A 57,671-nucleotide genomic window follows, 5' to 3' on the forward strand; every position below is an offset into this window, starting at 1 on the left:
ATGAGGTTTGCGAGTCTCTCAAGGTGAGAAAAGAGAATGAGCGCCTCGCAAATGAAGTTTGTGAGTCTCTCAGTAAGAGAAAAGGAACTGAGCGCCTCGTAAATGAGGTTTGCGAGTCTCTCAAGATGAGAAAAGAGAATGAGCGCTTCGCAAATGAGGTTTGTGAGTCTCTCAAGATGAGAAAAGAGAATGAGCGCTTCGCAAATGAGGTTTGCGAGTCTCTCAAGATGAGAAAAGAGAATGAGCGCTTCGCAAATGAGGTTTGTGAGGCGCTCAAGGTGAGAAAAGAGAATGAGCGCTTCGCAAATGAAGTTTGTGAGTCTCTCAGTAAGAGAAAAGGAACTGAGCGCCTCGCAAATGAAGTTTGCGAGTCTCTCAAGGTGAGAAAAGAGAATGAGCGCTTCGCAAATAAGTTTGTGAGGCGCTCAGTAAGAGAAAAGGAACTGAGTGCCTCGCAAATGAAGTTTGTGAGGCACTCAAGATGAGAAAAGAGAATGAGCGCTTCGCAAATGAAGTTTGCGAGTCTCTCAAGATGAGAAAAGAGAATGAACGCTTCGCAAATGAGGTTTGCGAGTCTCTCAGTAGGAGAAAAGAAACTGAGCGCTTCGCAAATGAGGTTTGCGAGTCTCTCAAGGTGAGAAAAGAGAATGAGCGCCTCGCAAATGAAGTTTGTGAGTCTCTCAGTAAGAGAAAAGGAACTGAGCGCCTCGCAAATGAAGTTTGTGAGTCACTTAAGATGAGAAAAGAGAATGAGCGCCTCGCAAATGAAGTTTGCGAGTCTCTCAGTAAGAGAAAAGGAACTGAGCGCTTCACAAATGAGGTTTGCGAGTCTCTCAAGGTGAGAAAAGAGAATGAGCGCCTCGCAAATGAAGTTTGTAAGGCGCTCAAGGTGAGAAAAGAAACTGAGCGCTTCGCAAATGAGGTTTGTGAGTCACTTAAGAACAAAGGAAGCAACAAGAACAAAAACGACAGCTAATAATAAACCGAATTTCACCCAGCCCCTCTTCGTTAATTTCTTTTGCTCGTTTTTATCTTTTCTAATTAAAAATGCGATTGAGAGGAAGGCAATCATAAAGACGAGAAACGGGAAAAAGACATTCATCGTTTCACCACTTTCATTGATTAATAGATTTTTGCAAAAATAACAAAGCTTAGAAAAACGGTGATAATCATTAGGGCACCTAGCAAGTTTAACAATTGTATGGCTGTTATACTGATGACACTGAATTGCAATAATCCGCTAAAAACAAAATAGTATAGCAAAAGAGCGATAAAAGAAGCTGATAACCCCTTTGTCCGGATTAAACGCATTCGTTCATCCTTTTGCTTCCATTCTGGATATAAATAACCTAAACAATAGCACATAATTGCGATCGCAAGGGGCATCAAGAAAGTCATGGTTCGTTCTGTCGCTAAAATCGATACAGTCAGTAAAAATAGCGAAATGATGAGATGAAAAGATCCAATAACAATAAATATTCTTCTTGAACCTTCCATTTTACTCCTCTCCTTTCAATGGCTTTTCATATATAAAAATATCTTCTATCTTTGCTTGAAATAAATGAGCAATTTCAAAGGCGAGTGGTAAGGAGGGGTTATATTTTCCTTTTTCAATTGAAATAATTGTTTGCCTTGAAACGCCTAAAGTGGAAGCTAAACGATCTTGGGAATAACCAAACTCTTTTCTATAGTGCATTAAACGATTCTCCATATGTACCACTCCTAATTATAGCCATTTTATAGTAAAGCTAACTTAACGTCAAGGTAACTTTACATTTTCTTATTTTAAAAAAACGACTTTCCTTGAGAAAAGTCGCTTGTGATAGTTGAGTTATGTAGCAGAATCGGTCTGTTTATCTTCTTGATATTCAAGTATATCACCAGGCTGGCAATCTAATGCTTTACAAATTGCTTCTAACGTGGAGAACCTGACTGCTTTTGCTTTACTATTTTTTAGAATGGACAAATTCGCCATCGTGATGCCTACTCGTTCTGATAATTCTGTTACACTCATTTTTCTTTTTGCTAACATTACATCGATATTGACGATAATGGCCACATTCTCACCTCAGATGGTCAAATCATTTTCTGACTTTATTTTTAATACATTATATAAAAGTTCTTGAAGGACTGCGGAAAAAATCGAAAGGATCGTTGTTACAAATATAATAGCAAATCCCATCAAAGCCACTCCTGGATGAAGGGCATCTTGCGTAAATAAAAATATCATACCAATTAGATAGATTACACTAATACTAGCACAGGAATATTTAATAGCTCTTAGCGCAGCTACGGAATGCTCAGAAAAACTTTCATTAACACTAATATATCTTAACAGCTTAGATCCTTGATACAAAGTAAAATAGAACGGGATTGCAGTTAGGTACATTCCAAATAATACGGGATATTTTAAATAAGCATATGCTGGATTCAGCTCTGCTGTTTCTTTTGCTAAAAAAGGCAAGCCGATGCAGATCCCTAACACAATCAAGCCAAGAATCACAATCACCACTTTTAAAAAGAGCACTTTCCCTTGTCTCATAAACACACCTCACTAATTCTAATTATGCCTATCTTACCTCATTATTTATTGAAAAACAATAAATGTTTATTCCTTACCGTCCTATGTTTTTGGAATATGAAATAGCTAAGCATGAATATCCAATAGCCAATAATGCCACCAAAAGTATTTAACAGTAAATCATCTACATCAAAATTCCCCATACTGAAAAAGAGTTGGCATAATTCATAAAAAAGACTAAGAGTAAACGTTGCTGTAGTTACCTTCTTCAAACGGTAAAAGCGTTGGAATAATAATGGCATTAGAAATCCAAAGGGGAGAAAACCAATCAAATTCCCAAATAAATTATCAAATCTAATAGATAAAGAAATTTCATTTGATAATTTAAGATACTCTGTGATGGTTTTAAATGGAATAAAATTATGATTGTACCACGAAAAGTAAGGATTATTCCCTATGAAATTATTTAAAATACTAGAGTAACTATATGGATATTTAAAAAGAATGAATTTCGTTAACAACAGTATATAAATGACAAAAACGACCCACCCTACTAATTTCATCCACCATTTCATTTTTACATACTCCTTCTACAACTATAGATAAACTACTATTGTTATCGTACCTTGTACGCCTATTTTTAATTTTCAAACTCTAACAGACTTTAGTCGCGCCCTATGACTCCAAAATCAATCTCACTGTCTAAAACAACAAAAAAAACATGAACACTCCTTTTTATACAAGAGTTGTTCATGTTTGATTTTATCATTCTATTATACATGTATCCCATTTTTATCCTGAAAGATTACTTTTCTCACAGACATTGGAAGGAATCTCTTTTTATATATGTCGGCTATGAAATTCAAGATGACTGTAGGGATTTTCTTCGGGAACCATTTGTTGGCGTAATATCGGTAGTACGCATTCTGTAAGTCTGTCCATTGTTTATCGATGTTTTTCGAATTAAAACGAGCAATATCAATCAGTTTTATATTACCGTTTCGATCAATCATAATGTTGCGCAAATGGATATCTGACGGCTTCAGGCCTGCTTCTATAGCTGAACGTAAGGCTAATTGGACAGACTCTATATGTTCAGTTTTTATATGAATACCTTTCTCTAAGCATTGGAAGAGCGTAAAGCCTTCTATATAGTCGATGACAATATAAGAATCACCATAATCATAAAGATGTGGATAATAGGGATTACCTTGAATTCGTTGATAATTTGCCGCTTCCACCTTTGCGATATCTTCCATTTGTGGGAAGTATACTTTTATAGCAATCGCTTGCTTCGTAATTTTGAAAACAAAAGCGCTTCTTCCAACACCAATCAGTTCTAGCTGGTCACTATATGATCTTAAAGAGGGGCGTCCCTCTACCATTTCAATTACTACACTGCTCGCTAGCTGATTAAATTCCATTCTAATCACCTCATTTGAAGGAACAACATAACTTTATGATGTTCGCTTTAGAGTAGTTTAGTATAGATTGGGCATCACCTACAAATTTTAAGGTCCCTTCGAGTAAAAATGTATACATATAGAGAAGAAAATTACTTTCCTGTAATAATTGATACAAAAAATTTACAACTTATACTTCTGAATGACCTTTAGGATATGACCTCACAACTCCATAATGAAAGCTACCAAACGAGTGGTAGCTTCCAAAAAAATCATCGGGACAAACGCTCAATTGTCTTTGCAAGAAGAATGGTTCTTTCTGTTAATGTGTCAATTTCAATATACTCCTCTTTACTATGAGCATTCCCACCAACTGGACCTAGACCATCAACTGTAGGCACACCCGTTGCTGAAGTGAAAGAGGCATCGCCACCCCCACCCGTTGCAGTATTATGGACATGAAGACCAATTTCTTCGCCTACTTCTTGAATAATGTGTAATAGCTTTTCTGTTTGCTCGTTGTATTCCATTGGTGGTCTGCTAATTGCCCCTTCTAATTGAATTTCCGTTCCTCTCACTTCTGTATTGGCACATATTCTTTTAATCTTCTTTTCTAATTCTTGTGCTTGTTCTTTCTCAGTGATGCGAATATCAATATGAGCGACGGCATTATCAGAAATGGTATTAACAGAAGAACCACCAGAAATGATGCCTACGTTAACACTAATGCCTTGTTCATGATTTGTTAAATTATGCAGCTGGATGATTTTATAAGCTAGTTCTTCAATCGCACTCCTTCCCTTTTCTGGCTCAATACCTGAATGGGCGGCTTTGCCTTTAATAATGAGCTTATATCTTCCCCCGCCTCTTCTTGCTGTCACAAGTGAACCATCTTTTCTTGCCGGCTCCATAATAAGTGCATATTCTTTTCCCATCGATTGTTCCTCTATTAATTCACGCGATGACGGTGAACCAATTTCCTCATCACCATTTAAGATAATTTGCACGTTCTCACAGGCATTTGACCCACAGTGTACTAATGCTTTGATAGCATATAAAAGTTCAACTAAACTCGACTTCATATCAACGACACCAGGTCCATAAGCTCTGCTTCCTTTCATTTGAAACGGGCGCTTCTTCACCGTACCTTCAGGAAAAACCGTATCCATATGGGCTACCAGTATAATTTTGGGGTGCAGACTATGCTCATGTCGAATAACAAGGTGGTTGCCGTATTTTGCTTCTGTTTTCACCTCTACAACAAATCCAATTTCTTCGTATTTTTTCTGTAGAATTCTCCCGATTTCATCTATCCCTTTCTTTACATATGAACCACTATCAATATTGACAAGTTTTTCAATTAATTGCAGCATTTCTGTTTTTCGCTGTTGTATATATCCCTCCACCTTTTATACATCTCCTTTATCTATTTTTCCAACACACCAACACCCTCTTTTAATGGAAAATGGCAGGCAACATAGTGCTCTTCCTCATGGGCAATAAATGTTGGTTCCTCTTTCTTACATTTTTCTTGTGCATGTGGACATCGTGGATGAAAACGACAGCCAGAAGGAATATTGGTTGGGCTTGGAATATCACCCTCCAAAATAACACCTTCTTTTTTATTCCTTAACATCGGGTCAGGAAGGGGAACTGCTGATAAAAGTCCCTCTGTATACGGATGAAGGGGTTTTGAAAAGAGTTTTTCTTTTGTCGTTAGTTCAACAATTTTCCCAAGATACATGACCGCAATTTTATCACTAATATATTTAACTGCTGGTAGGCCATGTGCAATAAAGATAAAGGTTAATCGTAACTCTTTCTGTAATTTAGACATTAAATTAAGGATTTGTGATTGAATGGAAACGTCTAATGCAGATACAGGCTCATCACAAATAATGAGCTTAGGTTTTAATGCAATGGCCCGAGCAATGCCGATTCTTTGTCTCTGACCACCACTAAATTCATGGGGGTAGCGGTGAATATATGAACGATCAAGACCTACCTGATCCATCAACGACAAAACTTCTTCCTTCAATCTTTCACTACTTAAATTAAGATGGGTCAATAACGGTTCTGCAATAATATCAAATACTTTCATCCGAGGGTTTAACGAGGAAAAAGGGTCCTGGAAAATCATCTGCATTTCCGCCCGTTTCTTTCTTAGCTCTTGTTTGGATAGAGTGGAAAGGTCTACTCCTTGAAATATTATTTCTCCTTCTGTTTTTTCTAACAGCTGCATAATTAAATTACCTGTTGTCGATTTCCCACAACCAGACTCCCCAACAATCCCTAATGTTTCCCCATCGTTCACATCGAAGGATATGTGGTCAACTGCTTTTAAGTATTGTTTTTCCTTCTTCCACCACCCTTCAGTCACATCAAAATATTTCTTTAAACCCCTTACACTTAAAATAACTGTCATGTCTTTGTCACCCCTCCTCTTCATATAACCAGCACTTCACTTGATGACGGTTATGGATGTTGGTAAGTACGGGCTCATTATTCATACATTTTTCCATTACATATGGGCAACGTGTATGAAAGCGACATCCACTTGGCATAGCATTCGGATTGGGTACAGTTCCTTCGATGACTTGCAGTTTTTCTGTTTGTTCGTGGATTTTAGGCGTACTAGCTAATAAACTCTTCGTATAAGGATGAGCAGCTTCTTTAAACAGTGTAAACACATCCGTATATTCAACAACTTGACCAGCATACATGACAATCACCTGATCAGCCATCTCAGCTACCACGCCTAAATCATGTGTAATAAATAGAATAGAAGTTTGCTTGTTTTTTTTCAGCTCTTTCATTAATCGAAGTATTTGCGCTTGGATAGTTACATCGAGTGCGGTTGTCGGTTCATCTGCAATTAATAGTTTCGGGTTACATGATAAGGCAATCGCAATCATTACACGTTGACGCATGCCTCCACTTAATAGATGAGGATAAGAATGATATATCTTCTCCGCACGAGCTATGCCTACTTTTTTTAAAATCTCGATACTTCTCTTTTTCGCCTCTTTTTTATCTACTTTTTGATGGATTTTAATTGCTTCAGAAATTTGATTACCTACTGTAAATAAAGGATTAAGAGAGGTGAGTGGTTCTTGAAATATCATCGCCATCTCATTTCCGCGCAATTTCCTTCGATCTTTTTTTGATAGTTTTGTTACATCATTACCTTCAATTATGATGGTGCCACTTTCAATTTTCCCAGCAGCATCTAGCAACCCCATAATAGATAAAGATGTTACACTTTTACCACTGCCTGACTCTCCTACAACAGCGACAGTCTCGCCTTTCTTTATCGTAAATGACACTCCGTCAACAGAAGGAATCACACCATCTTCCGTATAAAAATAAGTCTTCAAGTCACGCACTTCTAACAAGCTCTCTCGGTCCAACGCAATTCCCTCCTCCTACACTTTCTTTTCTCTCGGGTCTAACACATCTCTTAGCCAATCACCTAAGAAAATCATGCCTAGGACGGTGATTGTTATCGCTAAACCAGGAAATGCCGCCAACCACCAACTGGTTGCTACATAATCTCTACCATCACTTAAAATGCCCCCCCAAGAAATGGTCGGTGGTTGAATTCCTAAACCTAGAAAACTTAAAGAAGCTTCTAATATAATCGTGGTTGCCACGCTTAATGTAGAAATGACAATGAACGGGGATATTACATTTGGCAATAAATGTTTTAGGATAATCTTATGATCCCTCACTCCCATAGACCTTGCAGCCCTGACAAACTCTCTTTCTTTTAAAGACAGTACCTCTCCTCGTATTAAACGAGCGTACTGCACCCAATTCGTTACACCTAATACAACAATCAACGTAAACGCACTTGGGCCAAAAACAGTCAAGATGACAAGCGCAAAGAGGATGGTTGGTATCGCTAAAAAGGAATCAACTATTCTCATTAAAATATTATCTAGGAAACCACCATAAAAACCTGAAACTAGACCGATAAAAATACCAATAATACCTGCCAAGATGACAGAGGCAACCCCAACAACTAAAGAAATTTGTGAGCCATAAATTATTCTGCTTAAAATATCTCTACCAAGATTGTCTGTTCCTAAAATATAGTCAGTAACCCCACCTTCTACCCAAGCCGGGGGTTTCAACATCATTGCCGCATTAATCTGGTTCGGATCGTGGGGTGCTAATAACTTCGCAAATATCGCTATAAAAATAATGAGTAATACGATTAGTAAGCCAATAGTACCCGTCTTACTTTTTAATAATAATCTGAGCCACCGCTTGAGGTGACCCTGCTTACTTTTCACTAAGACATCTAACAATTGGTTTTCCTTTGATTCCAAAACAACCACTCCTCCTTAGCGAAATGTAATGCGGGGATCCAATAATTTATAAAGAATATCTGCTAGTAGGTTCATAGCAATAACAATAAATGCAATAATAAACACACTAGCCTGTACGATTGCCATATCCCTTGTATTCACTGCTTGAATGAGTAGTTGTCCTAACCCTGGCCATGAAAATACGCTCTCGGTTATTAATGTGCCGCCGACAACGGTTGAGGTTTGTAGCGCGGTAATCGTAACAACTGGAATAAGGGCATTACGAAAAGCATGTTTATGGATAACAAAAAACTCTTTTAACCCTTTACTTCTTGCCGTACGAACATAGTCTTGGTTCATAATTTCTAACATACTTGAGCGAATAAACCGGGTCATCTCAGCAGCAATCCCTGTGCCAAGCGTAATTGCCGGTAAGATCAGATGACTCCATGTACCCCGCCCTGAAACCGGGAACCATCCTAACATGACGGAGAAAAACAAAATGAGCATAATCCCTAACCAAAAATTCGGCATCGCCTTCCAGATTACCGCTCCCCCTGTCGCTACGACGTCGATAGCAGAATTCTTCTTCGTCGCCGACCAAATACCAAGAGGGATAGCTATCATTATGGCCACAATCATAGCTGCTACAGCTAATTCAATTGTCGCCGGTAAGCGCTCCAACACAATAGGTAAGGCACTCGTGTTATAACGAAATGATTCACCAAAATCAAGTTGGGCAAGTCCGATCATATAGTTGAAATATTGAATATAAAAAGGCTCATTTAGCCCTAGTGATTCGCGAAGTTGTAATATATCCTCTTGACTCGCATCTTCAGGTAACATTAATGCAACAGGATCGCCTGCCACATAAACAAGGCAAAACACGATAAAAGAAATGATAAACAGCACCGGTATAATTTGAAGTAATCGTCTCATAATATATTTGCCCACTATTGTCCCCCTATAGCGAAAAGTAATAGAGATGGGGAAATGGATGGAACCATCCATTCACCCACGAATATCAGCTTTATTTATTCACTTGCTTTCCTTTTAATAGTTGGTGCATAAATCATTTCATCTGGGGTAGGAACAAAATCAATCGCATCATTTACACCGATATTGATTTTTTCCTCATGAAGCATAATATGTGGCACTTCTTCAGCGGCAATCGCTTCAATTTCTTGTATTTGCTTGGCTCGTTCTTCCTCATTCATATTGACGGCAGAGGTTGCGAGCAATTCTTCTATTCGATCATTCTTATAATCTGTATGCCCTTCAAAACGTTCAGCACGATACCAATCGACCGAGTAAGCACCGTCAAACATGGAATTACCTAGACCGATTAAATAAGCATCCTTATTCTCGTTAGCCGTACGCATTTCTACAAAATTACTCCATTCCATGAACTCGATATTTACTTTCACATTAATTTCCGCAAGCATACCCGCTATCATTTCTGCCACTTCTGCATCTTGTAAATAGCGCCCTTTCGGTGAATGCAAAGTCATCTCAAAGCCATCTGGATAACCTGCCTCAGCTAGTAATGCTTTTGCTTTTTCAATATCATAATTGTAAGTATCATAAAGGTCAGGATGATGCCCAAAATTACCTGGACCTACTCTTGTTCTTGTTGGAATACCTCCACCTTGCAAGACATTATCGGTAATCGCTTTGTTATTAATAGCAAAGTCTAGAGCCTGACGTACACGGACATCAGCAGTTGGAAGCCCTTCTGTCGCCCGCAAAATTAGCATTACGACTCGGTTTGACCTTTCTTGTACAATAGATGTCCCCTCATTACTATTCACTCGTTCCCAATCAGACGGAGGAATATTAACAGCCATATCAACCCCACCTGTTAAAAGCTCTGACACTCTTGTTGAGTTTTCTGGAATAACTCGGAAAACAAGCTCATCCCATTCTTCTACTTTTCCTGCGAAATAATTCTCATATGGTGTGAAAACGATGCGATTATCACGTTTCCATTCTTTGAATTGAAATGGTCCTGTACCAACAGGATTAGATAGAAAATGCTCCCAACCATTCTCTTCAATATAGTTCTTAGGCAAGATACCTGAACCAAGTCTGGATAAACGGTGGAATAAGGAAGGCTCTGGTGATTGTGTCACAATATTGAAAGTGAGCTCATCAATCACTTGAATTTCTTTTATCTGCTTATAATTGGGGTACTCCTGCAAAGTGTCATCTTTTGCTACTCTTTCTAACGTAAATTTCACATCCTCCGCTGTGAGAGGATCACCGTTATGAAAAGTAACACCTTCCTTTAGTTTTACCTGATAGGTCAAGTCATCGATTTTCTCATAGCCGGTGGCAAGCTCTGGATGAATATTGCCATCCTTATCTTTTTTAAATAAATAATTAAACATATTCACATGAATCGCTTCCGTCGACGTATTATTATGGTCATGAATATCAAATGTCACCATATCCGTTCCAACTGCAACGGTTAATACTTGATCATTTCCTTTCTCAATGACTGCTCCACCAGTCTCAGAACCGCCTCCCGAACAACCAGCTAGAGCGATGGCAACAACGACTAACAGGACAATCTTCCTCCAAACACTTCGCTTCAAATTGTTTCCCCCTATACGCTTATTTTTATAGGCAAGCCCTTTTCATCAGTTTATAAACGTGTAAGCAAAACTATGATAAAAATCGTTAAGGTTATGTTCTCAAACAGATTTTAATACGAACAAAAGAAATTCGGCAGAAGGGGAATATTATGAAATGTAAGGGAAACTAAGAGTAAAAAAAGGTTGGTTATTGCAATGTTACAGGAAGAACTTAAAGAGGTGATAATTATCTTTTCTTAGTCATATGGGATGTCCATTCATTGTAGACAATACGGGGATTGCATATATTTTAAATGAAATTAGAAATTTATGTTAAATTAAAAAAATGCATGGCGTGTTCGTAAATCCTAAATTTGAACACTTCTCTTCTGATTTATGGCTTGATATATTCGCAAAGATATATGTAAGCGTGTTAATGATTAGAAAACTAACAAAAAAGCCAGGATCAATAGAATTGATCCTAACTTCATTTTACTTCTAACATCTCACATATTTCCGCTTAAAACCTAAACGACCTTTATCTAAGTCTTTTTGAATATTTTCATACGCATGAAGGACGCCATTCTTCTTTCTCTCTCTTTTGATTTCGATGGCTCCGATTTCCTCTGCCACTTCAGCTGCTTTTTCACTTAGAGGAATATAGGAGATCGCAACGGTATATAAGAAGTTATTCATTGATACCTTTGTTCTTAAAGGTGCGTCATAAATGTTCTCCTTCACCTGATCTAGCCTATCCGATAATTTGCTCTTGTCAAATTCGTCGTCTTTCCGATTACCTAATAACCAACAATAACAACTCCAACCAGCAGACATTCTCAGCTCATCCCCGCTGGCAATCCATTCATCGGCAACTTCCTGGGCAATCGGTGATTCAGCTAAAGTAACCGCTACAACATAGTCTGATAGCATATAAAAATACGCATCGTCTATCCAACGATTAAAATCTTCCTTTGTCATTGCTTTTGGGTCGGCAATAATGCCCGCAAAGTACATCGCATCATAATTTCCTGTTGCATATAACTCCTCAGCTAATGATTGATCAATCTTTATTTTTTTCACAAACGGTTTCATCGCTCCAGTTGCAACACCAAAAAGTGGCTCATGTGCACCGTTTGAGAGATAAATTTTTTTCGTTCGCTCTTTTCCTAATGCTTCTAATTCATTCATTACCTCTTTGAAATCCATCAACTAAAACACTCCTCTTCTAGGATACTGTTAAAACGATTTTCCCAGTATTCTCTCTATTCTCTATCATCTCATGTGCTTTTTTCACTTCATACAAGGAGTATTCTGTCCCTACTTTCACTTGGACATCCCCGTTTACCAATAACTTAAATACTTCATCGGCAACGGGCTTGATTGTATCTGGCCTTTTCTTTCTTGTCGTACCAAAACTAAAGCCAAGGACTGAACGACAACTGCTATGGAGAGCAGTTGTTGGGATCCTACCCGTTTGATTACTCGTATTGCCAAAATGCACAATCTTTCCATATAGAGCTAAACATGCAAAGCTTTCCTCAAATACAGAGCCAGAAACAGAATCTAAGATAAGATTAACCCCATCTCCATCGGTGTATTCATTTACTTTTGAAGAAAAATCCTCATACGTGATGGCCAAATCAGCTCCTGCTGCCAACACAGTGGAAAACTTCTCTTCCCTACTAACAGTGCCAATTACAGTTTTCGCACCAAATACCTTTGCCATTTGGATGGCTGTAGAGCCTACACCACCAGCTGCTGCATGAATGAGTACAGTCTCTCCTAATTGCATCCGTGCGATGTCCTTCAATAATTGGTAGGATAAAAAGGAAACAATAGGGCTTGCTGCTGCAGTAGTAAAATCAATCTCGTTTGGGATGGCAAATGTAAGTGCTTCGTTTGCCACAGTATATTGCGCATAAGATCCTTTTTCAGGAAAAGCTACTACTCTTTGCCCCACTTTAAATTTTTTGACTTCAGAACCTACCTCAGCAATCGTTCCTGCCGCTTCAAGGCCAAGAATCGTGGGACCTTCTATTTTCTTCTTCAACCCTTGGCGATTTTTAATATCAGCGTAGTTCACACTTGTTTTATCCACTTTTATGAGCACTTCATGAGCAGAAGGCCGTGGTATGTCTATATCCATTACTTGTAATACGTCTGAGGAACCATACGACTCTATCACTACGGCTTTCATTTTACATTCACCCTATCTATTGTTTTAATTCAATTTCTGATCCTCTCTTCTTATACCATTGATAAAACGCTAAACGGAAGGATTCGGGTACACCATACATGTGAGTGTGTCGCACAGGTTGCGCTCGATTGATAGTCGTAATCTTAGCAATGCCTAGTATTTTCTCGAGGGGTCCCCTATTCATTTCAATTTCAATCACTTTATCACGTCTAGTTAGAAATAACGTCGTCGCTAAGCTCCCAGTCTTTAATTGAATAAAACGCTCATTCAACACATAGCGGCTATTATAGTAATCTAGGAACCTTAGTAAAACAACTAAAATAAGTACAAGCAATGAAAACAACCACCATGGAATATTCATATTTAACACATTTGGTTGGAAATAATATAATAATGCCGTTGCAATGATCCAGAGCCAACTAGGTTTCAACAACCTGGCAAAAAGAGCATTTTTCGGAAGCTTGTGCATCTCTTCTTCTACTTCATAGTCTGGTAATATTTCATATATTAGACGAAAGGCATCCTTCTGCGGTAAAAAAGGGAACAAAGAGCTTGTCTCCATTGAGGAATCCCCGCCTCCTCCTCCTGTCTGACCAGCACTCGTTAGTTTCACTTCTGCAATACGTAAAATTCTTTTCATTAACGTTTGCGTTATTTCGACAGCTTGGACCTTTTCCTTTGAAATAGAAAAGCTGACTTCATCTAGTACGCCTCTAGAGATATAAATCCTATCAACATCTGAATAAATTCGATAATTACCATATTTTATATATGTTTTTATCATGCCAAATATGGTTGAAGCCACAATAAGAAAAATAACAACAAGTGCCGTTAACCACCAGGCACTTAATATAAAGTGAATGGCACCTTCCGCTTCTTTCTCGACATTAATAAAATCATTGATCATAAAAAACAGTGAGCCTAAAGCAGGAATTAAAAGCAAAAAGCTTAATGACGTCATTGAAGCTTTTATAATATCCTTCTTGCTGGCAGCAAAATGCAGTTTTCTATCTTCTATATATTCTTCTACCTTTTCCTCTTCACCTTCGGACACTTTGATATTACGTGTACTTTTTTCTATCCAGTCTTCCAAATGGTCCGCTTCTTCTTTAGAAAGCACCTCGAATTTTATTGTCCCACCTTCACCAGACATACCTGTCTCAAACTTCAAGGAGGTCTTTCCTATTAACTTATGTAGAAAAGTCGTATGTCTATTTACATTTTGAACCTTACTAAAAGGAATGGTTCGTTTATGTTTTGTGAAAAAGCCTTCACGTAAGTAAAAAGCGACCTCATCTATCTTATAAGTTGTAGTCAGCCATTTAAAGATAACAAAAATAATAGAAAGAATAAGTAGTATGGCGGCAATAATTCTACCGTAACCAATCCAATCGGCCTCTCGATTAAAAATAAATAAGTAAAGAAAAGCAAAAAAGAAAAACTTCAAAACACCCCATATATGAAAAACAATGGTTAAGCGAGAATATCGTCTGTAATCCATTATTCATCTACTTCCTTTATTTTTGCATAATAAGCAATCGTATTTCTCAGTTGCATCGCTATTTCCTTTGATAGCATAGGGATTGTATGGGTTGAACTCATCGTTTCGACAGAAAGACCGTATAATTGATACCTTCTCTGAACTGGTCCTTGATTCGTTGCCACAGATTGAATCTTTGTCATTGGTACTAATTCATATTTTTCTATAAACACTCCTTGCTTAATCTGCAAGAATTCCTCATCTACTTCATAACGGAAGTTTTTATATAATAGGTAGGGTTGAATCGTTAACGAATAAATCATAGATAAAACAGTAAGACCAAGGACAATCCATAGAACCCATCCTACCCAATCCCACCAATCAAATCGAGCGTCAACGTAAAAAAGTATAGCAAGAATTGGCAACCATATCGCATTCCCAATTAGTTCACTAATTAGCATCGCTTTTATACTATTCTTAGATAATCTCTGTTTTGGTATTGGTAAATCTATATCCATCTTTATTCTCCTTCTGACTGATTTTACTAATATACGGTTAGAAGCGGGGTTAGTTTCATCTGTTATCATTTTGCAAGATATAATCAGAGTAACAAGACTTAAAACGAAAAGAAATATAAAGTTTTTTTACTAGTACAAAACTCTATAACCTTATACATTTTTGTAAACATGACAAAGCTATTATCTTTTGTTCAACAAACTTGCCTCCTTGGTACTGAATGTCATTTCTATTATGTATTGAATGAGTAGCGTTTGAATCTACTTATCTGCTCTATGAATCCCTGCTCTTTTTGTCTATTTTTATATAAAATTAATATATATCATCGTATTAACAAATTGAAACATGCTATGCTCAAAAGAGAAGGAGGAGAGTAAAATGATTCTTTATCAAAATTGAAGAAGTTAATTGAATGTGCCTCATTAAATGAATTCATGAAATACACATTCAGGAGGAATTAAAATTGGATAAACAAACGAAATGGAATAGTCTAACAAAAAAGCAACAGGAAGTGCAATTTTCCGGGAGTATTTGTGTACAGAAGCATGATCGTACAATATTTACAGAGAACTTTGGTTACGCAATCCATTCTGAAAAAATCAAAAATCATTCACATACTCGCTTTTCAATTGCATCTGGTAGTAAGATCTTTACATCTGTTGCAATTTGTAAGTTGGTAGAAGAAGGTAGTATCACATTTGACACGAAAATCATCGATTGTTTAGATATTGAATTTCCATATTTTGATAAAGAAATTACCATTCATCATTTACTAACTCATACATCTGGCATTCCGGATTATTTTGACGAAGATGAAATGGATGATTATGAAGACCTTTGGAAAGATAGGCCAATGTATCAGATTCGTTATGTAAAAGACTTTTTGCCAATGTTTCAATATAAAAAAATGAAAACCAAAGTGGATAGCCCTTTTAAATACAATAATACTGGCTATATTATTTTAGGCCTTATTATTGAACATATCAGTGGCATGAATTTTGTTGACTATATCAATAAAAATATTTTTGAAATAGCTGGCATGACTGACTCAGGATATTTTTCAATGGATGAACTACCCGAAAGCGTTTCATTGGGATATTTGGAAAAACCAGATGGAACGTTGAGATCGAATATTTTTTCTCTACCTGTAAAAGGTGGACCTGATGGCGGTGCCTATGTTACTGCAATTGATATGGGGATATTCTGGGAATCGTTAATGAATGGCAAACTCTTAACAAAAGATATGACTCGCAACTTATTGATTCCTCAAGTAAACGTGTCAGAAGATATCTTTTACGGTTACGGTGGTTATATGGAAGCAAATGAACTGGGTATCGTGAAATATATTCAGATGGGATATGATCCAGGAGTAAATTATCGTTCAGTACATTATCCAAAACAAGCTCTTACCATAGTTGTCTGCTCAAATAAATCAGAAGGGGCTTTTGAAATTCTTAAAGAAATAGAAAATATAATATTTACTCAATAAATGTGAATAAGAGCTATTTTTTCACTATTAGCTCTTATCTTTCTTTTTTTAATTTTTTTCAAATACAAGATAAATTCCCTCTCCTATGCTCACTAGTTTTCACAATCCTCCTCCCTATAGACCTATACGAAGTAACATGTAAAAGGGTCATCCTCTATATGAACTGGCTTTAGCGTACAATCAAGCTGTTACTTTTTTTTATCATAAAAAAAGTAGCCAGAAAAAGGGCTACTCTCAGTCTATTCATCTTCTCTCATATTCAACTTGATAGATATATTCTATATATTGATTAAACTGCTCATCATAAACATATTTAAATGACCATTTCATCATATTTGTAACTAATTTATATATCCAGTTTGATGGAATTAATGTAACATTCGCTATAAACTTTGTTCCTTCTGGGAGGATTTCGAGAATGTATTCTGTCCTACTTATTCCTTCTTTCGTCTTCGTCTCTACTACAGTATAAAAAGGTGGATCATACTTAGAATAAACAGCTTGTAACTCATACACCTTTTTTCCAATTTTCTGCCTTGTAGTGAACATCGATCCTTCTTTTAAATCACTTTCAGCTCCATCATAATGATTTTCAATGATTTGTGTATTCCATTTTAATACATGTTGATCTTTATTAAGACATTCAAAAACTAAATCTATATCTGCCTCAATCTCTGATTCGAATCTATAACATTGTATTTCTTTCATTTGTCTTTCTCCTAAACATTTTAATTAACATTCAAATATAATTATAACCTATTGAGGGAAAATTTGTTAACCTAATCATTCATTTTTACTATTCAACTGATCCTGATTCATAAACTCTTTGCAAGAATAGAGACTATTTATCTATGATATTACGAATCCCTCGGAAGCTCGTTACGAAATATACTTCTCCACACGTAATCTTGATGAAAACTTAGGGACTGGCGATAATGACCTAGAAGGATGATTATTTATACCTGCAAACAGTTATCCAACCAATCAACCTACGCTCCTAATAAGTTACGAGGTTTCCGGAACTGGCGCCTTCTTTGCTTTAGAAGGGAAACAACCATACCGAGGGTGAGTTCATTCTTACTGTGTAGCCAGGAGAAACACTATTTGAAACCATTATGGACAACCTTTAATGAGAACAATGATTTGAGGAATACACATCTTATTTTTGATTATGCTCAAGAGAGGACGGTGGACTGTGAAAAATGGAGAGTATTGGCTTTGCAATTTGTTTGATCTGATAGATGCAATTCGAGATACTTTATTTCGTTTTGGTGGGCCTGACTCGATTCAGGTCGATTCTAAGCAGATTTCTTATTTTTGGGGTGAGTCTGTCTCGATTCAAATTTTCGAGGCAGACCTCTTTGTTTTTTTGGCTTATTGACTGCAAGGATTTCACCGTTAGCCTAGATAGAGCCCTCAATTCCTCCTTTAAGACATACTTATATCGCTTGAATCACCTTTTTCACACTTCGGATAATGCCTGCGTAACCTGTGCACCGACATATATTTCCTGAGAGTGCTTCTAATATTTCTTCATCTGTTGGTTTCTTGTTTTTCTCTAATAATGCTTTCACAGCCATAATCATCCCCGGTGTGCAATAGCCACATTGAAATCCACCTTCTTCTAGAAATGCCTTTTGAATTTCATGCAGTCCATTTTCACTTAAGCTTTCAACCGTATGAATACTCTTTCCGTTCAGTTGATAAGCTCTCATGAGACAAGAGTTGACGAGTTCACCGTCTACTTCTACAGAGCAGGCACCGCATCGACCAATTTCGCAAGAGATTTTGGCGCCTGTTAATGAGAGGTCTTCACGTAATATATCAACCAATCTTTTTGTTGCTTCAACTTGTAGTTTCTGCTGTTCACCATTAACAGTGAAAGAAATATTGATTTTTTGCGAATTCACCTTTACCTTTTCTATCAAAAAACCCTCTCCCCCGCATGTAATATTTCTTCTCGACTGACAGGTAATTTCGTCACCCAATGCCCCGTCGCATCATAGATGGCTCTTACGATTGCAGGAGCTAATGCTACTGTTCCGATCTCCCCAACGCCTCTTGGGCCATATATATCTCCTTTCCATAAGTCCTCGATTGCTCTCACATTCATTTTTGGTGGAATGTCTTGGATCGTGGGCAGAATATAGGTGTCAAAGTTTTCTGCAGTATAGCGACTTTGCTTCATGGCTGCTTCTTCTAACAATGTGTAGCCTAGCGCCATAATCGTACCGCCCTCGATTTGCCCAATATAACCAGTAGGATTCACAACAGGTCCGGCAGAAACAGCTTGATCGATATCTGTAACCTTGATCGCTCCTGTTATAAGGTCGACTTCTACTTTCACTGCCACCGCTGCAAATGAGTACAAGAAATGACCACCCGGAATACTATTTGGCGTGGTTGGAAAGTCGAATTTTGTGTCTATACTAATGGGTTCATTCTCAAGAAAAAGCTGTTCAAAAGTAAGTATCCTTTGGCCATTTAGCCAAATACCCTTCCCTCCAACATATAATTGTTCTTTTTGATAACCTGATATTTTGGCTGCTGTATCTAATAGTTTTTCTATAAAGGGCCCCTTTAGCCTTTGTAAACTGTGCCAAATCATGCTCGTGCCTCTTGATGCTGTGGAAGAACCTGAGTGTGGCACCTTGTCTGTATCCCCTATTACAATGTGTAAATCCTCTGAAGAACACCCGATAGCCTCTGTTGTTACATTTTCAATAACCGCTAACAAACCTTGACCTACCTCTTCAAATCCAAAGGCTATCTCTATTTTCCCTTCATGGTTCAGACTAATTTTTCCACCAGAAGGATCCAATCTACCAAAACCTAACCCTCCTCCATGCATGGTTAGCGCTAACCCTACTCCCGTTTTCTTCCATGGATTGTCGTTCTCACTTTTATCTATCGCTAATAGCGGTGACTGCGCGATCTCATCTAAAACAAGCGCATCTCCATTAGTCGGTGCAATAATTTGTCCAACTGGACCAGGATCTGTTCCTTGTCGCAAGTTTTTCTTTCTTAATACAAGTGGTGACATATGTAAGCCATCTGCCAACCGATCAATTTGCCCTTCTAGAGCAAATGTAATCTGATTACCACCGAACCCTCTGAATTCACCTGCCACACCATTATTTGTAAAAACAGAGTAGCCTTTTGTTTTTACATTTGGTATAGCATAAGGGCCAATAGCGTGTTCCACTGCAAAATCTAATACAGCTGGACCAAGTGTGGCATAGGCTCCTGTATCTGCAATAATTCTTACTTCATGAGCAACAATCTCCCCCGTTTTCTTAGCTCCTGTTTTCATCGTAATTTTCATTGGGTGCTTTTTAATACCAGAGATCATTGATTCTCTCCGCGATTGATGAATTTTCACCGGTCTTCCTGTTTTCAATGCTAGTATGGCTCCGTAAGGCTGAATATTCAACTCATCTTTACCGCCAAATGACCCTCCCATCGGACTTGAAATTACACGAATACGCTCTTCTGGTAAATTTAATATTCTCGCTAATTGTAGTCTATCCTTGTAGCCATGCTGCGTGCCCGCATATACAGACAGCCTGCCATCTTTTTCTGGGACAAAAACCCCACCTTCAGTTTCCATATAAGCATGCATTTGCCGGGGCAGTAGATAGGTTTCTTCTATAATGACCTCACATAATTGAAAGCCTTCATCAACATCACCATTTTCATAAGATGCTTCATGAAGGATATTTCCACCTAAATGTAATGGGATACTATCAGGGTTCATTGCGTCATTGGGGTCATCAATAATCGGTAATGGTTCATAGATTACTTCTATTCGTTTAAGTGCTTTTGCAGCAATTTCAGGAGTGATTGCCGCTACTGCTGCCACCGCATCACCTATATAGCGAACAACTTGATCACAAAAGACAGGCTGATCTTGCGTAATCAGACCAAATCCATTTAATCCAGGTACATCCTTACTTGTTATTACGGCTAGGACGCCAGATAATTGTTCTGCCTTTTCAATATTTATTTGCTGAATTTTCGCATGAGGGTACTCACTACGCAGCACTTTTCCATAAAGCATATTTGGAACTTGCAAGTCTGTTAAATAATTTAATCCACCAGTTACTTTTCCCATTCCATCCGGCCTTGGACGGGAAGACGCTAAATTACTTGTATAATCCGCCATATTCTCCACTCCATTTTTCTAATTCTGAGATTAAGAGATTACTCGCTACTTTCAAACGATAATTACTCGAATAAAAAGCATCTTCAACTGGCTGATACTCTGTCATTACCGTTTGATACACCTTTTTTAAAATATTTGAATCCACAATTGGTGCATGTTTTAAAATAGATTCTACATTTCTTAACCTCATAGGTTGTTTCTCCCCGCCACCCGCTGCTATTCGAACATTACATAGCTGATTCTCTTTTATTGTTAACTTGCCAGCCAATGTAACAACAGATGTTGAGAATGCCTCCCTGCGACCGATTTTTTTAGTAAATAAATAGCTTTCTCTATTATCAAATGGAATAATAACCTCTAATATAATAGAATCTTCAGTCATTTTTGACCAATCCTGCAAATCTATTCGCTGTTTTCCATCTTTATTTAAATATAGTATTTCTGCATCGAGGGCTAGTAAAAGAGGGATTGTATCACCCACCTGATTGGCAATATTGCCTCCTATCGTACCTAAGTTTCGAACAGCAGGCGCAGCGATTTTCTCAATCGTTTGTGATAATTGGGGTAGTTTTTTAATAATCAGAGGATGATTCTTGCATTCCGCTAGCTTAACAAAAGAACCGATGTGAATCCGACTTTCCGTGTCCATGTAGATTTGTTTATATTCCGAAATGCCACCTAGATGAATCATTTTTGAAGGAACGGCGGCCCCTTTTTCCCATTTGGTTTGTAAAAATGTGCCTCCAGCGATAAATGTGATCGCCTCATCATATGATTTCCACATTGTCCATGCTTCCTCAATGGTAGTAGGCGAAGCAACGGTTGTTTCTAATATCCTCATGATAACTACTCTCCTTTTACATTTCCTAGCTCCCTTTATTTGTTATAAACAAGTGTCCTACAATTGGCTTGTTTTCCATTTTCCGTAACCACCTTTTGTTTAACCGCAATTAATTGTGCCATAACGCTAATCGCAATTTCCTCAGGTCCCTCTGCGCCAATCGATAAACCAACAGGCGTGTAGACATTCGATGGTACAGATTCCCCTTCTAATAACCTCATCGTCCGTCTATTAGAACCAATGATACCTATATATTTAAATGGTCGATTGAGCACATATTGTAAAATTTCTTTATCTCGTTCAAAATGATGGGTCATAATCACAATATGGTCTTGGGGATGAAGCGCTTTTGGTAACACTTCATGTGGAAAACCTATTAATAAACGATCTGCTTGAGGAAATCTTTCTTTACTACATAAAGCTTCGCGCCAGTCAGCTACTGTTACATGGAAGCCTGTTTTATGAGCAAAATCACAAAGAGGGACGCCATCTTCCCCTGCACCAAGGATAAAAAGACGAGGCTTTGGATGAAACCACTGAAAATAACGATAAATAGATAGCTCTTTTGAGTAGTGGATACCACTCTTCATCTCTTTTAATTCCATATTGGCATCTATGTTTAATGCTTTGGTCCAATAGTTATTATCATCAACGATAACTGTGTAACCTATAACCTCATAATCCTCGGAAAGCTTCTTTACTGTTAAAATAGATCGTCCTTGTAAAAGCTGTTCATTAACCTTTTCTAGATGAGCTTGATAACTTGCATCAATCTTCTCTAACAGGACACGAATTTCACCATTACATCCCGAACCTTGTCCCCACCCAAGATCATCTTCACTTTTTAAATTGTATAAAAAAGATTTTGATTGACCATCGATTAGCGTTTCTGCCCTATACTTAATATCTTCTTCCAAGCATCCTCCACTAAGGACACCAATAGTTGAACCAGATTGCTTGATTAACATGGTTGTGCCTTCTTTTCGATAAGCAGACCCATTCACTTGAATCACTGTCGCTAACACATCACCTTCTGTAGGCGATGCCTTGAATATTTGATGAATATTATCCATCTTCACACACCTCTTTCACTCAGCTGCTAAAGGTTTAAAATGTATTATCTTCCATTTCCTCCTTTTCCGCTACTAGTGTGTTAGATTTTCTGACAATAGAAATGAATTTCTTACAGCGATGTAGTTAACTACGAGTCCCCATTTTCGTTTGCTCTGGCTTTAGCCAATGACCTCTATTTCTCATGTTTACTAATTGTCCGTCTTCAAAAACTACTACTCCGTTGTTCATTGTAAGTTTGACTGCACATGGGAAAGTTCTCTCCATATACAAACTGTGCTTATGCTTAGCGAAGAAATTCTTTTCTGCAACAGTGAAGGATGCTTCAAGTGAGATCCATGTTAAATCAGCATCTTTGCCCACTTCGATATGCCCTTTTGTATTTAAATTGAATCTGTCAGCTGGATTACCTGCTATGAGTGCCGCCACTTTATAAAAAGGAATGTCATAGGTTATTGCAAGTTCAATTAATGCTAAAAGGGTAAATTGTCCGCCACTAATTCCACCCCAAGCGGAGAATAAATGATGGACGGTTGGATCTTTCAACAGATAAGGTGATGGTGAGTGATCGGAGGAGACCATATCAATTGCGCCTTCTATTAATAAACGAATCAATTTCTCTTGCTCCTCCACTTTTCGTAATGGCGGGGCGCATTTGGCTACCGCTCCTTTGTCTTGCAAATCATTATGATTAAACAATAAGTAATGAGCACATGTTTCAACTGTAATGTCTAGTCCCATTGCCTTGGCATCTGTAATTTTTAAAATAGCCTCCTCAGAGCTAATATGGACAAAATGAAGAGGACAGCCCGTTATTCTTGCATATGCGATGGCACGTTCCACCGCTTCCACTTCTGCGGCGATCGGTCTAGATGCTAAATAATCATCCGCAGTTAATTGACCATTCGTCACTTTCTCCTTCGTTAAGAAATCTGTCATTGCGGCACTTTCCGCATGGAGTGCAAGTATTTTTTTCAATGAAGCAATCTCTTTCATGCCAGCAATTAATGTTAAATCATCAACACGTTCGAATTCTTCATTTCCACTTTCAGATAAAAACGCTTTAAAACCTATTGCCCCATTATCTGCTAATCCCTTCAGCTCCAGGATATTTCCTGGAACAAGGCCACCCCATAAAGCAAAATCCACAACTGACTTACTTTCTCCCATCTCCGCTTTATTTAACAATGCCTGCGAATCAGTAGTAGAAGGAATCCCATTTAAGGGCATGTCAAAAAAAGTTGTTCCTCCTCCTGCAGCAATCATCTGAGAACCCGATTCAAAACCTTCCCATTTGTCTCTGCCTGGGTCATTAAAGTGAACATGAATATCTATCATACCTGGAAAAATATAATAACCTGCCGCATTTTTCTCGTCTTTACTTGTGGCTGTAATACCTTCCTCAATGGCGACAATGATACCATTTTTAATGGCTATATCGGTTTTCTTCACTTCATGAGGTAAAACAACATTGCCGTTGCGAATAATGAGATCATATGTAGCCAAAACCAACACCTCCCTGTTTATTTAAAGTATCGTCATAGCTGATGATTCCTCAGCTGCATATATATCCATTGCTGCCTGAAGCGCCTCCCCGCGATTTACTTGGACTTCGTGACGGATAAGGACTGCTTCTAATCCGCCGAGAACAGCAAGCACATTTTCTTTTCGACAGCTATATCCCATCGTACCAATACGCCAAATCTTCCCTTGTAATGGCCCAAAAGATGAAGCAATTTCTATACTAAATTCCTTAAGCAACATTTTCCGTACGGATTCACCATCAACACCAGCAGGGATTTCTATACATGTCACACATGGAAGCTTATGTTCAGAATCACCATATAGCTTTAACCCCATTGCTTGAATACCTGTCACCAAAGCTTTTTCATGAAGGAGATGGCGGATAAAACGAGGCTTTAACCCCTCTTCTAGCACAAGTCGTAAACCTTCATAGAGCGCATAAACCATCGATGTTGCTTCTGTATGATGATTCAATCTCCTTGGGCTCCAATAATCCATAAGCATGGCGAGATCAAAATAATTACTTGCAATTGCCATTCGACTACGTTGATACTGCTCATCTTCTGCAGTTGCAATACCTGCCTCTACCTTTTTCCGCTCTAATATAAGCTTCTCAATCCGCTCGTTAAATGTAATGGGTGCCATCCCAGCAGGAACGGATAAACATTTTTGCGTTCCCCCTATTAGCCCATCTATAAACCAGTCATCTGTCTTTACCTCTACGCCACCAATAGATGCGACTGCATCTACGACGAGAATCGCATCCTGTTCTCTACAAGCCTTTCCGATTTTTTCTAGAGGTTGCATTCTCCCTGTAGATGTTTCACCATGGACAATAGCGACCACTTTAGGTGAGATTTTTGCCATTTCTGCGATGACTACATCTGGGTCAAATACCTCTCCCCAAGGACATTGTATCGAATAGACATCAGCACCGTACCTTTCACAAATCTCCACAAGTAAATGCCCGAAACGCCCATAAATTGGAACAAACACTTTATCACCAGGTTCAATAATACTTGCTAAGAGCGCTTCGTTTCCTGCTCTTGAAGTACCATCTATCGGAAAGGCCCAACGGTTCTTTGTTTGAAAGACTTGACGAATCATTTCCATGACTTCATTCATCAATTTTGTAAAAGCTGGATCGAACTGACCTAATATAGGTGTACTCATCGCTCTCAACACACGAGGATCTACCTCAACTGGACCTGGTGTCATAATCGTACGACTAGGTGTATTCAAGCTATTAAACCCCATATATATCCACTCCTTCTATTCATAAGCTAATTGATATAAAATATCTGTTAACAGTTTTACTCCTACTTCCAAATCTTCTGAGCTCGTAAACTCTTGCGGGTTATGACTAATGCCGCCTTTGCTTGGGACAAAAATAAGATTAGTAGGAAGTGTACTTGCAAAAACTTGTGCATCATGACCGGCGCCACTAACGATATCTTGGAAAGAAATTTGCTTCTGTTCCGCTAACGTCTTGATTTTACTATGCATCATGGCATCCATTGCGACAGGTTCTACATTCATCCATTGTTTCCAGTCAATGATCAGATCATTAGACTTAGCTACCTCTTCAAAATAAGAAAACACGGACATACAATATTCATCCAATACATGTTGTTTATGGTGGCGAATATCTAAACTAAATTCGACTTCCCCTGCCACAACATTGGGTACATTTGGTTGCGCTTCAATTCTTCCCACCGTAGCTACTAACTGGGAGTCGATACTTTCTGCTTTTTTCGTTAAGAAAGAAATAAGTTTTGAGGCTGTCACAACCGCATCCCTGCGAAGGTTCATTGGTGTTGTGCCTGCATGATTGCTTTCTCCTTTTATCCGTATATTGTAACGTCGCTGTCCAACGATATGTGTGACAATACCAACCGCATTTTGATTTCTCTCTAGTACCATCCCTTGTTCGATATGTACCTCTATAAATCTTGCAATATCACTTCTAATTGGTTGAATATATTTTTCTGTTTCAAAGCCCGCCTCTTTCATCGCATCCATAAAAGGAACACCGTTTGCATCGACTAATCCTCTAGTATGACCAATATCGTACATGCCGGTTATATTTCTTGATCCCCAAAAGGTTAAAGGGAACCGACTCCCTTCTTCTTCACAGAAAGAAACGACTTCAATCGTTTTTTGGGGCTTGCCATAAGAGGCATAGAGCCTCGACACCGCAAGCAGGCTAGCAACAATCCCATAAGCACCGTCATACTTTCCGCCGTCAATAACCGTATCAATATGGGAACCTGTCAATATGACTGCATTATCTTCATCTGTTCCCTGCAGCCGGCCAAATAAATTACCAACACAATCAAAATAAGCATCTAACCCGATTGCCTTCATTTTATTTTTCAAAGCTGATTGCGCTTCACACCAAGCTTTAGAATATAGTAATCTCGTAACGCCTTCATTGGTTGTTTTACCAAATGACGAAAGCCATTCAATCATTTCTGCTATCTTTTCCTTATTTGTATCATGAAATTCTCTTACATGAATGGCCAATCCTTTCACTCCCCTCTTTACTTATGGAATATTTTCTTACATAATTATGTTATATAAAACAATTTTACTTTTTATGCATCGAAACATCATCAGCAAAAATGTACAAATTTTCATATAATTTTGTGCACATTAACTAATCCATATAAAAAAGAAGATGCAAACGAAAGGAGTCAGCCACATGAAAGTTTCTAAATTACTCTCTTCCCCTTCATTAGAAGGGATGAGAGTTGTAGCTGGAGAAAGCGGGATCAAACGTGAGGTACATACGGTTAATATGATGGATGCACCTGATATTATTCCCTTTTTGAATCGCCATGAATTTTTAGTGACAACAGCCTATCATTTAAAAGACCAGCCACATTTACTAAATGAATTAATACAAGCGATGGCTAATCAAGGATGTGCAGCACTTGGTATAAAAACAAAAAGGTTCTTAGACTCTGTTCCTCCATCTGCATTGAAGCTGGCAAATGAATTAAATTTCCCCATCATCGAACTGCCACTCGCCTTATCACTTGGAGATGTAATCAACCATACTTTAAGACTGATTTTAGATAGCCGTGCGAATGAATTAACTGCTGCTTTAGAAACACATAAACATTTTACGAACATCATTCTTCAAGGAAAAGGTATAGAAACATTGATGAAAGAATTAAGCAAGATAATTGATTGTTCTGTTCATTTAGTCGATCAGCATCTTCATTCTCTCTCTGACCAACAACACCAACTAGAAATATTCGTAATGAGAGAAGATATCGAGAGAGAAATTAAACGGATTTCATCATCCAGCCCTATCTCTATTTCCTTTTCACTACTTGTATCCAAAAAAACTTATCATCTATTTCCTATAAACATTAGCGAAAAGAAGCGAGGTTTCTTAATTATAGAAGGAGAAATCCCTCAGGAGAATCACCTCAATATCTTAACGATTGAACAAGCGACGAATGTACTCTCCTTCGCCCTTATGAAAGAGCATGCACTAAATACACACGCAAAAAATATACGCAACGATTTTTTTCTCCACTTCTTAGATGGGACCTTCAAGTTACAAGATGAAATTATTAATCGCGCCAAAGAGTTCTCTCTTCAAAATGATTGTGACTATATTTGTGTTGTCGGAAAGGTCGATCAAGCAAATCCACACGATTCTTTCACACAACGCCAACAAAAATCTGATAATATATTTGAATACTTGGAAGAAGTGATACACCAAACCACTGTCAACGTTCATTTCTTTACCAAAAGTGATGAATGTATCTTGCTCTTTGAAGCCCATCAAGGGTTATCACCTTATATGAATATATTAAAAGACATCCAATTACGAATGACAAACCGCTTTAATCAAACCATTTCTTTCGGTGTAAGTAATGTGATCCATTCCTTTGTCCAAGTGAGAACAGCCTATCACGAAGCAAGTGAATCTCTTTCTCAAGGAGCAATCTCAAAAAGAACCAACTTTATTCAATCATTTCAAACAAGGGATATATTAGAATTGCTCCGCCTTATTCCCGAAAAAGAGTTGAGTCATTTTTACACCCATGCATTTAAGGGATTCTTATCGATTAAACCTGATGAAAGAGAATCATTACTACAAACACTTTCTGTCTATCTAGAAACACATAGTCAAATCTCCGAAACAGCAAAAAGGTTATTTGTCCACAGGAATACAGTTGTCTATAGAATAGATAAATGCGAAGAAATTCTCGGTAAAGATTTAAAGGATCCAGAAACAACCTTACAATTACGTACAGCATTACGGATGAAAAAACTATTAGAAGCTTAAAATAGCCCAACCATGCACCTTACACAAATAAGTTAGTCATTTTTAGGCATATTGAACAATGACAATAATCAGAATATTGTTTATTATGTTAAATATAACAACATTAAATGTTATATTTCTTAACATTATAAACAGGAGGGTTCACTTTGGGAGAAAATATTCATCCATCAAAAACATTCTCATTAGGGTTACAGCATGTCCTTGCTATGTACGCTGGTGCCATTTTAGTACCAATCTTAGTTGGCGGCGCTTTAGGTTTCTCCCCTGAACAACAAGCCTTCCTCATTTCTATTGATTTGTTAACTTGCGGGGTTGCTACACTGTTTCAATCTGTCAAAAATAAATACTTTGGAACAGGGCTCCCTATTGTCATGGGTACTTCATTCGTAGCCGTATCTCCCATGATTACAATCGGTAGTAATTACGGGATATCAGCCATATACGGGGCGATTATTATAACAGGATTGTTCATTATTTTCTTTTCCAATATATACGGCAAACTTGTAAAATTATTCCCTCCAATCGTAACTGGTACCGTCGTCATCATTATTGGCCTCTCACTCATCCCTACAGGAATTAAAAATATGGGAGGAGGCACGAATAATCCTGATTTTGGTTCAGCTGAAAACTTATTGCTCTCCTTTGGTGTTCTCGCACTTATTTTACTAATGAACCGCTTCTTTAAAGGGTTCTTACGTGCTATCTCTGTTTTAATTGGGATAATCATTGGGACATTCATGGCGGCACTAATGGGGAGGGTAGATTTTCAATCCGTTCAAGAAGCTTCTTGGTTACACCTTCCGGCCCCTTTTCATTTCGGATACCCTACATTTGAAATTGTTCCTATTTTAACAATGATCTTAGTAGGTACAGTCATTCTTGTCGAATCCACTGGTGCTTTTCTTGCACTAGGGAAAATGGATCATAAAGAGTTAAAAGAAAAGGATCTCGCTCGTGGATATCGAGCTGAAGGAATGGCCTTTACTTTAGGTGGAATTTTCAACGCTTTCCCTTATAGTACATTTGCTCAAAATGTCGGACTTGTCCAATTATCTGGAGTAAGGTCAAATAAAGTCACAATTGCTGCTGGTTTTATTTTAATTGTACTAGGCTTAGTTCCTAAAATCTCTACTTTGGCTACACTCATTCCTCCTTCGGTTTTCGGCGGTGCCACTGTAGTCATGTTTGGAATGGTCGTCACCTCTGGTATACGCATGCTTCAAAGAGTCGATTTTACGAACAATAACAATCAACTCATTATTGCTTGCTCGATTTCACTAGGACTAGGCGCATCCGTTGTTCCGGAATTATTCGCCCATTTACCTGAAACCCTTCGAATTATCGTCGGCGATGGAATTATTACCGGTAGCCTAGCAGCCATTATCTTAAACCTTCTTTTAACCAAAAGAAAAACAAAGGAAACACAGCCGTTAAAAGAGACGAGTATGGAACCCCAATTAAAAAGTTCATAGAAAGGAGTTTTCAATCATGTATACAATTCAAGAAATCAATAGAATCAGTGATGCATCATTTATCCAAATATTTGGAGGTGTTTTCGAGCATTCCCCATGGGTCGCAGAAAAAACGCTCATGGCGAAACCATTTTTATCATTTGATCACCTCTATCAAACGATGGTTCACACAGTGGAGGAAACATCAAATCAAAAAAAGCTTGCACTTATTAAAGAACATCCCAACTTAGGCGATCGCGTTCAAATGAGTGAAAATTCCGTTAACGAACAAGAAAACGCTGGTTTAAATCAACTCACAGAGAAGGAGTATAAACAATTTATTTATATGAATCAATCTTATATGGACAAATTTGGATTCCCATTTATATTAGCTGTTCGCGGGAAAAACAAGGATGAAATTTATCAATCAATGGTAAAGAGAGTCAAAAACGAAAAAGAAGAAGAGTTTCATCAAGCACTGGCGGAAATCTATAAAATCGCCTTATTACGACTTGAAGAGGTCATTATTAAAGATTCATTCACAACAAACTAGAAAGGATGAAAAACAATGAGCTTAGAAAGCTTACATGAGAGAGTACAAATGGACCTTTCTTATTTGAACATAAACTATACGGATACATGGGTACCGCAAACTAAACATATTAAGAATCATGTATATGATGTCGTCATTGTCGGAGGCGGGCAAAGCGGTTTAGGTGCTGGATTTGCTCTTTTACGAGAAAAAATCACAAACTTTCTCATTATCGATGAGAATCACGAAGGCTATGAAGGGCCATGGGAGACTTATGCAAGAATGGTTACTTTAAGAACACCGAAACATATCACCTCAATTGATTTAGGCCTTCCTTCCCTCACCTTTCGTGCTTGGTGGGAAGCCCAAACAGGCAAGAATGACTGGGATCAAGTGGATAAAATACCACGTCAGGATTGGATGAATTACCTCAGGTGGTATAGAAAAGTCCTGCGTTTACCCGTCATAAACGATGTCAAATTGCAACTCGTAGAACCTCTTGAAGGTGGATTACACCGACTCCATATCAACCAAACAGAAGAACCTGCCACTCCCCTTCTTGCGCGCAAAGTTATTTTAGCGACAGGTATTCAAGGTGGAGGAGAATGGCATATACCATCACTTGTCTCTGAAAATCTACCGAAAAATTTCTATGCCCACACTTCCGAAAATATCGATTTTAACTCATTAAAAAATAAAAAAATCGCTATTCTAGGTGGTGGCGCCTCCGCATTCGATAATGCCAATTACGCCCTTAGTTCAGGAGTAGCAGAAGCGCATGTTTTTGTTCGTCGTAAAGAAATGCCTAGAATCAATCCGATACGGCAAATGGAAGCCTCAGGTATGATAGAAAGATATCACTCGTTATCAGATGTGGATAAATATACGGTCATGACTCATTTCTTTCAAAATAATCAACCACCGACGAATGATACATATAATCGCGCTTCTGCTTGGCCAGGTTTTAACCTTCATTTGGATTCACCTTGGCAAGAAGTAAGTCAAGCAAATAATCAGGTGGTAGTCACAACCCCTCATGGGTCCTTTTCATTTGATTATCTCATTATTAGTACAGGACTGTTCACTGATCCTGCCTTAAGACCAGAGCTAAAATTAGTCGAAAAATATATTGCTCGTTGGGAGGATAAATACCACCCTCCAAAGAATAGTGCAAGCCCAGTTCTAGATGCACATCCTTATTTAAGCACAGGTTACTCCTTTACGAGTCGCGATAAGGAAGGAGAAAAATATCTTCATGGACTTTATACATTTAATTATTCTGCTTTAATCAGCTGTGGTATTACTGCCGCTGCTCTTTCTGGTATGAAATTCGGCTTACCGCGACTAGCTAAGGCGATTGCTGATGAACTTTTCCAAGATCATAAAGAGCAAATTTTGCAGGATTACTTTGATTATCAAGTGACTGAATTTACAGGAACGTGGCCAATCAACCCTCAAACCAGACAAAGTAACACAATATCAGCTATTGAAAATTAAAAGGATATTTCTCGAGAGCAACATTCTACTATAATTAAGGAGTTTAAAATGACAGGACTAACAACACATATATTGGATTTAACCCACGGTACACCGGCTTCCAATGTAATTGTGGAGCTTTTCTTCCAAGAAGCACATCGCAATAGTTGGAAAAAGATAAAAGTAGTAAAGACCAATTCAGACGGTCGCTTAGATGCTCCACTACTTACTAGAGAAGAAATGAAAATAGGAAGCTATGAACTGATCTTCCATGTCGGGGTGTATTTCCGTGAAAAAGAGATCGCCCTCCCCGACCCACCATTCTTAGAGGCAGTCCCTGTTCGTTTCGGAGTGTCAAATATAGATAAGGATTATCACGTCCCCCTTCTCATTTCACCTTGGGGATACCAAGTATATCGTGGAAGCTAGTAATGAAAGTTTCATAGCTACTCCACAATACCTAACTATCTTAGCGTAGTTAGGTTCTTTTTATTTCACAATAACAACCAATTACAATAGATACTTCCTATGAATATCGAATCAATTTCTAATTCATTATAAACTTACACTTCTATATATGTTTAGAGTTTAAACACTCGGGAAAAATAGAGGAAATACCTTACAGAAATGAGTTGATACTATCGATAATCCAATCAATGGCGAACATAGGAATTTCCAACAGAACATAACTAAGCACTCAACATACAATCTCATCTCTGGTATTCTCTTCGGACTTGGTTTGGTTGCATTTATTGATGAGATGGTATTTCACCAACTATTAAGTTGGCATCATTTTTACGATCAATCCACAACAAAGATCGGATTACTTTCTGATGGGTTATTCCATGCGTTTAGCTGGTTCGCTACAGTAGCAAGTCTATTTATGGTAGCTGACTTACGCAGAAGAGAATCTTGGTGGAAAAAAAGATGGATTGGCGGGGCTTTATTAGGTATTGGTTTATTTAATTTATACGATGGTTTAATCCAACATAAAGTGTTCAAATTACATCAAATTCGCTACGGAGTTGATGTGCTACCTTATGATTTGGTATGGAATATCACTGCTGCAGTGATTACGATTATCGGAATCATTATCATCCGTAAAACTAATCAGTCACAAAGTAAGTAAAGCTAAAAAGGGGGACACTATGCCTGATCAACAACACTTTGACATAACCATTCTCTCATATATTTTAGCGACTCCTTTTTTTCTTTTAATCATTCTCTATGGAATCGCTGTCATCAAATCTAATCAATCTTACCGTCAGTGGTCATGGTATAACACAGCATGTTGGATTGGTGGAAATGTACTTTGTATAGTAGCAGTTGCTGGCCCTTTAGCAGAGGCTTCACACCAATTTTTCAGTGTCCATATGGTTGCCCATTTACTTTTAGGCATGATTGGCCCACTTTTTATGGTGCTAGCAAAACCAGTAACGCTCCTACTGCGTTCATTACCTGTAAAAACGGCTAGAAAAGTGACTACTACCTTAAAAACGAGACCATTTCACCTTTTATTAAATCCCCTATTTACTACGGTTTTAAATATTGGTGGACTATGGGTATTATATCGAACGGAATTATTCACAATGATGCACCATTCAATGCTGTTGTACATCGTCATTCATGCACATATCTTCCTAGCTGGTTATTTTTTTACAGCATCAATCATCTATATTGATAAATTTCAACAAGGTTATAGTTTTCAATTTCGAGCCATTATACTTATTTTAGCTCTCGCTGGGCATCAGATTTTAGCCAAATCTTTCTATGGTTACCCTCCTTCAAGTGTAGGAAGAACGGAAGCTGAAAAAGGAAGCATGATTATGTATTATGGAGGCGATATTGTTGACCTAGTGATTATTATTATTTTCTGTTATCAATGGTTTAGAGTGACAAAACCTAAAAGGTATCAACCTCATTCTGTATAATCAGAATTTGAATAGCTAGTGGACTCTTTTTGCACTAAAAGTGAAATCCACTAGCCTTCCTATCAATATACTTTCGATTCTTTTTTCATTTCCTCAATAACCGATTGCCCTTCGGTTTGATCTGCATCATTCCATCGCCATTGTTCATGTAATCTCATTCGTCCATCTGGTAGGTATTCAGGCGTTGAAGAACAAGTACCACCTCTTACTTCATCTTTGATATTTACATGATTATAGTTAAACAATAAAGAACCATCCTCCTTTACAATACCGATTAACGTTCCTTTTCTAATTTGTCCGCCATAATAACTAGCAGAAATGATATTTCCTTCTTGGCTATAATCAAAATAAGTTTGATCAGAGACTTCGCCATTATTTGTATTCTCTATTGATACAAATTTCTTTCCGTTATAATTAATCAAATTGATTCCTCGCTCTCACTTTTTTATTAAAGAGACCCAATAGGCGTCTCCGCCCCCAGGTGCAGAAGCTCTTATCTCCCCGCTAAAGTAGATGATTACCTCATCACCGACTGACAATTGACCTACCTTTTTTTCTGGCATATAAGTTGGTAATGTAAATTCAACCCCTTGATACATGTATGTTTCTCTTAACTCTTGTTTTGATTTGTATTTAATATTTTCAGCATCCGCCACAACCCAAATAGATTGGCCACTTTCTATAATGACACCCTTGTAGGTCGGCGTATAAGTAAAGAAAAGAAATCCTCCAATACTAATAATGAGGAAAAGAGCTAAAGTACAGATGAGATACTCTCGTAAGATTTTCACCCTCTACCTCCTTACATCCTACTTTCACCATAAATTCCCTCTAAACAAGTTCTATTCTCCTGCAAACAAGCCGAGTAGATTTTCTTATTTTTATCAATGCCTCCTAAATTTACTTATTATTAAAAATATTTTAACAGAAAAATGGTAAGATGAAGCAGAATACAATAAAAAAATTAAAGGAGGATAATATGCGTAGATTCTTTAAGTTATCAATTGTCGCTTTTCTCGTTTCCTTTTCTACTCTATCATTCGATTCTTCGCAAACATCTGCTGCTACCTTACCAGTATCACAAGCCATCGACAGGCAAAATAACACTATACAATCGGTGGAAGGCTATATAGTAGGTAAGCCTACCTCAGCCAATACAGTAATTACTGGCAACTATCCAGATGATTACTCCTTAGCTATTGCTGATTCTCACACAGAAACAAATACTGCTAATATGCTTTATATTCAGATTCCCTCACAATTCCGCACACAGTTCGGCCTTAAGAGCAACCCCGAATTACTTGGTGAGAAGATAACAGTAACCGGCAATCTCACAGCGTACTATTCACATCCTGGATTGAAAAACACAACTGAAATGATCAAACAATCTGAAGAAGAGGAACCTGAAGGACCTGATGAGGAAAATAATGCCCCTGGTTCTTATTATGATTCTGCTACTGGAAAAACAGGCGAAGCATTAAAAACCGCGTTACACAATATCATTGATGACCATACCGAAATTTCGTATAGTGCCGTTTGGGAAGCATTAAAGGCAACGGATGAAGATCCAAATAATACGAATAACGTCATCCTTTTATACACTGGCAGATCACAAAGTAAATCAACGAACGGTGGAAATCCAGATGAATGGAACAGAGAACATGTGTGGGCTAAATCGCATGGTGATTTCGGAACATCTATGGGCCCTGGAACAGACCTACATCATCTACGCCCAACAGATGTATCAGTGAATGGCTCTCGCGGTAACAAAGATTTTGATAATGGCGGCTCTCCACAAGGTGAAGCACCTGATACCTTTACGGATAATGATTCTTGGGAACCACGTGATGAAGTAAAAGGGGATGTCGCGAGAATGATTTTCTATATGGATGTCCGTTATGAAGGCGACAGTGGGGAACTGGATTTAGAGGTGAATGACCGCGTAAGCAACGGTTCAGCTCCATATCACGGCAAACTCTCAACCTTAATTGAGTGGCATAACTTAGACCCTGTAGATGACTTAGAACGACAAAGAAATGATATTATCTATAATGACTATCAACATAATCGTAATCCATTTATCGATCACCCTGAATGGGTTGAAGAAATTTGGAATTAATTAAGGAAAAGAAAAGCAGTCTTCAATTGTGACTCTAAGAGTCTCAATTTGAAGGCTGCTTTTTTATTTTCATTTACGCTTTTGCTTAAATGCGGCCAAGATAATGAGCAAGGCGATGCATGTAAAACCTCCAGCAATAAGAGGGTTGATCTCCACATGATATTGATCGATGATGATTCCACCAACAGTTGAACCAATAGCCATACCAACATGAACCCCTGAATTATTTAAACTTTGTTGAATATCAGATGTTTCTGGCGCAGCAGATACAAGATAGCTCTGGATAGCGGGCTGCAAAGACCAACTTAATAAATTCCATAACAATAGTGCACAAATAAACAAAGCAAGAGAAAACTGCAAATACGGGATAAGGATAATCGTAACAATAAAAGCAGAAAGTACGATGATAATAGATCGTTTCGCACCTAAGCGATCCGTAATCTGCCCACCTAAAAAACTCCCACACACAGCAACGATACCAATAATAAGGTAAATCAAACTAAGCGAATTACCAGTAATACTCATCGTCTCACTAAGAAAGGGTGTTAAATACGCATATAGACTCATATGACCGGCAAAAAAGAGAATCGATGTCAGTTGAACGAGTACAATCTTTTTATTTTTTAATGCTTTCAACTGTTCCTTTAAAGGTAAACCTCTTTTCGCCTCTATTGGACCTAATGCAAAATAAACAACAATCATGATGATTAATGTCAGAATCGAAATAAACAAGAACGGCGCTCTCCAGCTAAATTCATTCCCTAACCACAAACCGAATGGAATCCCAAAAACAAGGGACGCACTGACCCCCATCAGTACAATACCAATCGCTCTCGCTCGATATTTCTCACCACTAATTTGTGAAGCAATCGTGAGACATAATGAAATAAGAAGAGCCGCACACATAGCCGATAATACTCTTCCAACCAACAAAGATACATAACCATCCATAACGACGATCATTAAATTAGATAAGAAGAAAACAAAGAGAACGAATAGAAATAACCGCTTTCTCTCTATCTTCGCTGTTAAAGATAATAGTACAGGACCAGATATGGCAAAGCTTAAAGAAAACAAGGAGATTAACATTCCCACTTCACCAAGCGACACACCTAAATCAGTTGCAATAAGTGGCAAGATGCCCGCAATAATTAACTCAACCAAACCGACAATAAAAGTAATTATGGTTAGTAAATACACTCTTTTATCCATCTGACCTTCCCTCCACGCAAAAAGGCAGCGCTCCCTATAAAAGCGGGAGGCGCTGCATTCAAACATATTCTATGCGAATTCGCTAACATGACGCCCATAGCCATGTCGCCATTATTCATTTATAAACAAAAATAATTTATCATTTTGTACATGGATTGTCAATCACTCACTTTTTCTTCTTACCAAACACTTTTACGCCCATTATCCAAAAAATAATCATTAAAATTGTACTGACAATTAATACAGGAATTGCTCCAAACTGAATAATAAATGGAACGGCTGCAGCTGTAATAAGCCCGCCACCTACCATCGGTTCAAATACAATTTGTTTATAGCCAAAGGCATTGAGTGCTGGCGATTTGTTCTCTGGATCGACTGTTTTCATTAGCATAATTCCTGTTGCCGCCACACCTGTAGACTGTCCGAAATCTCCCAATCCTCGTTCAAACCAATACTCAGGTATCATACGAGGACCTAAATATAAGAATAACCCTACATTCAAGACAATTCCAGCAATCGCTAAAATAATGAACGGAATGAAATTCTCACCAATGACCTGTAGACTAAGTGAAGCCATCGCACTAATGATTAGGAAATCAAGAGCTACACCTTGAATACGATTAATTAATTCGCGATCAACCAATTGATAACGATCAAATTTGGATAAGAATAATTGTAACAATATTCCTCCTATCATGGCGAACGGAAATAATGGAACATATTCAAATAAATAAACACCTATAGCTTGCCCATAAGTAACAGCCTCAAGCCATTGAAACGCTTCCAATAATAAAAACCCAATAAAAATTGATAACCCAACAAATCCAATATGAAGCGTTAACGGCTCAATAGACATCGGCGAAGTTGTTTGCAAACCCGCTGATGAACGATTATCGACTTTAATAATACCTGACTGCTCCTCTACAGAAATCTCATCAGGGTGACTCAATGTTTTAGATTTGCCATTACGTGCTCCCCAATTGATTAAAATCATCCCTACGATGATACCTGCAAGAATACCGACTGTCGACAAACCAATTGCCAAATCATAACCTTCTTCAAAACCTAAAGAAGTAAATGTCCCTTGTAAACCCGCGGCTGTTCCATGCCCACCAACAAAGGCAATCTCAATTAAGGCGCCTGCAGCAGGACTAAGTCCAAAAAGAGGTGTAATGATGGTGATAGCAAGTAAAATACCCACTACATATTGGGCAAAAGAGAGTGTATAACCTAAAGCAATATGCGGCCCACCAATCCGCCACATTTTTTTGGGATTAGGTAATTTAAACCCTATAAAAAGACACGCAAAAACAATATTAATTAAAAGACCCGGCAGACTAGCCCAAACTTCGACCATCTCAGATGTAAAAATTCCACCTTCAAGTCCAAATAGCCTTCCTAGTATTTCTGGTCCTAATATAAGTGCAATAAAACCCGCAATTAATGATGTTGGTAAAAACAACCTTTGAAGTAATTTCACTTTAATTCTTACCCATTTACCAAGCACTAAAATAATCGCCAGGATAAGAACTGAAAAAGCTGCAATCGTTAAGTCCATTTATTCATCCCCTTTGTATTTCATTTAATTTCCCCATTTTTCTTCTAAGGAAACCTATAGAGAGTGACCCGTGAATTATACTACATGCCGAATAAACTTGTCACACGAGAGGATAAATAAAAAAATTCCATCTATTCAGAGACAACCGAAGTACTACCGTTTCCAAAAGAAAGCTAAATAAAAGAAGGGCTATTGTGGGTTTTTTCCATACAAACCGTTTGAGGAGAAACAGCAAAGAAGAGTAAGTGATTCGATATCACTCACTCTTCTTTCGGCCGCCATTTACTTGTCGGGTAAAAACGCTGTTGTAAAGATTTCTTCTGCAGCGAACTTCTCATCCACCAATCCTAAATCATATAGCTGGTCAATCAGCGTCCCCCAACGCTCTTCTGACATCGTGCCGATTCCATTTTCAGCTGCATCCATTCCGTAAACAAACTCTGCTTGTGATTCTGCTTCAAATTTTAGAGAGGCAAGTTCTATGTCTGGATTATCTTTTTGAATCAACTCATTGATTTCTTCATATGAACCTTCATATAAATTCCATCCCTCTATAAAAGCAGTCGTAAAAGCTTCAACCGTTTCTTTATTGTTTTCCAAGTAATCTTTTGTCACATATAAGACAACATTATAAGGATCATAACCTGCGTCCGAAACTAATTTCGTTTCTACATCAATTCCCTCTAATTCCATAAAGTAAGGTTCTGACGTTAGGAATGCTTGTGTAACAGAATCCTTCTCATCAACAAAGTTCACATGTTGTCCGGAATATGCCAATTCTTCGACACCACTGAGATCATATTGTGTTTTTAAATACTCCCAGTATACAATGCCCGGCTGCACATAAACTTTTCTTCCATTTAACTCAGCAAAGTCAGCAATACCCTTGCCTTTATGAAACATAAATGCTTGCGGACTCCCTTGCATGACGGTAGCTACAGCGACTAATTCAATGCCTTCGTTTCTAGCCATCACAATTTGATCGCCATGTGCTAAACCAAAATCAGCCTTTCCAGATGCGACCATATTAATTGAGGATACTTGTGGTCCCCCAGGTTCAATCATTACATTTAAGCCATTTTCTTCAAAAAGACCATTTTCCTCTGCGGCATAAACACCCCCATGCTGTGCTTTGGCAAACCAGTTTAAGACTAATTTAACATCCTTTACCTCTCGCACTCCTTCTTCTACAGCACTATTCGTTTCTTCTCCTCCACAAGCAGCGAGTACAATCAATACTAAAACACTTAAAATTACCCATTGAACAAGTCGATTTGATTTCATATCTCTTCCCCTTTTTATCAAAATATTCAGTTATTTTAACATGCATTTACCTTTCCGATTTTATCGCTGATTCATGCCAAGACCGTAGCAATAAACGGGATACCCAGCTTACTAATAGATAAAATCCGATACCAAAAATAGCACCTGATATGGCACAAGCAAATAGATAAGGTGTTTTTAACTGAACAGCAGCAACAGTTATCGCATAACCTAATCCCCCTTTTCCTCCACCGATTCCAGCAATATACTCTCCTGTAATCGCTCCAACAATTGCTAATGTACAAGAAACTTTCAAACCAGAAACAATGTATGGGAGAGCAGCTGGAATACGAAGCTTCCACATCGTTTGCCATTTAGAAGCATTATATAATGTGAATAAATCACTCATATTTTTATCAACCGAATGCAGTCCCATCAAAGTGTTGGATACGACAGGAAAAAAGCCAATTAAAAAAGCAATCATTACAATGGAGTTAAAACCTGATCCAAACCAAATGACAACAATTGGAGCAATCGCCACAACTGGAATCGTTTGTAATATAACTGCATATGGATAGAGGCTAATTTCTAGTATTCTTGAACTGGCCAATAGCACGGAAACAGCAATACCAATGACAGCACTTAAGAGAAAACCAATTACTGACTCAAAAATAGTTATTCTAATCGCTGGCCATAAGAGATGCCAATCTGTAATGGCAGCAGTGAGGACATCGGTTGGTTTCGGTAATAGAAAAGGTTGAATTTGCAGAATCGTAGGTATGAGTTGCCATAACCCCATAAAGACAAGAAACGCGATTACTGGTCCAACAATTGAGCCTTTTAGATAGTTATTTCTCTTTTTATTTGTTTGCTCTAGAGGACTTGTGATTGTTTTTGATGAAGCAGTTTGAATCGCCATTCATCAAGCCTCCTTTCTACCCATGCTATGCTCTAAACTTTTAGCTGCTTTGTCTACATATGCATTAAATTGGTTGTTTACTCGGTTTCGTGGATACGGTAAATTCACATCAATCATGGTAGCTAACCTTCCCGGACGTGCGGACATAACGGCAATTTTTGATGAAAGATATACAGCTTCATAGACATTGTGTGTAACAAATAAGATGGTTGCTTTCTCTTTTTGCCATATTTGCAAAAGATCCATTTGCAATGTTTGTCTAGTCATTTCATCTAACGCAGCAAACGGTTCATCCATTAACAATAATTTAGGCTTAGCAGCAAGGGCTCGAGCAATGGAAACCCTCATTTTCATGCCCCCAGAAAGTTGGCGAGGATAAGCGTGCAAATAATCCTTTAAGCCAACCATCTCTAACACCTCAACTGCGCACTCTTTTCTTTTCTCTTTATTAATCCCCCGTATCTCAAGGGGAAGAAGAACATTATCAAGCACAGTACGCCATGGAAGTAAGTTAGCTTCTTGAAAGACATAAGCAATGTCATTCGAATGCTTGATTACATCCTTAGGACTTTGGTTAAAAACTTTCACTCGACCATTTGTCGCCTCCCCTAAACCAGCAACCATTCGTAAGGCAGTCGATTTTCCACAACCAGAAGGACCTAGAAAACTAATAAACTCTCCATCTGCTATTGATAAATCAAACTGACTCAAAGCCACTGTTCCTGAGTGATACACTTTATCAACATGTTGGAAAGAGACAACTTCGCCTTTAACTACTTCCATGTCACACCTCTCCTTTTCAATAGGAAACAAATCACATGTGATGTCATAAAAACTAACGTGAATTTATACTCTCATTATATATCGTTCCTTTCTTATACACATTAGACAGACAGTACAAACTTAAATATTATTTTTGTCTATCATGACTAAATTAAGTTTTTTATTGTAAGATTATCTAACAAAAAAAAGAAACTAATGTTATAGGCGGCCCAAAAGGTTCATCGTTTATTACTCATCCTTTTGGCTATTGAAGTCTGTTACAGGCGAATGTGGCAATATCTTGAGCTTTAACTTAGCCTGAACTCGCGCCAATATAAAATCTGATAAAAAGAAGTAAAAAGGCTTTAAAATCTCGCTTTTTGATGTCTAACTAACGAAGTACATATTGGAATATGTAAGTAGATTGGTGCTGTATGCAGTTCTTCTGCTCTTTTTTGGTTTTTACGTGTATTTTCGATTTACGTGCAGTTCTTCTGCTTTTACTCCTGGCTTTTGCGCGTATTTTCGATTTGCGCGCACTTCTTCTGTTCTTCCTCCTGGCTTTTGCACGTATTTTCGATTTGCGCGCAGTTCTTCTCCTCTTCCTCTTGGCTTTTGCGCGTATATTCAGCTTGCACGCAGTTCTACTGCTTTTCCTCTTGGCCTTTGCGCGTATTTTCGATTTGCGCGCAGTTCTTCTCCTCTTCCTCTTGGCTTTTGCGCGTATTTTCGATTTGCGCGCAATTCTTCTGCTCTCCCTCCTGGCTTTTGCGCGTATTTTCGATTTGCGCGCAATTCTTCTGCTCTTACCCCTGGCCTTTGCGTGTATATTCGGTTTGCGCGCAATTCTTCTGCTCTTCCTCTTGGCCTTTGCGCGTATTTTCGATTTGCGCGCAGTTCTTCTCCTTTTCCTCCTGGCTTTTGCGCGTATTTTCGATTTGCGCGCACTTCTTCTGCATTTACTCCTGGCCTTTGCGTGTATATTCGGTTTGCGCGCAATTCTTCTGCTCTTCCTCTTGGCCTTTGCGCGTATTTTCGATTTGCGCGCAGTTCTTCTGCTTTTCCTCTTGGCCTTTGCGCGTATTTTCGATTTGTGCGCAGTTCTTCTGCTCTTCCTCTTGGTCTTTGCGCGTATTTTCGATTTGCGCGCAGTTCTTCTGCTCTCCCTCCTGGCTTTTGCGCGTATATTCGATTTGCGCGCAGTTCTTCTGCTCTTCCTCTTGGCTTTTGCGCGTATTTTCGGCTTGCGCGCAATTCCTCTGCTCTTCCTCTTGGCCTTTGCGCGTATTTTCGAATTGTGCGCAGTTCTTCTGCTTTTCCTCCTGGCCTTTGCGTGTATTTTCAATTTACGCGCAGTTTTTCTGCTTTTCCTCCTGGCCTTTGCGTGTATTTTCAATTTACGCGCAGTTCTTCTGCTCTTCCTCCTGGCCTTTGCACGTATTTTCGACTTACGCGCAATTCTTCTCCTTTTCCCATGCCTGTTGCGCGTTTATTTAATTTGCACGCAATAATCTATTGTAACTTGAGACTTATGCGCAAATATCATTCACACAGCAAATTTTGAGCAAATTCTCATTTTCACTGCAACTAAAAAGGTCTTTACCATCAATAAAGATGATAAAGACCTTTTTTCAGCGACCTCTTTATTCGCCAGTTCTTGCTCTTATCTACTAATATCCACTGGCAACTCCATCACCGCGAGGATCGGCTCCGCCATATTTTACACCAGTCTGTTGATTAATTTGAATAGCACCTGCATGCCCCATTACATCTGTGAAGTCTTCTAATACTTCTACTTCATGTCCTCTTTTCTCGAGCTCTAAGCAAATGGATGCACTTATTCTTCCTTCTACTTTCAAGCTGTTAGATGTTGCGCCCCATGTTCGGCCATATAACCATCTCGGTGCCTCAATGGCTGATTGAATCGGAAAATTGTAATCTATTATTCTCGTAACAAGAGCCGCTTGTGTTTGTGGTTGCCCTTCCCCTCCCATCGTTCCATAAATTAAATAAGGTTGTTCATTTTTAAATAACATCGCGGGATTTAATGTATGATATGTTCGCTTTCTTGCTTGCAGGCAATTGATATGACTTTCGTCCAAAGAAAAATAACTGCCTCGATTTTGCAGTACGATACCTGTATTTTTCGGAATAAAGCCTGATCCGAACTCATGATAAATACTTTGAATAACCGAAACTGCGTTGCCTTCTTTATCAACAACACCTAGCCAAATCGTATCCCCCTTAGGATCAAGTTGTTTTTCAAATGCCCTTACGCTAGTAAAATCAATTGATTCGGCAAGTTGGATTCCTCTTCTCAGAGACAATATTTCATCTAAAGGGATCGTAGCAAAATCCGGGTCAGTCAAGTATTGATCACGATCAACGAAAGCCCGCTTTGTTGCCTCCGCTAATAAATGATAATAGTCGGCAGAGCCTTCTTCTACGTCTGATAGTGGAAATTGATTCAAAATATTTAAGATGGATAATGATGCAAAGCCCTGAGAATTAGGTGGGACATTGAATACTTGATGATTGCGATAACGTACAGAGATTGGTTCTACCCAATTGGACTGATGATGCCTCAAATCGTCAATGGTTAACACTCCCCCGTGAAGTTGCAGGTCAGTTGTCATCAACTTCGCTAATTCACCTTCATATAAAAACGAACCACCTTCCGCAGCTAGCCCTTCTAATGTTCTTGCTAAATCAGGCTGTTTCATAATGTCACCAGCCCGATAAGAAAGACCATTTGCTTGTAAAAAAACCTTTTGAAATTCAGTAAAACGTTGGAGATGACGGAACTCATTATCCTTGTCATCTAAATTGAGATTAGTCCAATACACTTGACTAGGAGTGACAGGAAATCCATCTTTGGCATATTGAATAGATGTCTGCAATAACTCAGACCATTCAACCGTACCATTCATATGATTCTGTGAATATTGATAGGCCTTTTCCCAACCAGCGACTGCACCAGGAACGGTATTGGCAGCCAAAGCCCCTCTTAAAGGAATCTTGCTATAACCTTGTTGTTGATAAAACGGGATTGTTGCCCCTTCGCCCGAACGACCGCTACTATTTAATGCCTTTAATTTTTTTTGCTTCGCATCATACACAAGCCAGAAATTATCGCCACCAATCCCATTCATATGAGGGTAAACAACACCAATGGTGGATAATGCAGCAATTGCCGCTTCCACCGCGTTACCGCCAGCTTGCAATACCTTCAATCCCGCTTGAGAAGCTAAATAATGTGGCGTTGTGATCATTCCATTTGTCGCCATCGTTGTTGGACGGTACGATTGTTTGGAACTACTCATCTTTTCACCTTCCTTTTAGCAAACATCATTTCCCTAACCCATTTAATGAGAGCGATATCTTGGTGGTGATTGGCGATAAAAGAGAGGCCTATTGGCAGGCCGTCTTTATTTTCAAACGGAATAGTGACCTGCGGAAGGCCCGTTATTCCCGCGATACAAGTGAGTTGCATTAACTGGTTTCGATATTGTTCTAACTCTTCACTTGGTAAATTTTTCAACGGGGCAACGCCTGGTGCCGTAGGAATGACTAAGATACCATCCTCTTTAAGTAGCGATGAAAGCTGACCTCTAATTACATTTTGTTTTCCCAGTAGTGCTGGAAGTTCACTTGGATTTAAAGTGGATGTCCATTGAAACCTTTCGGCGATACCAGGTCCGAAAGTTGGGCGCTCCTCGTTAATCCATTCACCATGCGCTTGCCAGATTTCCGTTCCTTGAATGAGTCTAAACAACTCTGACCATTTTGCTAATCCATCAGCGGCAATGTTTATAACTTGTTTAGAGACACCTTTTAAACTGTCTAGCAATATTTCTTTGTTTTCTTCATCAATTAGCTGCCAAGCCTCTTCTGCAAAATAGACATGCGAAAAAGGGTTATCTTTTACTTCCTCATTACTTATCAGCACTTCTCCTACCTTTAATAAGGTATCTAAGTTTTGCGACATCCAGCCGATTGTGTCAAAGCTTTTAGCAAGCGGAATTACACCATTCATATTTACTTCCCCATGCGTCGGACGGAATCCAAAAATTCCACAGTAAGAAGAAGGAATACGGACAGATCCACCTGTATCAGTACCTATTGCAAAATCTACAAGTCCTGATGCAGCTGCAACAGCTGAACCGCTCGATGAACCTCCAGGAATACGGTTAGGCGAACGAGGATTAACCGGTGTACCGTAATGATAATTTTCCCCGTTTAAACTGTACATTAGTTCATCCGTATGTGTTGTACCTTGCAGGCGTGCGCCATTTTTTAATAAGGATTCTATAACTGTTGCATGTTGTTGTCCGGGTTCGTGGGTATGATACCAATGAGGATTTCCTGCAGTATTTTTGTAATTCTCGATTTCAAAAACATCCTTTATAGCAAACGTCAACCCATTAAGCGGACCACTACCTGTTGGTTCCAGTATAAGATTATCTTTCACAAAGGCACTTGCATTTTCTTTCATTCTTTTTCACCTACTCTATGTAATTTGCTATTTTTCTAGTTTTTCTAAGATTGCTTCTTTTGTTTGGCGAATATGAAGCGTTAATACATGGTGTAATGTTGCAATATCCTTTTTAATGAGTGCTTCTAGCAATTGCTCATGTTCTTTTTGAGAGATAATTAAATAGTCTAGTTTGGTAGAGTATATATTCATATATGGCTCCACCCTTCCCCAGACAATACTCAACATCTCAAGCATCGGTTTCGACTGGGCATACTTATATATCAACGTGTGAAACTGTCTATTTAACTCATTCCATTCCGCCGGTGATGTCAGTTTCCTTTCCATCTCCAATACTATTTCGCTTAACCTAGCTAACGCTACACTATCAATATGTTTATACGACCATTCCAAGGCCATTTTCTCTAATGTTAATCTAATTTCAAATAATTCAATTAATTCTTGCGATGAAAGCTGCCTAACAAAAATACTCCTCCGTTCAAAATGGACAAATCCTTCTGATTGTAATTTATTTAATGCTTCTCTAACCGGCATTGTACTGACATTCAATTGGTAGGCTAATTTTCTAATAGAAATTCTTTTACCTGGCGGGAATATACCATTCATGATGTCTTTTCGGAGACGCTTATACACTTCTTGAGATAATGTGGGGACAGTAATTACTTCGCTTATACGCATTTATGGGATCGTCACCTCCTTTATGTGATATGTGATCACAGTTATAGCTTCTATGATACCTATCACATAGAGAGACGCAATGAATCTGTTAGAAAATATGACAAGGAAAATTTAAAACCCATTCACTATATTGAGACAAAAAAAGAATCTTCTCCTTCAGGTTGTTCTATTTCCTTATACAAATACTCTTTCAGCTTCCCTTCATATTCAACCTGTATAAAGGGGATATTGCGGAGATCATACGGAGTGATTAATGATAGCGGTTTTTCAAATTCGATGCTGTCAGTTGCGTGGATGACGGAAGCTACAAACTGAGAACAGAAGAAAGCTTTTCTTCTTTTCAAAGGTTTATTAAACAGCACACCAAATAGACCAAAGAGATTATAACGATAATCCTCCTTTTCAGATTCGATTGTAGCGATATATTGTTCCATTTTCCTCAGTTCTTCATTATTAACTGCGAAAGAATAAATGATGCAATCCGCATGCTTCAACAATCCTTTGTTTATATTCTCTACTACAAACCCACCGATAAAGGGATTCCGTGGCTTTTTCCTGCCAAAACTATATACTTTTGCTAATTCATGATCAAAGGCGATAGATGCATGATTATAACTTCTCTTCGTATAGAATTTTATCAATTTCGTAAAGTACGTACCTGTATCTGTAAGCAAAATATAAACCTTCTTGTCACCTAAACCCATTACCGTCTCTCCTCTAGCCAACGAATGAAATATAAACAAATCCCGATAGCCACCATTTTTTCCGATTGCTTAAGATAAGCATACAAAAGGAATCGTGACTGATTAACTAGCTAGAGACTAAGGTTTCGCTAGGTCTTTGGTCGTAATTCATCACACGCTTGATTCCTTTTCAGTTATCAGGTGCTTCTTACGGATGAATGGAGTGGTGGATTTATGAAAGTTAATATAATCAGCTTCGTCTATGTACCGTTTTTTTTGAACACTTGCAAAGCTCTTTCGTTATGCCATCTTCCTTGATTTCTCTCTGGATGAACACGCTAATTCCTTTGGCTCATCTCACTTTCTTAAACTCCTCACCATTTTAAGGGGTTACTAAGTACGAAAAACCCGAATCCTTATATATGGACTCGGGTACATCAATATTGTTTTATTTTTTCCGCATTTCCTTCTGAATTTTCCGTAAGACTTTCTTCGAACCGCGGTTAATATCGTGTTCCAATTTCCTTGTAGCGAAATCAGTGAATAAGGTTTCTAAATCGTAACCTTCTGGATATAGTTCCTGTGCTGGGAGATTTAAGGTAATTCGTTTTACATTTACTTCAACCATTTCTCCTTTATAGTAGACCACAACATTATAGAATTGATCCATTTCTTTGTAGATAATCGCAAAGTCATTATGATCCAATAGTTTTACTCTGTCACCTTTTTTATAATCATATTTTGCTGTAATTGCTTCGACCTTGTGTTTAGGCTGACGTACTTTATCTGGATTCACTTGCTTTAGTTGATAATCTTTATTCTCCATATAAGCTTCTGCTCGCTTTAATACGGATTCTTTCATATTCATTTTGCGAGAAATCCATAATGCGTTGCTATCTCCTGATTTCCCGATAACTAACTGATACAACGGTGATAAAGTTTCCTGATCGAATTGCATCGCTGCGTTCATAAAATCACTATGCAATTCTGAATAACGTTTGATTTCCCCATAATGGGTTGTTGCAATGGTTAGACAGCCCATATGATAGAATTCCTCTAGTATCGCAATTGCAAGTGCTGCCCCTTCATTCGGTTCAGTACCACTGCCAATTTCATCAAATAATAAAAGAGTACGATGATTGGAGGCGTTCATGATTTCCGACAAGTTTTTCATATGAGATGAAAACGTACTTAATGCATTTTCTATACTTTGATTGTCGCCAATATCAACGAAAATATGTTCAAAAATGGCGATCTCCGTTCCCTCCTTTGCCGCAATATGAATTCCTAACATCGTCGCTAAAGTTAATAACCCAATTGTTTTTAATACAATTGTTTTTCCACCGGCATTAGGTCCGGTAATGATTAAGCTTCTATAATCTTTACCAATCTCAAACTGAAGGGGTACGGCATCTTTCGGCAACAAGGGATGCTTACCATTCACTATTTTAATATAGCCATGATCATTGACCTTTGGCTGTATGCCAGCAATATGCTTACTATATTTCGCCTTCGCAAATACCATGTCATACTGGCTAATTAACTCCATATTTACTTTTATCTTTTGTAACTCTTCTACTATCATCCCAGATAGTGTCGCTAATATTCGGTATTCTTCCATCTCTTCTTCTACTTTAAGGCTTGCTAATTCTGCACTCAACTTCGAAACGGTCTGTGGTTCGATAAATACAGTAGAACCTTTCGAAGATACTTCAATAATGGCACCTGGCACTTGACCTTTATAAGAGGCTTTAATTGGAATTGTATATCTGTCATCTTTTTTACTAATAAAGAACTCTTGGATATACTTCTTATTCGTCCCATTGTTTAAAAATTTATTTAAACGCTCGTTAATTTTTTCTTCTGTCGCTTCTTTTTTAAAACGGATCTTTTTTAACTCTCTACTTGCCGAAGAATCAATTCGACTGCCTTTAATCGTAAAATTGATCTCTTCCTCTATTGTCTTCATTTCAGACATCGACTGAGCATAAGAAGCAAGCGTTGGTGCGAAAAACTCTTTGCTTTCCATGAATTGTTTGATTTTGCGACAGCCTCGTAAAAAGTCGGATAAGCTAACTAAATCACTCGGTTGCAAAATAATGTCCTTATCAAGTGAATTAATGATGCTTTCAATGTTTGTAATACCTACAAAAGGAATATGACCCTCGGCATCTATGATTGCTCTGGCCTCAGTAGTTTCCTGTAAGCGGTTGTTCACCACTTTTATATTTGTACTCGGTTCTTGTTTGTCGATTAACCTTTTACCTAAACCGCTCACACAATAAGATTGCACAATTTGTTTTAGTTCGTTATATTGTAGTTTTTCAAATGTCATATTATTCAATTTCGATGCTCCTCACTCATTTTTTAATTGTGAAGACACCTACTTATTAGATTCCGATAGATTTTTAGACAGAAAAAGCTGCAGGGATACCCCGCAGCTTTTACATTTATAAGGCAAGAAGACGTCATGAACCATAGCATAGCTATCCCTGTTCATCACATGCTTTATAAAGTATAGTAGGTATCTTCATAGGTTGAAATCAATCCATAACAAATAGCAGGGAATCATTAAGAATTTTTTCCCCTTTTGTTATTACATTCATTTCAAATTTTAATTGCCTATTTAGAACCTACTGCACTCATAAATGCACCTCTCCAAATTCATATGGAATCTAATTACCAGTATCATATCATATCGATAAAAAGAAGTAAACATTCATCTTTTCTCTTATGAATGATTTATTCTGTCAAAATCATCAAGCAACGCACGTGCTTCATCCGTTGACTTTGTATTCATTAACTGATTTCTTAATTCTCCCGCTCCTTTAAAGCTTCGAACATAAATTTTGAAAAAACGATGAAGGCCGGTATATGGGCGCAGCTCCAGCCCTGCATATTGATCATGAAGATCGAGATGCAATCTTAATAGATCCAATAATTCTTTGCTACTATGCTCTTTGGCTTCCTTTTCAAAAGCAAATGGGTTTTTAAAAATACCTCGGCCAATCATTACACCGTCAATTCCGTATTTTTCTGCTAGCTCTAATCCCACTTGGCGGTCAGGAATATCACCATTAATTGTTAACAGCGTATCAGGAGCTACCTCATCACGGAGCTTTTTAATTTCCGGAATCAATTCCCAGTGTGCATCTACCTTACTCATTTCTTCTCTCGTACGAAGATGAATCGAGAGGTTGGCAATATCTTGTTTTAAAATATGTGTAAGCCAATCACGCCATTCGTCGATTTCACTATAACCGAGCCTTGTTTTAACACTAACAGGCAGTCCCCCTGCTTTTGCCGCAGCAATCAGCTCAGCAGCAACATCCGGGCGACAAATCAATCCGCTACCTTTACCGTTTCCAGCAACATTCGGAACAGGACACCCCATATTTAGGTCAATGCCTTTAAATCCTAGTTCCGCCATACCAATACTCATTTCACGAAAATTCTCAGGTCTATCTCCCCATATATGCGCCACCATCGGCTGCTCATCTTCTGTAAAGGTTAAGCGACCACGAACACTTTTTTGTCCATCAGGATGACAATAACTTTCCGAATTTGTGAATTCAGTAAAAAACACATCTGGCCGTGCTGCCTCACTAACGACATGACGAAAAACAACATCCGTCACATCCTCCATCGGTGCAAGCACAAAGAATGGGCGTGGCAACTCACGCCAAAAATTTTCTTTCATCATGTATTCAATCCTCTCACGGTGAGATATCTATTTATAAAATTTACCTTCTTCACTTATAGCATGTTTACACACTGCTTTTCAAACAACAGTTAATTTTGACATTTATAGTTTATCATATCGGGGAATAAGATGGTTTGTATAAGAAGGTCACTTTATGCCCCCTAAACGAATATGAATAAAACAATAATAAGGGAGGGGGCAATATAATGGATAAACGCGTACAATTCGACTTCGAAATAGAATTTACCAATGGGGGAGGCTTACAAGGACAAGATTTTCGCTTGGATATTGACGAAGATACGATTTCAGATGAAGATCTGGCGGACTACATTGTAGAAGATATGAGATTGTTAATGGTGGAAACAGTGAAAATACTAAATAAAAAAATCATTCACGAAAAACATAAACGTATGAAAAGCGAGGAATAGTGTGGCCACTTAACGCTTTTCAGCCTCAAGCCTTAAACCAATATACACAAATAGCCCATACCATTTAGGAAATAATGGATATAAAATATACATAAACTTTCTCTCAGGAGGAATCTCATGTATATATCAAAAAGAATAGGCTTCTTAAGTTGGGGGATGACTTGCCTATACTTTCTTATTGAACCTTTCTTCATTTTTACCTCAACAGCGTCTTATAGCTATTTACATCATGCTATGAGTGACCTTGGTGTAACTACCTGCGGTGAATTCACTTATGCATTCGCACCTTATGAAATATGCTCCCCTCATCATGTGGGAATGAATGGACTCTTTTTGTTTAACGGATTAACCTTTTGTATCGGAGTACTATATCTCTCCCAATATTTGTGCAAATCATTGATTAATCGAATGTCAACATCGTTTATCCTTTTAATAGGCATTTCTACCTTTATCTCAGGCATAATCCCTGCTGATGTCAATTTATTAGGGCACTCTATTCTCGTATGGATCGCTATGATAACCGTATTTCCAGGCCTACTCATTTTCGCTAAGAAACTGCCAGCCATTAGAAAATGGACATATTTTTGCACAGGAAGCTTAATATCTATTACTATTCTGATTTCCCTTGTTCCACTCTTTCCTCTCCCTTCAGGATTACTTCAAAGGCTCTTTTATTTCATATTGTTTATTTGGGGAACAGTATCCACTTATCTTTTAATAAAGCGTTCTAAATCTTTGCCTGCGTCAAACTAAGATGCAGGTTTTTCTTCAAACATCTTCTCTATTTTTTATTGCTTTTATACTTCATTAAATTACGGAATAGTATCACAAACCCAATAATAATCAAGCCAATCACTACTGCGGGTAGGACGTAATACATAAAGATAATAAACATTTCCGTCTCTTTACTCCATTCCACACCAATACACCGTCCTTTATTTTTACTTCTTCTCCTCTGTTAGATTAAGAGTCGTTTTACATATCATCTATATAATTAGGTTGGCGATTAGATTTATTTAGGAGGAAGTTATGGGTATAACCTTTTTTATTAATTATTTCTTTTTTTAGTTACCAATTTTCATAAATTCTTCTTTACCCTGCTAACACATAAAAAAAAGGAACTGGAATTAATATAACCACTTCCCTTAAAGTTACAGTCTCACCTTCACTTCAGTTCCATCATTCGCTACTACATCTACTAATACCAAGCCCTTATGACTCTTCATTTCTTTCAGAATAGGTTTCAGCCATTTTTTATCCATTTGTGGGATGATAAAATCAACTTCTTTCTTTTGCAGTTGTTGATTGATTCCCGCATATACATGCCGTTGAAACACTTTGGATAAAAGAATAGAGCACCCAATATTCAATGCAGCATGAGGAACTGGAATCGTTAATCGCATACCTTCTGTTCTCACCGTAATTTTCAGCATAGGATGTCACTACTCAATAAAGATTGAAACGGTATCTCCGTCTGCTGACTTCACATCAACAATTTGGCCGTCCAATTCATTTTCTATCGCTTCGATAATTAAGTTAATATCAATATCTTTCACGTATTTCGCAGACTCAGGTATACTCGCTGCAATATTATGCCCTGCTAACAACACCACTTTGACAAGTTTGATTGGTAGATTAACTGTGACATTATCATTTTCAGCTGATTTTACACGGATTTTGAGTACTTTTTCCATATACTTACTTGATGATTCGGGCTGCTTACTTTCTTTCTCTTCCTTCTCTTTTAACACCTGGATCAGCTCTGCCCCTTTATCGGCATCTATTTTTCCTTCTTGCACCATCGTTAACACTTTTGTGATTTCCTCTTTCATACCAATACGCCTCCTTATTCTCCTCTTAGGAGCTTAATTGCTTCGTCTGAATTTATTTCACCGTTTTCCAACATCGAGATGACCTTTTTCTCATCCACTTCAGTCTTCTTAGACTGTTTATAACCAAGTGATGAAATGATATCTGAAAGCTTGCTGCGAACTGTCGGATAAGAAACCCCCAATTCCTTTTCAACCTCTTTTATATTACCTCGACAAGTTAAGAACACTTCCACAAAATGCAACTGATCGTTAGACAAAGACGCTAACTTAGATAATTCGAACTCATTTTCAATCGTCGTTTGGCAATGTGCACACTGCAATTTAGTAATTTTCAATGTTTCACTACATACAGGGCAACTCGTAATCACTTTATAAGCCATAACGCACTCCCTTCATTTAATTTTATTTGATTATATATTAATTATATTAATATGTAAATTAATATAATTAATTTTTTAGCTATATTTATTTAATTTATTTTATTTTTGAACAAAATAAAAACAGCAGGATTACTCCCACTGCTTTTTTTATATCATGCTTCCCTATATTTAACAGTCAGACCTTTTAAGAAGTTCCTAGCAAAGTGATCTAAGCACACTTTATAATTTTTATGTCCTTCTTTTCTAAGAAAAGCGCCTATTTCTCCTTTTGAAACGTTGAGTCCCGCTTTTCTAAAGATATCAATCATGTCATCTGTTGTTAATGCCAAGGCAATTTTGACTTTCTTTAAGAGGATGTTATTGATATGTCGATGGCTCGTAATCGACGGGTCCGGTGTATTCGCTTGCCCAGGTTTCGGCTCTTGTTTTCCTCTTTTATAAATAATGAGGCCATTTAAGAACGAATTCAACATCGCATCAGTTAATTCAATTCGGTTTTCCACCTCATCTTCATCAAACTTTTTAAGAATCTTCACCACCTCTGGCACTGTAACCTCTTCCTCACCTAGCTTAAAAATCTCTGCCATTTCACTATTTTTAATATCCAACGCATATCGCAATCGGATTAAAAGATCATTATTATCAACCATAATTATCGCTCCTATCTAAACAAACTTTTCTATGTAGTGTTAAAACCATTGTTCTATTTTAACATTGTCATTGCTATGCAATCCACTTATGTTGAAATCAACGTATATCAAAGAAAAAGGACAGTCTACCTAAGACCATCCCTCCATACTTATCACTACTCAATCACACGAGCAATTTCAGTGCCACAAGTTTTACATTTTCCTTTTAATATAGGTCCATAATCACCCGATTCAATCGTGTATTTCACAATCTCCGTTTCCCCACAATTGCTACAAAATACATTTCTTACGAGCTTTTCTCTAGTATGTTTAGGGATAGCAAGCCATTGTTTTGCTGCTTCCATTTTAATTGCTCCTTTTATATTGATAGTAACGTTTCTTACTTGTATGTACAATTAAGCTTAACATACAATTTCAAGTGGCTATACAACGTCGCACATTCCATTTCCCTCCAGAAATTCGGTGACACTTGTGGAGTGGGACCCTCGTATATACATCAACTAATCACTTATACAACAAAAACGAGGAAATAATTATCCATTCAATTCTTCAACTATTTTTTATTTATATTCTTTCACTAAATCTAACGGTGAATCTGGAATACTATCAATAACCGCCTGAATGGCAGACTTTTCTTTTATCTCTTCCGATGCTACTTTTCTCCATAATATCTCCGCTACTAATGCTTGAACTGACAAAAATTTAGTGTGCTGAACAATGTGAAGCAATAGACGATTGAATTCACTTTTATCTTTGCCTGTTTGACCCCAATATTCTATTCCTTGATAAATTAAATCTTCATTATCCGAGTTTACCAGCTTTCTAGCATCTATTAAATTAGGATTACGCATGAATTGATTGATCTCTTCTTCCTCATGGTCATATGAAATTTCGTCACCTTCTGGTAAGAGCTCGTTCATAAATTCATAAAATGTTGGGAATAACTCGATTAGCTCACCTGAATCAGTACTTAAATAAGCAACATTTGGGTTATGTTGATTCTTACTATAATCTAATACAATAAAATAATGGCCATCGCCAGAAATAACGATAAGTTGATTATGATCAATTTCCCATTCATTAAATAGACACTTCGTCTCCATGATACCTTTGTTTTCTTTAATACCGAGGAGATAATCAATTGGAAGCGTATGCTCATTATCTATCTCTATGTCTATGTTGATGCTATCTTTCAAAAGGTAGCCGCCATTTTGTATATAAAGTAAATCCACATATTCCCTTGGCAATTTCACACCAAAATGCTCCTCAGCAGCTTTCAATACATCTTCTTGTGTTAATTTCTCTAACACGATACCACTTGTAGCTTTGAAATAAAGTTTTAGCAAAAATACCTCGCAAATCCTTATTTTACAATAAATAAGAAGAATCCATTTGAACAAAAGATTGATCAAAAAGGATTCTTCTTTAGCAGATTTAAGTTTGGTTTTTATAAAAAAGTTTGATCATTTTCTACCTGTGATGCTCAACAATCGCGCCCTTTAACGGAATAACATCTGCGCTTCTATCCGTTAGTTTATCAAGACTCTATTAATTGTTTGTTTAAATTTTTGATAATTAAAGGTAAATCCGCAAAATCATCTACTATAATATCTGCTTTGACATTTTCCCATTGAGAATCTTTTTTCCAAATTCCTTTCATCCCTACATTTTGAGCAGCTTTCACATCATTTTCTGGGTGGTCGCCAACAAATATACTTTCATTAGCTGAAACATTCAGTTGCTCCAAGGCTCTTTTAAATATTTGAGGTTCAGGTTTTTTTATTCCTTCCCATTCAGAAACTAAAATAGTTTTAAAATACTTTTCAATTCCTAAAGCCTTTATATTATCCATCTGAAACTGCCCATATCCATTTGTAATTATTCCTAATATAAGGTTGCTCTTTCTCAAATCTTCTAACATACTTAGTAGATTAGGAAAAGGAACGCAACTATTCTTAAATTCGCTTATATAATCCTGAAGTAAACCTTCCCAGTTAAACCCAGTTATTTCAAATTCATCCACTAATTGTTGATACACTTTATCTTTCCAAACATACCCATGGCTATCTAACTCTATGAACCTTGTGGTGTATTTCTCTTTTGATAAATGCCCTACCCATTTATTCAATCGCTCGTATTGATTATCAATAAACTTCTTAACTGATTCGTCCCGATTTAACAAAGTTCCATCTAAATCAAATATGACAGCCTTAATCATTTTACATCTCTCCCAAGAAACATAATTCTTTTTTATTTCTTTATCGTTAACCTAAATACCTTCTTCAAATATCTGTCTGAAATATAAAAAGGGCGCTTATTCATATTAATGAATCGCTCCCTTTGCAGTTCGAGGATATGTTTTCAAGTGTTTATAATTTATGAGTTTCCCTCTTGTATTTATCACGACTTCATCTTCCCCATAACCCATATGAGCACGATAGTAAGGGTATACTTTAAGCGTTATCTCATATAATCCACCAATTCCATATAACTGTTTTATTTTAAGGATTTCTGTATCATATGAAGCCCAAGTAAGACCTTCAGGCACATTTTTGTCGTCTTTGTAGATTTCAACAATTGCTTTATCTACTGGTTCTCTTAGGCTACTTATAAGTGCCATTTTAACCGTTTCACATAATTCCGTATCGGCTTCATTTATTGTTTCTGTTTTTGCATTTACTGTTCTATTAGAGATTACTAAAAGCATTCCAACCATAAGCAAGACCGCAAATTTATTAATAATTATCACCTCATTTTAGTTTTCCTAAGAACTAAAATGATTTATTCAAGAATCTTGTCCCTATTCTGGTATAACCTTATTCAATAATTGCGCCTCGATTGATGAAGATACTAAATTATACACCTTAATTTGAGGACGTAAAATGGAATGAATAGGTTTAATTCTTTGCACGTTCCGTTTAAAGACGAGTAGAGCCATATTGATGTCGTCCTTCAAAAAGAAACGCAATTATACTTTCATAATAAGGTATAAATTTTTTTAGTTCGATTAGCTTAAAAATTTCCTCTTTAGAAGCCCACTTCACTGCTTGTACCTCTTCTGTTTGTAACGTCAATTCATTCAAATTTAAGTCATATTCAATGAGATAATAATCATCAAATCCACGTTCAAAATTAATAGTAAATTGTGGACGAATTATTTCAAAGTTATAATGTATCCCTAACTCTTCTAATAA

The 57,671-nt window shown here is 37.7% G+C and carries 64 protein-coding genes (1 of these 64 running past the window's edge); 14 read left to right on the plus strand and 50 right to left on the minus strand.

All coding sequences use genetic code 11. The features are described from left to right. A partial coding sequence (locus tag U9M49_RS15560; RefSeq protein WP_322910111.1) for a hypothetical protein occupies positions 1–485 on the plus strand: 485 nt, incomplete at its 5' end. Then, complete coding sequence (locus tag U9M49_RS15565) at positions 482–976, plus strand: hypothetical protein (protein WP_322910112.1); 495 nt, start codon at positions 482–484, stop codon at positions 974–976. The genes U9M49_RS15560 and U9M49_RS15565, both read left to right, overlap by 4 nt. Here the strand turns inward: U9M49_RS15565 and U9M49_RS15570 are convergent. From U9M49_RS15570 to U9M49_RS15650, 17 genes are all read right to left on the minus strand, one after another. Next, positions 932–1,102: a DUF3976 domain-containing protein gene (locus U9M49_RS15570; RefSeq protein WP_322910113.1), complete on the minus strand. Its 171-nt coding sequence runs from the start codon at positions 1,100–1,102 to the stop codon at positions 932–934. The two genes, U9M49_RS15565 and U9M49_RS15570, sit on opposite strands and share 45 nt — an antisense overlap. Before the next feature lie 20 nt (positions 1,103–1,122). Then, positions 1,123–1,497: a permease gene (locus U9M49_RS15575; RefSeq protein ID WP_322910114.1), complete on the minus strand. Its 375-nt coding sequence runs from the start codon at positions 1,495–1,497 to the stop codon at positions 1,123–1,125. A gap of 1 nt (position 1,498) precedes the next feature. Beyond that, positions 1,499–1,711, minus strand: a complete 213-nt coding sequence (locus tag U9M49_RS15580; protein ID WP_095370514.1) for a helix-turn-helix transcriptional regulator — start codon at positions 1,709–1,711, stop codon at positions 1,499–1,501. Between the two features lie 120 nt (positions 1,712–1,831). Then, positions 1,832–2,059 carry a helix-turn-helix domain-containing protein gene (locus U9M49_RS15585; protein ID WP_095370515.1) on the minus strand — a complete coding sequence of 76 codons (228 nt, stop codon included), beginning with the start codon at positions 2,057–2,059 and terminating at the stop codon, positions 1,832–1,834. 9 nt (positions 2,060–2,068) lie between these two features. Continuing rightward, positions 2,069–2,542, minus strand: coding sequence for a DUF2975 domain-containing protein (locus U9M49_RS15590; RefSeq protein ID WP_095370516.1), 474 nt, complete (start codon positions 2,540–2,542; stop codon positions 2,069–2,071). 41 nt (positions 2,543–2,583) lie between these two features. After that, positions 2,584–3,096 carry a VanZ family protein gene (locus U9M49_RS15595; RefSeq protein WP_095370517.1) on the minus strand — a complete coding sequence of 171 codons (513 nt, stop codon included), beginning with the start codon at positions 3,094–3,096 and terminating at the stop codon, positions 2,584–2,586. Positions 3,097–3,294: 198 nt separating this feature from the next. Next, positions 3,295–3,945: a protein kinase family protein gene (locus U9M49_RS15600; protein WP_180317007.1), complete on the minus strand. Its 651-nt coding sequence runs from the start codon at positions 3,943–3,945 to the stop codon at positions 3,295–3,297. Between the two features lie 251 nt (positions 3,946–4,196). Continuing rightward, a complete protein-coding gene (locus U9M49_RS15605; RefSeq protein WP_322910115.1) occupies positions 4,197–5,330 on the minus strand; it encodes a M20 family metallopeptidase in 1,134 nt (377 codons plus the stop codon). Positions 5,331–5,350: 20 nt separating this feature from the next. Beyond that, complete coding sequence (locus U9M49_RS15610; protein WP_157733791.1) at positions 5,351–6,349, minus strand: ABC transporter ATP-binding protein; 999 nt, start codon at positions 6,347–6,349, stop codon at positions 5,351–5,353. Positions 6,350–6,356: 7 nt separating this feature from the next. Further along, on the minus strand, positions 6,357–7,334 hold the full coding sequence (locus U9M49_RS15615; RefSeq protein ID WP_322910116.1) for an ABC transporter ATP-binding protein: 978 nt from the start codon (positions 7,332–7,334) through the stop codon (positions 6,357–6,359). Between the two features lie 15 nt (positions 7,335–7,349). Beyond that, positions 7,350–8,258 (minus strand): ABC transporter permease, encoded by a 909-nt coding sequence (locus U9M49_RS15620; RefSeq protein ID WP_095370521.1) that lies wholly within the window; start codon positions 8,256–8,258, stop codon positions 7,350–7,352. A gap of 15 nt (positions 8,259–8,273) precedes the next feature. Further along, a complete protein-coding gene (locus tag U9M49_RS15625) occupies positions 8,274–9,191 on the minus strand; it encodes an ABC transporter permease (protein WP_322910117.1) in 918 nt (305 codons plus the stop codon). 80 nt (positions 9,192–9,271) lie between these two features. Continuing rightward, positions 9,272–10,834, minus strand: coding sequence for an ABC transporter substrate-binding protein (locus U9M49_RS15630; protein ID WP_322910118.1), 1,563 nt, complete (start codon positions 10,832–10,834; stop codon positions 9,272–9,274). A gap of 477 nt (positions 10,835–11,311) precedes the next feature. Continuing rightward, entirely contained in the window at positions 11,312–12,019 is a 708-nt protein-coding gene (locus U9M49_RS15635) for a DNA alkylation repair protein (RefSeq protein WP_322910220.1), read from the minus strand. 19 nt (positions 12,020–12,038) lie between these two features. Next, the gene (locus U9M49_RS15640) at positions 12,039–13,010 is read right to left on the minus strand and encodes a quinone oxidoreductase family protein (RefSeq protein WP_322910119.1); all 972 of its coding nucleotides are present in this window, start codon (positions 13,008–13,010) and stop codon (positions 12,039–12,041) included. Between the two features lie 16 nt (positions 13,011–13,026). Continuing rightward, the gene (locus U9M49_RS15645; RefSeq protein ID WP_322910120.1) at positions 13,027–14,511 is read right to left on the minus strand and encodes a PH domain-containing protein; all 1,485 of its coding nucleotides are present in this window, start codon (positions 14,509–14,511) and stop codon (positions 13,027–13,029) included. Beyond that, positions 14,511–15,008, minus strand: coding sequence for a PH domain-containing protein (locus U9M49_RS15650; protein WP_307314982.1), 498 nt, complete (start codon positions 15,006–15,008; stop codon positions 14,511–14,513). Before U9M49_RS15650 ends, U9M49_RS15645 begins: the two co-directional genes overlap by 1 nt. Before the next feature lie 461 nt (positions 15,009–15,469). Between U9M49_RS15650 and U9M49_RS15655 the strand changes: the two genes are divergently transcribed. Further along, positions 15,470–16,495: a serine hydrolase gene (locus U9M49_RS15655; RefSeq protein ID WP_322910121.1), complete on the plus strand. Its 1,026-nt coding sequence runs from the start codon at positions 15,470–15,472 to the stop codon at positions 16,493–16,495. Positions 16,496–16,738: 243 nt separating this feature from the next. On the opposite strand, the gene U9M49_RS15660 is transcribed toward U9M49_RS15655, so the two are convergent. Further along, the gene (locus tag U9M49_RS15660; protein WP_322910122.1) at positions 16,739–17,203 is read right to left on the minus strand and encodes an SRPBCC family protein; all 465 of its coding nucleotides are present in this window, start codon (positions 17,201–17,203) and stop codon (positions 16,739–16,741) included. A gap of 396 nt (positions 17,204–17,599) precedes the next feature. Here U9M49_RS15660 and U9M49_RS15665 point away from each other — a divergent pair, with 396 nt between their 5' ends. Then, on the plus strand, positions 17,600–17,728 hold the full coding sequence (locus tag U9M49_RS15665) for a hypothetical protein (protein ID WP_307314985.1): 129 nt from the start codon (positions 17,600–17,602) through the stop codon (positions 17,726–17,728). 206 nt (positions 17,729–17,934) lie between these two features. Here the strand turns inward: U9M49_RS15665 and U9M49_RS15670 are convergent, their stop codons facing one another. The 7 genes from U9M49_RS15670 to allC all read right to left on the minus strand — a co-directional run bounded on the left by U9M49_RS15670 (position 17,935) and on the right by allC (position 26,622). After that, the gene (locus U9M49_RS15670; protein ID WP_095373530.1) at positions 17,935–18,420 is read right to left on the minus strand and encodes a (2Fe-2S)-binding protein; all 486 of its coding nucleotides are present in this window, start codon (positions 18,418–18,420) and stop codon (positions 17,935–17,937) included. Then, complete coding sequence (gene pucD, locus U9M49_RS15675) at positions 18,420–20,660, minus strand: xanthine dehydrogenase subunit D (RefSeq protein WP_322910123.1); 2,241 nt, start codon at positions 20,658–20,660, stop codon at positions 18,420–18,422. Before pucD ends, U9M49_RS15670 begins: the two co-directional genes overlap by 1 nt. Continuing rightward, positions 20,641–21,501 carry an FAD binding domain-containing protein gene (locus U9M49_RS15680; protein ID WP_322910124.1) on the minus strand — a complete coding sequence of 287 codons (861 nt, stop codon included), beginning with the start codon at positions 21,499–21,501 and terminating at the stop codon, positions 20,641–20,643. The genes pucD and U9M49_RS15680 overlap by 20 nt, the downstream gene beginning before the upstream one ends. 35 nt (positions 21,502–21,536) lie before the next feature. After that, positions 21,537–22,574 (minus strand): XdhC/CoxI family protein, encoded by a 1,038-nt coding sequence (locus U9M49_RS15685; protein WP_322910125.1) that lies wholly within the window; start codon positions 22,572–22,574, stop codon positions 21,537–21,539. A 124-nt stretch (positions 22,575–22,698) separates the two neighbouring features. After that, positions 22,699–24,078: an allantoinase AllB gene (gene allB, locus U9M49_RS15690; protein ID WP_322910126.1), complete on the minus strand. Its 1,380-nt coding sequence runs from the start codon at positions 24,076–24,078 to the stop codon at positions 22,699–22,701. Between the two features lie 21 nt (positions 24,079–24,099). Then, positions 24,100–25,353 carry an alanine--glyoxylate aminotransferase family protein gene (locus U9M49_RS15695; RefSeq protein ID WP_322910127.1) on the minus strand — a complete coding sequence of 418 codons (1,254 nt, stop codon included), beginning with the start codon at positions 25,351–25,353 and terminating at the stop codon, positions 24,100–24,102. A gap of 15 nt (positions 25,354–25,368) precedes the next feature. After that, complete coding sequence (allC, locus tag U9M49_RS15700) at positions 25,369–26,622, minus strand: allantoate deiminase (RefSeq protein WP_322910128.1); 1,254 nt, start codon at positions 26,620–26,622, stop codon at positions 25,369–25,371. Between the two features lie 178 nt (positions 26,623–26,800). Here allC and U9M49_RS15705 point away from each other — a divergent pair, with 178 nt between their 5' ends. The 7 genes from U9M49_RS15705 to U9M49_RS15735 all read left to right on the plus strand — a co-directional run bounded on the left by U9M49_RS15705 (position 26,801) and on the right by U9M49_RS15735 (position 33,795). Beyond that, a complete protein-coding gene (locus tag U9M49_RS15705) occupies positions 26,801–28,405 on the plus strand; it encodes a PucR family transcriptional regulator (RefSeq protein ID WP_322910129.1) in 1,605 nt (534 codons plus the stop codon). A 146-nt stretch (positions 28,406–28,551) separates the two neighbouring features. Further along, a complete protein-coding gene (locus U9M49_RS15710) occupies positions 28,552–29,877 on the plus strand; it encodes a nucleobase:cation symporter-2 family protein (protein WP_322910130.1) in 1,326 nt (441 codons plus the stop codon). Positions 29,878–29,893: 16 nt separating this feature from the next. Further along, positions 29,894–30,409 (plus strand): 2-oxo-4-hydroxy-4-carboxy-5-ureidoimidazoline decarboxylase, encoded by a 516-nt coding sequence (gene uraD / locus U9M49_RS15715; RefSeq protein ID WP_322910131.1) that lies wholly within the window; start codon positions 29,894–29,896, stop codon positions 30,407–30,409. A 15-nt stretch (positions 30,410–30,424) separates the two neighbouring features. Then, positions 30,425–31,885, plus strand: coding sequence for an NAD(P)-binding domain-containing protein (locus U9M49_RS15720; RefSeq protein ID WP_095370539.1), 1,461 nt, complete (start codon positions 30,425–30,427; stop codon positions 31,883–31,885). 48 nt (positions 31,886–31,933) lie between these two features. Then, positions 31,934–32,293, plus strand: coding sequence for a hydroxyisourate hydrolase (gene uraH, locus U9M49_RS15725; protein ID WP_322910132.1), 360 nt, complete (start codon positions 31,934–31,936; stop codon positions 32,291–32,293). A 223-nt stretch (positions 32,294–32,516) separates the two neighbouring features. Next, a complete protein-coding gene (locus U9M49_RS15730) occupies positions 32,517–32,993 on the plus strand; it encodes a DUF2243 domain-containing protein (RefSeq protein ID WP_095370541.1) in 477 nt (158 codons plus the stop codon). A gap of 19 nt (positions 32,994–33,012) precedes the next feature. Continuing rightward, entirely contained in the window at positions 33,013–33,795 is a 783-nt protein-coding gene (locus U9M49_RS15735; RefSeq protein ID WP_322910133.1) for a cytochrome c oxidase assembly protein, read from the plus strand. A gap of 62 nt (positions 33,796–33,857) precedes the next feature. Here the strand turns inward: U9M49_RS15735 and U9M49_RS15740 are convergent, their stop codons facing one another. Beyond that, the gene (locus U9M49_RS15740) at positions 33,858–34,217 is read right to left on the minus strand and encodes a n-acetylglutamate synthase (RefSeq protein ID WP_180317008.1); all 360 of its coding nucleotides are present in this window, start codon (positions 34,215–34,217) and stop codon (positions 33,858–33,860) included. A 15-nt stretch (positions 34,218–34,232) separates the two neighbouring features. After that, positions 34,233–34,586, minus strand: coding sequence for a DUF3221 domain-containing protein (locus U9M49_RS15745; RefSeq protein ID WP_095370542.1), 354 nt, complete (start codon positions 34,584–34,586; stop codon positions 34,233–34,235). 188 nt (positions 34,587–34,774) lie between these two features. Between U9M49_RS15745 and U9M49_RS15750 the strand changes: the two genes are divergently transcribed. Then, the gene (locus U9M49_RS15750) at positions 34,775–35,914 is read left to right on the plus strand and encodes an endonuclease (protein WP_322910134.1); all 1,140 of its coding nucleotides are present in this window, start codon (positions 34,775–34,777) and stop codon (positions 35,912–35,914) included. Between the two features lie 69 nt (positions 35,915–35,983). On the opposite strand, the gene U9M49_RS15755 is transcribed toward U9M49_RS15750, so the two are convergent. The 13 genes from U9M49_RS15755 to U9M49_RS15815 all read right to left on the minus strand — a co-directional run bounded on the left by U9M49_RS15755 (position 35,984) and on the right by U9M49_RS15815 (position 51,184). Next, a complete protein-coding gene (locus tag U9M49_RS15755; RefSeq protein ID WP_322910135.1) occupies positions 35,984–37,126 on the minus strand; it encodes an MFS transporter in 1,143 nt (380 codons plus the stop codon). Positions 37,127–37,292: 166 nt separating this feature from the next. Continuing rightward, positions 37,293–38,684 (minus strand): sodium/glutamate symporter, encoded by a 1,392-nt coding sequence (locus tag U9M49_RS15760; RefSeq protein WP_095370545.1) that lies wholly within the window; start codon positions 38,682–38,684, stop codon positions 37,293–37,295. A gap of 282 nt (positions 38,685–38,966) precedes the next feature. Further along, positions 38,967–39,968 carry an ABC transporter substrate-binding protein gene (locus U9M49_RS15765; RefSeq protein WP_322910136.1) on the minus strand — a complete coding sequence of 334 codons (1,002 nt, stop codon included), beginning with the start codon at positions 39,966–39,968 and terminating at the stop codon, positions 38,967–38,969. A 46-nt stretch (positions 39,969–40,014) separates the two neighbouring features. Then, positions 40,015–40,866, minus strand: a complete 852-nt coding sequence (locus tag U9M49_RS15770; RefSeq protein ID WP_095370547.1) for an ABC transporter permease — start codon at positions 40,864–40,866, stop codon at positions 40,015–40,017. Between the two features lie 3 nt (positions 40,867–40,869). Continuing rightward, a complete protein-coding gene (locus tag U9M49_RS15775; protein WP_307315011.1) occupies positions 40,870–41,649 on the minus strand; it encodes an ABC transporter ATP-binding protein in 780 nt (259 codons plus the stop codon). 479 nt (positions 41,650–42,128) lie between these two features. Continuing rightward, positions 42,129–42,266 carry a hypothetical protein gene (locus tag U9M49_RS15780; protein WP_322910137.1) on the minus strand — a complete coding sequence of 46 codons (138 nt, stop codon included), beginning with the start codon at positions 42,264–42,266 and terminating at the stop codon, positions 42,129–42,131. After that, positions 42,256–42,882 (minus strand): hypothetical protein, encoded by a 627-nt coding sequence (locus U9M49_RS15785; RefSeq protein ID WP_322910138.1) that lies wholly within the window; start codon positions 42,880–42,882, stop codon positions 42,256–42,258. Before U9M49_RS15785 ends, U9M49_RS15780 begins: the two co-directional genes overlap by 11 nt. 416 nt (positions 42,883–43,298) lie before the next feature. Further along, positions 43,299–44,951, minus strand: coding sequence for a gamma-glutamyltransferase (gene ggt / locus U9M49_RS15790; protein WP_322910139.1), 1,653 nt, complete (start codon positions 44,949–44,951; stop codon positions 43,299–43,301). Then, positions 44,948–46,123 (minus strand): amidase, encoded by a 1,176-nt coding sequence (locus U9M49_RS15795; RefSeq protein ID WP_307315016.1) that lies wholly within the window; start codon positions 46,121–46,123, stop codon positions 44,948–44,950. Before U9M49_RS15795 ends, ggt begins: the two co-directional genes overlap by 4 nt. 27 nt (positions 46,124–46,150) lie before the next feature. Beyond that, positions 46,151–46,801, minus strand: a complete 651-nt coding sequence (locus U9M49_RS15800) for a GntR family transcriptional regulator (RefSeq protein WP_322910140.1) — start codon at positions 46,799–46,801, stop codon at positions 46,151–46,153. 125 nt (positions 46,802–46,926) lie between these two features. Then, positions 46,927–47,505, minus strand: coding sequence for a hypothetical protein (locus U9M49_RS15805; protein ID WP_289432866.1), 579 nt, complete (start codon positions 47,503–47,505; stop codon positions 46,927–46,929). Between the two features lie 427 nt (positions 47,506–47,932). Beyond that, positions 47,933–49,828 (minus strand): endonuclease MutS2, encoded by a 1,896-nt coding sequence (locus U9M49_RS15810; RefSeq protein WP_322910141.1) that lies wholly within the window; start codon positions 49,826–49,828, stop codon positions 47,933–47,935. 387 nt (positions 49,829–50,215) lie between these two features. After that, positions 50,216–51,184 carry a tRNA-dihydrouridine synthase gene (locus U9M49_RS15815; protein ID WP_322910221.1) on the minus strand — a complete coding sequence of 323 codons (969 nt, stop codon included), beginning with the start codon at positions 51,182–51,184 and terminating at the stop codon, positions 50,216–50,218. A gap of 209 nt (positions 51,185–51,393) precedes the next feature. Here U9M49_RS15815 and U9M49_RS15820 point away from each other — a divergent pair, with 209 nt between their 5' ends. Next, positions 51,394–51,615, plus strand: coding sequence for a cyclase (locus U9M49_RS15820; protein WP_322910142.1), 222 nt, complete (start codon positions 51,394–51,396; stop codon positions 51,613–51,615). 117 nt (positions 51,616–51,732) lie between these two features. After that, the gene (locus tag U9M49_RS15825) at positions 51,733–52,368 is read left to right on the plus strand and encodes a DUF998 domain-containing protein (protein WP_322910143.1); all 636 of its coding nucleotides are present in this window, start codon (positions 51,733–51,735) and stop codon (positions 52,366–52,368) included. Positions 52,369–52,396: 28 nt separating this feature from the next. On the opposite strand, the gene U9M49_RS15830 is transcribed toward U9M49_RS15825, so the two are convergent. From U9M49_RS15830 to U9M49_RS15875, 10 genes are all read right to left on the minus strand, one after another. Continuing rightward, positions 52,397–52,534, minus strand: a complete 138-nt coding sequence (locus U9M49_RS15830) for a hypothetical protein (RefSeq protein ID WP_157733793.1) — start codon at positions 52,532–52,534, stop codon at positions 52,397–52,399. Positions 52,535–52,766: 232 nt separating this feature from the next. Continuing rightward, positions 52,767–53,048 carry a hypothetical protein gene (locus tag U9M49_RS15835; RefSeq protein ID WP_322910145.1) on the minus strand — a complete coding sequence of 94 codons (282 nt, stop codon included), beginning with the start codon at positions 53,046–53,048 and terminating at the stop codon, positions 52,767–52,769. Between the two features lie 9 nt (positions 53,049–53,057). After that, entirely contained in the window at positions 53,058–53,447 is a 390-nt protein-coding gene (locus U9M49_RS15840) for an SHOCT-like domain-containing protein (RefSeq protein WP_322910146.1), read from the minus strand. A gap of 14 nt (positions 53,448–53,461) precedes the next feature. After that, positions 53,462–53,827: a DUF2089 domain-containing protein gene (locus U9M49_RS15845; RefSeq protein WP_322910147.1), complete on the minus strand. Its 366-nt coding sequence runs from the start codon at positions 53,825–53,827 to the stop codon at positions 53,462–53,464. Between the two features lie 152 nt (positions 53,828–53,979). After that, positions 53,980–54,477, minus strand: a complete 498-nt coding sequence (locus tag U9M49_RS15850) for a DUF1456 family protein (protein WP_322910148.1) — start codon at positions 54,475–54,477, stop codon at positions 53,980–53,982. Between the two features lie 155 nt (positions 54,478–54,632). Then, positions 54,633–54,821 (minus strand): hypothetical protein, encoded by a 189-nt coding sequence (locus tag U9M49_RS15855; protein WP_322910149.1) that lies wholly within the window; start codon positions 54,819–54,821, stop codon positions 54,633–54,635. 216 nt (positions 54,822–55,037) lie between these two features. Further along, positions 55,038–55,823: an SMI1/KNR4 family protein gene (locus U9M49_RS15860; RefSeq protein ID WP_322910150.1), complete on the minus strand. Its 786-nt coding sequence runs from the start codon at positions 55,821–55,823 to the stop codon at positions 55,038–55,040. 191 nt (positions 55,824–56,014) lie between these two features. Then, entirely contained in the window at positions 56,015–56,695 is a 681-nt protein-coding gene (locus U9M49_RS15865; RefSeq protein ID WP_322910151.1) for an HAD family hydrolase, read from the minus strand. A 105-nt stretch (positions 56,696–56,800) separates the two neighbouring features. Beyond that, positions 56,801–57,226: a DUF3888 domain-containing protein gene (locus U9M49_RS15870; protein ID WP_322910152.1), complete on the minus strand. Its 426-nt coding sequence runs from the start codon at positions 57,224–57,226 to the stop codon at positions 56,801–56,803. A 169-nt stretch (positions 57,227–57,395) separates the two neighbouring features. Then, on the minus strand, positions 57,396–57,671 hold the 3' portion of the coding sequence (locus U9M49_RS15875; RefSeq protein WP_322910153.1) for an NUDIX hydrolase. The gene runs 243 nt beyond the window's last position; only the last 276 of its 519 coding nucleotides appear in the window; its start codon lies off the right edge, out of view — the gene reads right to left on this strand; it ends in the stop codon at positions 57,396–57,398.

The organism is Cytobacillus sp. OWB-43 (genome assembly GCF_034651445.1).
Taxonomy (GTDB): domain Bacteria; phylum Bacillota; class Bacilli; order Bacillales; family Cytobacillaceae; genus Cytobacillus; species Cytobacillus kochii.

Excerpts from the sequence above, each read along its gene's own strand:
- U9M49_RS15815 (WP_322910221.1), bottom strand. The coding sequence starts at position 51,184 with ATGAAAGAAAATTTTTGGCGTGAGTTGCCACGCCCATTCTTTGTGCTT.
- U9M49_RS15820 (WP_322910142.1), top strand. The coding sequence starts at position 51,394 with ATGGATAAACGCGTACAATTCGACTTCGAAATAGAATTTACCAATGGG.
- U9M49_RS15720 (WP_095370539.1), top strand. The coding sequence starts at position 30,425 with ATGAGCTTAGAAAGCTTACATGAGAGAGTACAAATGGACCTTTCTTAT.
- U9M49_RS15565 (WP_322910112.1), top strand. The coding sequence starts at position 482 with ATGAGAAAAGAGAATGAGCGCTTCGCAAATGAAGTTTGCGAGTCTCTC.
- U9M49_RS15695 (WP_322910127.1), bottom strand. The coding sequence starts at position 25,353 with ATGGGGTTTAATAGCTTGAATACACCTAGTCGTACGATTATGACACCA.
- pucD (WP_322910123.1), bottom strand. The coding sequence starts at position 20,660 with ATGGCGGATTATACAAGTAATTTAGCGTCTTCCCGTCCAAGGCCGGAT.
- U9M49_RS15635 (WP_322910220.1), bottom strand. The coding sequence starts at position 12,019 with ATGGATTTCAAAGAGGTAATGAATGAATTAGAAGCATTAGGAAAAGAG.
- U9M49_RS15610 (WP_157733791.1), bottom strand. The coding sequence starts at position 6,349 with ATGACAGTTATTTTAAGTGTAAGGGGTTTAAAGAAATATTTTGATGTG.
- U9M49_RS15805 (WP_289432866.1), bottom strand. The coding sequence starts at position 47,505 with ATGGGTTTAGGTGACAAGAAGGTTTATATTTTGCTTACAGATACAGGT.
- U9M49_RS15575 (WP_322910114.1), bottom strand. The coding sequence starts at position 1,497 with ATGGAAGGTTCAAGAAGAATATTTATTGTTATTGGATCTTTTCATCTC.
- U9M49_RS15650 (WP_307314982.1), bottom strand. The coding sequence starts at position 15,008 with ATGGATATAGATTTACCAATACCAAAACAGAGATTATCTAAGAATAGT.
- U9M49_RS15755 (WP_322910135.1), bottom strand. The coding sequence starts at position 37,126 with ATGGATAAAAGAGTGTATTTACTAACCATAATTACTTTTATTGTCGGT.
- U9M49_RS15770 (WP_095370547.1), bottom strand. The coding sequence starts at position 40,866 with ATGGCGATTCAAACTGCTTCATCAAAAACAATCACAAGTCCTCTAGAG.
- U9M49_RS15850 (WP_322910148.1), bottom strand. The coding sequence starts at position 54,477 with ATGGTTGATAATAATGATCTTTTAATCCGATTGCGATATGCGTTGGAT.
- U9M49_RS15735 (WP_322910133.1), top strand. The coding sequence starts at position 33,013 with ATGCCTGATCAACAACACTTTGACATAACCATTCTCTCATATATTTTA.
- U9M49_RS15600 (WP_180317007.1), bottom strand. The coding sequence starts at position 3,945 with ATGGAATTTAATCAGCTAGCGAGCAGTGTAGTAATTGAAATGGTAGAG.
- U9M49_RS15750 (WP_322910134.1), top strand. The coding sequence starts at position 34,775 with ATGCGTAGATTCTTTAAGTTATCAATTGTCGCTTTTCTCGTTTCCTTT.
- U9M49_RS15795 (WP_307315016.1), bottom strand. The coding sequence starts at position 46,123 with ATGAAAGAAAATGCAAGTGCCTTTGTGAAAGATAATCTTATACTGGAA.
- U9M49_RS15705 (WP_322910129.1), top strand. The coding sequence starts at position 26,801 with ATGAAAGTTTCTAAATTACTCTCTTCCCCTTCATTAGAAGGGATGAGA.
- U9M49_RS15580 (WP_095370514.1), bottom strand. The coding sequence starts at position 1,711 with ATGGAGAATCGTTTAATGCACTATAGAAAAGAGTTTGGTTATTCCCAA.
- U9M49_RS15570 (WP_322910113.1), bottom strand. The coding sequence starts at position 1,102 with ATGAATGTCTTTTTCCCGTTTCTCGTCTTTATGATTGCCTTCCTCTCA.
- U9M49_RS15865 (WP_322910151.1), bottom strand. The coding sequence starts at position 56,695 with ATGATTAAGGCTGTCATATTTGATTTAGATGGAACTTTGTTAAATCGG.
- U9M49_RS15680 (WP_322910124.1), bottom strand. The coding sequence starts at position 21,501 with ATGAGGATATTAGAAACAACCGTTGCTTCGCCTACTACCATTGAGGAA.
- uraH (WP_322910132.1), top strand. The coding sequence starts at position 31,934 with ATGACAGGACTAACAACACATATATTGGATTTAACCCACGGTACACCG.
- U9M49_RS15760 (WP_095370545.1), bottom strand. The coding sequence starts at position 38,684 with ATGGACTTAACGATTGCAGCTTTTTCAGTTCTTATCCTGGCGATTATT.
- U9M49_RS15825 (WP_322910143.1), top strand. The coding sequence starts at position 51,733 with ATGTATATATCAAAAAGAATAGGCTTCTTAAGTTGGGGGATGACTTGC.
- U9M49_RS15640 (WP_322910119.1), bottom strand. The coding sequence starts at position 13,010 with ATGAAAGCCGTAGTGATAGAGTCGTATGGTTCCTCAGACGTATTACAA.
- U9M49_RS15800 (WP_322910140.1), bottom strand. The coding sequence starts at position 46,801 with ATGCGTATAAGCGAAGTAATTACTGTCCCCACATTATCTCAAGAAGTG.
- U9M49_RS15595 (WP_095370517.1), bottom strand. The coding sequence starts at position 3,096 with ATGAAATGGTGGATGAAATTAGTAGGGTGGGTCGTTTTTGTCATTTAT.
- ggt (WP_322910139.1), bottom strand. The coding sequence starts at position 44,951 with ATGAGTAGTTCCAAACAATCGTACCGTCCAACAACGATGGCGACAAAT.
- uraD (WP_322910131.1), top strand. The coding sequence starts at position 29,894 with ATGTATACAATTCAAGAAATCAATAGAATCAGTGATGCATCATTTATC.
- U9M49_RS15645 (WP_322910120.1), bottom strand. The coding sequence starts at position 14,511 with ATGGATTACAGACGATATTCTCGCTTAACCATTGTTTTTCATATATGG.
- U9M49_RS15855 (WP_322910149.1), bottom strand. The coding sequence starts at position 54,821 with ATGGAAGCAGCAAAACAATGGCTTGCTATCCCTAAACATACTAGAGAA.
- U9M49_RS15685 (WP_322910125.1), bottom strand. The coding sequence starts at position 22,574 with ATGGATAATATTCATCAAATATTCAAGGCATCGCCTACAGAAGGTGAT.
- U9M49_RS15835 (WP_322910145.1), bottom strand. The coding sequence starts at position 53,048 with ATGCTGAAAATTACGGTGAGAACAGAAGGTATGCGATTAACGATTCCA.
- U9M49_RS15765 (WP_322910136.1), bottom strand. The coding sequence starts at position 39,968 with ATGAAATCAAATCGACTTGTTCAATGGGTAATTTTAAGTGTTTTAGTA.
- U9M49_RS15840 (WP_322910146.1), bottom strand. The coding sequence starts at position 53,447 with ATGAAAGAGGAAATCACAAAAGTGTTAACGATGGTGCAAGAAGGAAAA.
- U9M49_RS15590 (WP_095370516.1), bottom strand. The coding sequence starts at position 2,542 with ATGAGACAAGGGAAAGTGCTCTTTTTAAAAGTGGTGATTGTGATTCTT.
- U9M49_RS15775 (WP_307315011.1), bottom strand. The coding sequence starts at position 41,649 with ATGGAAGTAGTTAAAGGCGAAGTTGTCTCTTTCCAACATGTTGATAAA.
- U9M49_RS15845 (WP_322910147.1), bottom strand. The coding sequence starts at position 53,827 with ATGGCTTATAAAGTGATTACGAGTTGCCCTGTATGTAGTGAAACATTG.
- U9M49_RS15660 (WP_322910122.1), bottom strand. The coding sequence starts at position 17,203 with ATGAAAGAAATACAATGTTATAGATTCGAATCAGAGATTGAGGCAGAT.